The organism is Streptomyces sp. NPDC006368 (assembly GCF_040612535.1).
GTDB lineage: Bacteria > Actinomycetota > Actinomycetes > Streptomycetales > Streptomycetaceae > Streptomyces.
Genome location: NZ_JBEXQK010000011.1, coordinates 110,267 through 151,973, shown reverse-complemented (window position 1 = coordinate 151,973; position 41,707 = coordinate 110,267). Strand labels below are relative to the sequence as shown.

Annotated in this window: 37 protein-coding genes, 3 tRNA genes and 2 pseudogenes (1 of these 42 only partly in view); 22 read left to right on the top strand and 20 right to left on the bottom strand. The window is 72.9% G+C overall.

From position 1 onward, the window contains the following. Positions 1-120: 120 nt before the first annotated feature. A complete protein-coding gene (locus tag ABZZ38_RS12165) occupies positions 121-1,149 on the bottom strand; it encodes a LacI family DNA-binding transcriptional regulator (RefSeq protein WP_356738458.1) in 1,029 nt (342 codons plus the stop codon). 315 nt (positions 1,150-1,464) lie between these two features. Here ABZZ38_RS12165 and ABZZ38_RS12160 point away from each other — a divergent pair, with 315 nt between their 5' ends. From ABZZ38_RS12160 to ABZZ38_RS12140, 5 genes are all read left to right on the top strand, one after another. After that, the gene (locus ABZZ38_RS12160; RefSeq protein ID WP_356738456.1) at positions 1,465-2,829 is read left to right on the top strand and encodes an extracellular solute-binding protein; all 1,365 of its coding nucleotides are present in this window, start codon (positions 1,465-1,467) and stop codon (positions 2,827-2,829) included. A 127-nt stretch (positions 2,830-2,956) separates the two neighbouring features. Continuing rightward, positions 2,957-3,940, top strand: a complete 984-nt coding sequence (locus ABZZ38_RS12155) for a sugar ABC transporter permease (protein WP_356738454.1) — start codon at positions 2,957-2,959, stop codon at positions 3,938-3,940. Continuing rightward, positions 3,937-4,794 carry a carbohydrate ABC transporter permease gene (locus ABZZ38_RS12150; RefSeq protein WP_356738452.1) on the top strand — a complete coding sequence of 286 codons (858 nt, stop codon included), beginning with the start codon at positions 3,937-3,939 and terminating at the stop codon, positions 4,792-4,794. Before ABZZ38_RS12155 ends, ABZZ38_RS12150 begins: the two co-directional genes overlap by 4 nt. A gap of 150 nt (positions 4,795-4,944) precedes the next feature. Beyond that, positions 4,945-6,387, top strand: coding sequence for a GH1 family beta-glucosidase (locus ABZZ38_RS12145; protein ID WP_356738450.1), 1,443 nt, complete (start codon positions 4,945-4,947; stop codon positions 6,385-6,387). A gap of 150 nt (positions 6,388-6,537) precedes the next feature. Beyond that, positions 6,538-7,326, top strand: a complete 789-nt coding sequence (locus tag ABZZ38_RS12140; protein ID WP_356738448.1) for an alpha/beta fold hydrolase — start codon at positions 6,538-6,540, stop codon at positions 7,324-7,326. Between the two features lie 108 nt (positions 7,327-7,434). On the opposite strand, the gene ABZZ38_RS12135 is transcribed toward ABZZ38_RS12140, so the two are convergent. The 3 genes from ABZZ38_RS12135 to ABZZ38_RS12125 form a co-directional block, all read right to left on the bottom strand. Then, positions 7,435-8,925, bottom strand: coding sequence for a cellulose binding domain-containing protein (locus ABZZ38_RS12135; RefSeq protein ID WP_356738446.1), 1,491 nt, complete (start codon positions 8,923-8,925; stop codon positions 7,435-7,437). A gap of 153 nt (positions 8,926-9,078) precedes the next feature. Then, on the bottom strand, positions 9,079-10,467 hold the full coding sequence (locus ABZZ38_RS12130; protein ID WP_356738444.1) for a HAMP domain-containing sensor histidine kinase: 1,389 nt from the start codon (positions 10,465-10,467) through the stop codon (positions 9,079-9,081). Positions 10,468-10,480: 13 nt separating this feature from the next. Then, the gene (locus tag ABZZ38_RS12125; RefSeq protein ID WP_356738442.1) at positions 10,481-11,170 is read right to left on the bottom strand and encodes a response regulator transcription factor; all 690 of its coding nucleotides are present in this window, start codon (positions 11,168-11,170) and stop codon (positions 10,481-10,483) included. Positions 11,171-11,239: 69 nt separating this feature from the next. On the opposite strand from ABZZ38_RS12125, the gene ABZZ38_RS12120 reads away from it, so the two are divergent. Further along, positions 11,240-11,818, top strand: a complete 579-nt coding sequence (locus ABZZ38_RS12120; protein WP_356738440.1) for a hypothetical protein — start codon at positions 11,240-11,242, stop codon at positions 11,816-11,818. Between the two features lie 25 nt (positions 11,819-11,843). On the opposite strand, the gene ABZZ38_RS12115 is transcribed toward ABZZ38_RS12120, so the two are convergent. The 3 genes from ABZZ38_RS12115 to ABZZ38_RS12105 all read right to left on the bottom strand — a co-directional run bounded on the left by ABZZ38_RS12115 (position 11,844) and on the right by ABZZ38_RS12105 (position 13,629). After that, positions 11,844-11,981: a hypothetical protein gene (locus ABZZ38_RS12115; protein ID WP_356738438.1), complete on the bottom strand. Its 138-nt coding sequence runs from the start codon at positions 11,979-11,981 to the stop codon at positions 11,844-11,846. 107 nt (positions 11,982-12,088) lie between these two features. Then, positions 12,089-12,898, bottom strand: a complete 810-nt coding sequence (locus ABZZ38_RS12110; RefSeq protein ID WP_356738472.1) for a fused MFS/spermidine synthase — start codon at positions 12,896-12,898, stop codon at positions 12,089-12,091. Positions 12,899-13,176: 278 nt separating this feature from the next. After that, positions 13,177-13,629, bottom strand: a complete 453-nt coding sequence (locus ABZZ38_RS12105) for a hypothetical protein (protein ID WP_356738436.1) — start codon at positions 13,627-13,629, stop codon at positions 13,177-13,179. A 249-nt stretch (positions 13,630-13,878) separates the two neighbouring features. Between ABZZ38_RS12105 and ABZZ38_RS12100 the strand changes: the two genes are divergently transcribed. Next, positions 13,879-15,222, top strand: coding sequence for a tetratricopeptide repeat protein (locus ABZZ38_RS12100; RefSeq protein WP_356738434.1), 1,344 nt, complete (start codon positions 13,879-13,881; stop codon positions 15,220-15,222). A 158-nt stretch (positions 15,223-15,380) separates the two neighbouring features. On the opposite strand, the gene ABZZ38_RS12095 is transcribed toward ABZZ38_RS12100, so the two are convergent. Then, entirely contained in the window at positions 15,381-15,977 is a 597-nt protein-coding gene (locus ABZZ38_RS12095; protein WP_356738432.1) for a histidine phosphatase family protein, read from the bottom strand. A gap of 148 nt (positions 15,978-16,125) precedes the next feature. Here ABZZ38_RS12095 and ABZZ38_RS12090 point away from each other — a divergent pair, with 148 nt between their 5' ends. The 7 genes and pseudogenes from ABZZ38_RS12090 (at position 16,126) to ABZZ38_RS12060 (ending at position 22,447) form a co-directional block, all read left to right on the top strand. Then, positions 16,126-17,001, top strand: coding sequence for a phosphatase PAP2 family protein (locus ABZZ38_RS12090; RefSeq protein ID WP_356738430.1), 876 nt, complete (start codon positions 16,126-16,128; stop codon positions 16,999-17,001). Further along, the gene (locus ABZZ38_RS12085) at positions 16,934-18,058 is read left to right on the top strand and encodes a hypothetical protein (protein ID WP_356738428.1); all 1,125 of its coding nucleotides are present in this window, start codon (positions 16,934-16,936) and stop codon (positions 18,056-18,058) included. The genes ABZZ38_RS12090 and ABZZ38_RS12085 overlap by 68 nt, the downstream gene beginning before the upstream one ends. Next, positions 18,049-19,638, top strand: coding sequence for a hypothetical protein (locus ABZZ38_RS12080; RefSeq protein ID WP_356738426.1), 1,590 nt, complete (start codon positions 18,049-18,051; stop codon positions 19,636-19,638). Before ABZZ38_RS12085 ends, ABZZ38_RS12080 begins: the two co-directional genes overlap by 10 nt. A gap of 38 nt (positions 19,639-19,676) precedes the next feature. Continuing rightward, a complete protein-coding gene (locus ABZZ38_RS12075) occupies positions 19,677-20,963 on the top strand; it encodes an AAA domain-containing protein (protein WP_356738470.1) in 1,287 nt (428 codons plus the stop codon). A gap of 291 nt (positions 20,964-21,254) precedes the next feature. After that, positions 21,255-21,605 carry a hypothetical protein gene (locus ABZZ38_RS12070; protein ID WP_356738424.1) on the top strand — a complete coding sequence of 117 codons (351 nt, stop codon included), beginning with the start codon at positions 21,255-21,257 and terminating at the stop codon, positions 21,603-21,605. 254 nt (positions 21,606-21,859) lie between these two features. Next, a pseudogene (locus tag ABZZ38_RS12065) lies at positions 21,860-22,383 on the top strand (bifunctional DNA primase/polymerase). Then, positions 22,374-22,447: transfer RNA gene (locus tag ABZZ38_RS12060), tRNA-Lys, on the top strand. The pseudogene ABZZ38_RS12065 and the gene ABZZ38_RS12060 overlap by 10 nt, the downstream one beginning before the upstream one ends. A gap of 123 nt (positions 22,448-22,570) precedes the next feature. Here ABZZ38_RS12060 and ABZZ38_RS12055 read toward each other — a convergent pair. Continuing rightward, positions 22,571-23,812: a M6 family metalloprotease domain-containing protein gene (locus ABZZ38_RS12055; RefSeq protein WP_356738422.1), complete on the bottom strand. Its 1,242-nt coding sequence runs from the start codon at positions 23,810-23,812 to the stop codon at positions 22,571-22,573. 430 nt (positions 23,813-24,242) lie between these two features. Here ABZZ38_RS12055 and ABZZ38_RS12050 point away from each other — a divergent pair, with 430 nt between their 5' ends. Further along, positions 24,243-26,006, top strand: coding sequence for an EAL domain-containing protein (locus tag ABZZ38_RS12050; RefSeq protein WP_356738420.1), 1,764 nt, complete (start codon positions 24,243-24,245; stop codon positions 26,004-26,006). An 84-nt stretch (positions 26,007-26,090) separates the two neighbouring features. On the opposite strand, the gene ABZZ38_RS12045 is transcribed toward ABZZ38_RS12050, so the two are convergent. From ABZZ38_RS12045 to ABZZ38_RS12035, 3 genes are all read right to left on the bottom strand, one after another. Further along, on the bottom strand, positions 26,091-27,785 hold the full coding sequence (locus ABZZ38_RS12045; protein WP_356738418.1) for a glycosyl hydrolase family 18 protein: 1,695 nt from the start codon (positions 27,783-27,785) through the stop codon (positions 26,091-26,093). Positions 27,786-28,029: 244 nt separating this feature from the next. Then, positions 28,030-29,172 (bottom strand): LLM class flavin-dependent oxidoreductase, encoded by a 1,143-nt coding sequence (locus ABZZ38_RS12040; protein WP_356738468.1) that lies wholly within the window; start codon positions 29,170-29,172, stop codon positions 28,030-28,032. A 75-nt stretch (positions 29,173-29,247) separates the two neighbouring features. After that, complete coding sequence (locus ABZZ38_RS12035; RefSeq protein ID WP_356738416.1) at positions 29,248-29,967, bottom strand: decarboxylase; 720 nt, start codon at positions 29,965-29,967, stop codon at positions 29,248-29,250. A 195-nt stretch (positions 29,968-30,162) separates the two neighbouring features. On the opposite strand from ABZZ38_RS12035, the gene ehuB reads away from it, so the two are divergent. The 6 genes from ehuB to ABZZ38_RS12005 all read left to right on the top strand — a co-directional run bounded on the left by ehuB (position 30,163) and on the right by ABZZ38_RS12005 (position 34,158). Beyond that, entirely contained in the window at positions 30,163-31,038 is an 876-nt protein-coding gene (gene ehuB / locus ABZZ38_RS12030) for an ectoine/hydroxyectoine ABC transporter substrate-binding protein EhuB (RefSeq protein WP_356738414.1), read from the top strand. After that, positions 31,035-31,694, top strand: a complete 660-nt coding sequence (gene ehuC, locus ABZZ38_RS12025) for an ectoine/hydroxyectoine ABC transporter permease subunit EhuC (RefSeq protein WP_356738412.1) — start codon at positions 31,035-31,037, stop codon at positions 31,692-31,694. The genes ehuB and ehuC overlap by 4 nt, the downstream gene beginning before the upstream one ends. Next, positions 31,691-32,341 (top strand): ectoine/hydroxyectoine ABC transporter permease subunit EhuD, encoded by a 651-nt coding sequence (ehuD, locus tag ABZZ38_RS12020; RefSeq protein ID WP_356738410.1) that lies wholly within the window; start codon positions 31,691-31,693, stop codon positions 32,339-32,341. The genes ehuC and ehuD overlap by 4 nt, the downstream gene beginning before the upstream one ends. Next, on the top strand, positions 32,331-33,083 hold the full coding sequence (gene ehuA, locus ABZZ38_RS12015) for an ectoine/hydroxyectoine ABC transporter ATP-binding protein EhuA (RefSeq protein WP_356738408.1): 753 nt from the start codon (positions 32,331-32,333) through the stop codon (positions 33,081-33,083). Before ehuD ends, ehuA begins: the two co-directional genes overlap by 11 nt. Before the next feature lie 167 nt (positions 33,084-33,250). Then, the gene (locus tag ABZZ38_RS12010) at positions 33,251-34,009 is read left to right on the top strand and encodes an IclR family transcriptional regulator C-terminal domain-containing protein (RefSeq protein ID WP_356738406.1); all 759 of its coding nucleotides are present in this window, start codon (positions 33,251-33,253) and stop codon (positions 34,007-34,009) included. Positions 34,010-34,084: 75 nt separating this feature from the next. After that, positions 34,085-34,158 (top strand) — tRNA-Lys (locus tag ABZZ38_RS12005). Between the two features lie 72 nt (positions 34,159-34,230). On the opposite strand, the gene ABZZ38_RS12000 is transcribed toward ABZZ38_RS12005, so the two are convergent. The 3 genes and pseudogenes from ABZZ38_RS12000 to ABZZ38_RS11990 all read right to left on the bottom strand — a co-directional run bounded on the left by ABZZ38_RS12000 (position 34,231) and on the right by ABZZ38_RS11990 (position 37,549). Then, positions 34,231-34,821, bottom strand: coding sequence for a lytic polysaccharide monooxygenase auxiliary activity family 9 protein (locus ABZZ38_RS12000; protein WP_356738404.1), 591 nt, complete (start codon positions 34,819-34,821; stop codon positions 34,231-34,233). 140 nt (positions 34,822-34,961) lie between these two features. Beyond that, positions 34,962-36,074: pseudogene (locus ABZZ38_RS11995) on the bottom strand (SPFH domain-containing protein); the annotation flags it as partial. A 137-nt stretch (positions 36,075-36,211) separates the two neighbouring features. Continuing rightward, positions 36,212-37,549 carry a peptidoglycan-binding protein gene (locus tag ABZZ38_RS11990; RefSeq protein ID WP_356738466.1) on the bottom strand — a complete coding sequence of 446 codons (1,338 nt, stop codon included), beginning with the start codon at positions 37,547-37,549 and terminating at the stop codon, positions 36,212-36,214. Between the two features lie 201 nt (positions 37,550-37,750). Between ABZZ38_RS11990 and ABZZ38_RS11985 the strand changes: the two genes are divergently transcribed. Beyond that, a tRNA-Lys gene (locus ABZZ38_RS11985) sits at positions 37,751-37,824 on the top strand. Positions 37,825-38,119: 295 nt separating this feature from the next. Here ABZZ38_RS11985 and ABZZ38_RS11980 read toward each other — a convergent pair. From ABZZ38_RS11980 to ABZZ38_RS11960, 5 genes are all read right to left on the bottom strand, one after another. Beyond that, on the bottom strand, positions 38,120-38,782 hold the full coding sequence (locus ABZZ38_RS11980; protein WP_356738402.1) for a class F sortase: 663 nt from the start codon (positions 38,780-38,782) through the stop codon (positions 38,120-38,122). A 5-nt stretch (positions 38,783-38,787) separates the two neighbouring features. After that, complete coding sequence (locus ABZZ38_RS11975; RefSeq protein ID WP_356738400.1) at positions 38,788-39,420, bottom strand: hypothetical protein; 633 nt, start codon at positions 39,418-39,420, stop codon at positions 38,788-38,790. Between the two features lie 112 nt (positions 39,421-39,532). After that, on the bottom strand, positions 39,533-40,312 hold the full coding sequence (locus tag ABZZ38_RS11970) for an HAD-IIA family hydrolase (RefSeq protein WP_356738398.1): 780 nt from the start codon (positions 40,310-40,312) through the stop codon (positions 39,533-39,535). Between the two features lie 187 nt (positions 40,313-40,499). After that, on the bottom strand, positions 40,500-41,360 hold the full coding sequence (locus ABZZ38_RS11965) for a hypothetical protein (RefSeq protein WP_356738396.1): 861 nt from the start codon (positions 41,358-41,360) through the stop codon (positions 40,500-40,502). A gap of 161 nt (positions 41,361-41,521) precedes the next feature. Continuing rightward, positions 41,522-41,707: the final stretch of an ROK family transcriptional regulator gene (locus tag ABZZ38_RS11960; protein ID WP_356738394.1), read on the bottom strand. Its footprint extends 891 nt past the window's final position; 186 of the gene's 1,077 nt are visible here — the last part of the coding sequence; the start codon falls outside the window, past its right edge; its stop codon occupies positions 41,522-41,524.

The window sequence follows — 41,707 nt, the reverse complement described above, 5'->3', positions numbered from 1 at the left end:
CGGGCGGTCGGCAGCGAGCCGGGCCCCATCCGGGCGGGCAGCGCCGACGGGCGCCGACGGAACGAGGGCGCCACCAGGCTCCGGCCGGGCGGGCGCCGTCGACCGGCCGCCGCCTCGGCGTCACGTCGAGTCGCGCACCACCAGTTCCGTCGGCAGGACCACCTGGCGGGGGTCCGTGCCCGTCCCCGTGATCTCCTGGAGCAGGACGCGGGCCATCCGGCGGCCCATGTCCTCGATCGGCTGGCGCACGCTCGTGAGCGCGGGTTCCATCAGGCGGGCCACCGCCGAGTCGTCCACCCCGACGAGTGCCACGTCGTCCGGGACGCGGCGGCCCGCGTCGCGCAGGACGCCGCGGGCGCCCGCCGCCATGACGTCGGAGGCGGCGAAGACACCGTCCAGGTCCGGGCACCGGTCCAGGAGCGCCCGCATGGCCCGGCGTCCGCCCTCCTCGGTGAAGTCCGCGGTGGCGACGAGCCGTTCGTCCGGGTCGAGGCCCGCCGCCTCGACGCCCTGCCGGTAGCCGTCGAGGCGGCACTGCGCCACGTACATGTCGAGGGGCCCGGTGATGGTGGCGATCCGGCGGCGTCCGCGCTCGGCGAGGTGGCCGACGGCCGAGCGGCCCGCGCCGACGTTGTCGGAGTCGACGTAGGCCCCCGGCTCGGCCTCGGACCGGCGGCCGTTGAGCACGGCGGGCAGCCCCAGCGCCTGGACGAGGTCGGGCAGCGGGTCGTCGCCGTGGACGGAGACCAGCAGGACACCGTCGACGCGCTGTGCGGCGAGGTACTGCTCGAAGCGCTGGCGTTCCTTGCTGGAGCGGATCAGCGTGAGGAGCAGCTGCATGTCGGCGTCCGCCAGTTCGGCGCTGACGCCGCGGATGATGTCGAGGAAGTACGGCTCGGCGAAGAGCCGCGCCTCGGTCTCCGGTATGACGAGGGCGACGGCGTCGGTGCGGGCGCCGGCCAGGGCGCGGGCGGCGCGGTTGGGTACGTACCCGAGCTCGGCGATGGCCTGGCCCACCGCTTCCTTGGCGCGGTCGCTGACGCGCGGGGACCCGTTGATCACCCGGGACACGGTGCCGCGTCCGACTCCCGCTCGGGCCGCGACCTCTTCCAGCGTGGGTCTGCCGGTCTGCCGTCCGCTCACCGCCATCGGCCTCCCATCGAACATCGAACATCGCGCGTGCCGCTCGACCCCGTCGAACGTCGCGCTCGGAGCATCGCGCATCGCGTCGCGCGTGTGTAGTGACCCAGTCAACCTAGAGGGTGCCCCGTGTGCGGCCCTCAGGGGGAGTGCCGTTTCACCCTTACGATCTTGGGAGCGCTCCCACCGTAAGGGAAGTGACCAGCGCGACGCCACTCGGCACCCCCATGGCGGCAGACCGGTTTCGATTTGCGTTCATCTCTTGACACCCACCTCCGCAAGCACAATCGTGGGAGCGCTCCCACAGACGACGAGGAGAGTGGAATGCGCCCCTCCAGTACTTCGCGCGACAGCTCGTCCGGCAGAACGCCCGGCCGCCGCCCCGCGCTCGCGACGGCCGCCGCGCTCGCGGCCTGCGCGGTCCTGATCACCGGCTGCAGCAGCGACGACGGCGGCTCCGGCACCGCCACCGGCGACGAGAAGATCACCCTGCGCATAGGAACCTTCGGTTCCTTCGGTTACGACAACAAGAACGGGGCGAAGCTCTACGCCGAGTACGAGAAGCTCAACCCGAACATCAAGATCGAAGAGTCGAACGTCGCGGACGGCCAGAAGTACTGGGACACGCTGAAGCTGCGCCTCTCCCGCAACAGCGGCCTCGCCGACATCCAGGCCATCGAGGTCGGCTACATCGCCGAGGCGATCGGCCCCACCATGGCGAACAAGTGGGTGGACCTCTCCAAGACCGGTGGCGCGGACACCGCCGCCTTCCTCGACTGGAAGGTCAAGCAGGCGACGACGCCCGACGGCAAGGTCATCGGGCTCGGCACCGACATCGGCCCGATGGCGATCTGCTACAACAAGGACCTCTTCGCCAAGGCCAAGCTGCCCACCGACCGCGCCGCGGTCGCCAAGCTGTGGGCGGGCGACTGGGCGAAGTTCGTCTCCACCGGCGAGACGTACAAGAAGAACGCCCCGGCCGGCACCGCCTTCCACGACTCCGCCAGCGGCCTGTTCAACGCCGTGCTGTCCAGTCAGCCTCAGCAGTACGCCAACACCAAGGGCGAGCTGGACTACGAGAACAGCCCCGGCGTGCGCACGGCGTGGGGCCTCGCCGTGGACGCCGCGGAGAGCGGGATCACCGCCAAGCTGCGGCAGTTCGACGAGAAGGGCACCTGGAACGCCGGCTTCAAGAACTCCAAGTTCGCCACCGTCGCCTGCCCGAGCTGGATGACCGGCATCATCAAGGACCAGGCCGGCCCCCAGAACCAGGGCAAGTGGGACATCGCCGCGCCGCCGGTCGCGGGCAACTGGGGCGGCTCCTTCCTCGCCGTGCCGAAGTCCGGCAAGCACGCGGAGGAGGCCGCCAAGCTGGCCGCCTGGCTGACCGCCCCCGAGCAGCACGCCAAGGTGTTCGCGGTCAACGGCAACATTCCCTCCACCAAGGAGACCCTCGCCTCCGCGGCGGTCCAGGACGCCAGGATCCCGTACTTCGGTGACACCCCCGTCGGCAAGATCTACTCCGACGCCGCGGCCGGCATCACGCCCGCCCCGGTCAGCCGCTACGACGGCCAGGTGAAGACCTTCATCACCGACAACGGCATCCTCGACATCGAGCAGCGCGGCACCTCCCCCGACGCCGCCTGGGAGAACGTCAAGAAGCTGATCGACGACAAGATCGACCAGTAGCGGGGCGCCGGGGGTGCGACCGGCGGGCCGCGCGAGCCCACGCGTGACCCGCCGGCCCCCCGGGGCCGCCCGGCGCTCCCCCGCCGGGCGGCCTCCCCTCCCGTACCGAGTTGGAAGGACGCCCCTCGTGGCCACCTCCGTCCGCCCGGCGGCCGACGGCATCTCGCCGCCCGCACCGCCGCCCTCCTCGACACCGCCGGACCGCGGCAGCCGGCGCAGCAGGCTCTACCGCTGGGACCTCAAGGCGACCCCGTACCTCTTCGTCTCCCCGTTCTTCCTCTGCTTCGCGGCCTTCGGGCTCTTCCCGCTGATCTACACGGGCTGGCTCTCGCTGCACCGGGTGGAGCTCGGCAGTGAGGCCGAGTGGCGCGGCTTCGGCAATTACACGGGGCTGTGGGACAGCGACTTCTTCTGGAACGCGCTGGCCAACACCTTCACCATCGGGGTCATCTCGACCGTCCCGCAGCTGCTGATGGCCCTGGGCCTGGCGCACCTGCTCAACTACAAACTGCGCGGCCGGGGTTTCTTCCGGGTCGCGGTCCTCGCGCCCTACGCCACCTCGATCGCCGCGGCGACCCTGGTGTTCGCGCAGCTCTTCAACAGCGACTACGGGCTCATCAACACCCTGCTCGGCTGGGTCGGTTTCGACCCGGTCGACTGGGAGTCGTCCAAGTGGCCCGCGCAGATCGCGATCTCCGTGATCGTCATCTGGCGGTGGACCGGCTACAACGCGCTGATCTACCTCGCCGCGATGCAGGCCGTCCCCCAGGAGCTGTACGAGGCCGCCGCGCTGGACGGCGCGTCGCGGTGGCGCCAGTTCATCAGCGTGACCATTCCGTCGATCCGTCCGACGATCCTGTTCACCATCGTGGTCTCGACGATCGGCGCCACGCAGCTGTTCGGTGAGCCGATGCTGTTCGGCGGCAGTCTCGGGGTGAGCGGCGGCAGCGGCAACCAGTTCCAGACGCTGAGCCTGCTGATGTACGAGAAGGGCTGGATCACCGGGGCGCTGGGACAGGCGTCCGCCATCGCCTGGGTGATGCTGCTGCTTCTGCTGCTGATCGGCGCGGCCCGGCTGCTCGTCGCCCGCCTCAAGAGGGAGACGGCATGAAGCTGATGAAGATGCGGCAGACGGCGGGGCGGCAGCAGCACGCCGGCCCGCTGACGTACCTCCTGCTGGGCCTCGCGGCCCTCGTCTCGCTCTTCCCGCTGTACTGGAACTTCGTGGCCGCCTCGCACACCGGCTCGCGCGTCGTCGAGGCCCCGGCGCCGCTGCTGCCCGGCCCGCGCCTCTTCGACAACCTCTCCTTCGCCTGGAACCAGGTGGACATGGGTGAGGCGCTGATCAACACCACGATCGTGGCCGGGCTGGTGGCCGTCTCCACCGTGCTGTTCTCGACGCTCGCCGGTTTCGCCTTCGCCAAACTGCCCTTCCGGGGCCGCAACGCGCTGCTGGCGGTGGTGGTGGCGACGATGACGATCCCGCCGCAGCTCAGCGTCATCCCGCTGTACCAGATCATCACCGACCTGGGCTGGGTGGACCAGCTCCAGTCGGTCGTGCTGCCGTCGCTGGTAGCCGCCTTCGGGGTGTTCTTCATGCGCCAGTACCTGCTGGAGGCGCTGCCGCTGGAGCTGGTCGAGGCGGCCCGGGTGGACGGCGCCCACAGTCTGCGGGTCATCTGGCACGTGGTGTTCCCGGTGGCCCGGCCCGCCATGGCGGTGCTGGGCATGCTCGTCTTCGTCCAGGCGTGGAACGACTTCTTCTGGCCGTTCATCGCCCTCACCCCGGACGGCAACCCGACCCTCCAGGTGGCGCTCGCCGGCCTGGGTTCGGGCAACCACACCATCGACCACGCGATCGTGCTGACCGGCGCGCTGATCTCCACCGTGCCGCTGCTGCTGGTGTTCGCGCTGCTCGGCAAGCACATCGTGGGCGGCATCACGTCGGGTGCCGTCAAGAGCTGACGCCCGGCGCCGGGCCGGGCGCCGTGAGAACCGACGCCCGGCGTCACCGCCGGCGTACGCCGTCCGCGCCCTCCCCGCCCTTGTCCCACCCCGCACCGTTCTCCCCCCTTCCTGTCCGCACACCCCTCCACCCCTTGGGAGCGCTCCCATATGACCGCGTCCGATTCCCTGCCGCTCACCGCCACCCGCCAGTTCCCGCCCGGCTTCCTCTGGGGCGCCGCCACCGCCGCGTACCAAATCGAAGGGGCGGCGACAGAGGACGGCCGTACCCCCTCGATCTGGGACACCTTCTCCCGCACCCCGGGCAAGGTGTTCGAGGGCCACACCGGCGACGTGGCGACCGACCACTACCACCGGTTCCGCGACGACGTACGCCTCATGAGCGACCTCGGGCTCAACGCGTACCGTTTCTCGGTCTCCTGGTCGCGCGTCCAGCCGACCGGCCGCGGCCCCGCCGTCCAGAAGGGCCTGGACTTCTACCGCCAGCTCGCCGACGAGCTGCTCGACCACGGCATCGCGCCCACCCTGACGCTCTACCACTGGGACCTCCCCCAGGACCTGGAGGACGCGGGGGGCTGGCCGCTCCGCGCCACCGCCGAGCGCTTCGGCGAGTACGCCGCGCTCCTCGCCGACGCGCTCGGCGACCGCGTCGGCCGCTGGATCACCCTCAACGAGCCGTGGTGCAGTGCCTTCCTCGGCTACGGCTCCGGCGTCCACGCCCCGGGCCGCACCGACCCCGTCGCCGCCCTGCGCGCGGCCCACCACCTCAACCTGGGACACGGCCTGGCCGTACAGGCGCTGCGCGCCGCCCTGCCGTCGCAGGCCGAGGTGTCCGTCTCGCTCAACCTCCACGAGGTGCGCCCGCTGACCTCCGCGGCCGAGGACATCGACGCGGTCCGCAGGATCGACGCGGTCGGCAACCGGATCTGGCTGGGCCCCATGCTCACCGGTGCCTACCCGCGGGACCTGCTGGACGACACCGCCGGGCTCACCGACTGGTCGTTCGTCCGGGACGGCGACCTCGCCGACATCCACCAGCCCCTCGACCTCCTGGGCATCAACTACTACACCCCGACCGTGGTGTCGAAGGTCCGCGACGGCGACACCGTGCCGCGCGCCGACGGCCACGGCGCCAGCGCGTTCTCGCCCTGGCCGGGCGCGGACGACGTCGCCTTCCACCAGCCGCCCGGCGAGCGGACGGCGATGGGCTGGGCCGTCGACCCGACGGGCATGTACGACCTGTTGATGCGCCTGGCCGGCGAGCACCCGGGCCTGCCGCTGATGATCACGGAGAACGGCGCCGCGTACGAGGACGAGTTGGGCGTCGACGGCTCGGTGGACGACCCGGAGCGCATCGCCTATGTGCACGGCCACCTGGAGGCGGTGCACCGCGCGATCACGGACGGCGCGGACGTACGCGGGTACTTCCTGTGGTCACTGATGGACAACTTCGAGTGGGCGTACGGCTACACCAAGCGGTTCGGCGCGGTGCACGTGGACTACGACACGCAGGTGCGTACGCCGAAGTCGAGCGCCCACTGGTACGCCCGGGTGGCCCGCTCGGGCGAACTGCCCGCGCCTGACGCGGTGTAGGACCCCGAGGCCCATGGCCCCCTTTCCGTCAGCGACCGACGCGCGGAAAGGGGGCCATGTCATGTGGAGCAGCCTTTCTGTAATGACCGCTAGATAAGTCTGTTACGGTGATGCCGATTACCTAGCGACCACTACAGATCGGGGGGATCCATGTCGGCTCTCTCGCGCACCACGCGTGGCACCAGCGGACCCGGCCTGCTCCTCGCCCATGGCGCGGGCGGCGGCGTCGCGCCCAACTACGGGCCGATCCTCGACCGCCTCGCCGACGGCCGCCGCGTCGTGGGCGCCGATTACCCGGGTACGGGCGGCACGCCCCGCGCCACACATCCGCTCGAACTGGACGAGCTGGCCGACGCGCTGGTCGCCGCCGCCGACGCCGAGGGCCTGGACCGGTTCGCCGTCGCCGGGTACTCGCTCGGCGGCCCGGTCGCCCTCCGCACCGCCACCCGCCACCCCGGCCGCGTCACCGCCCTGGTCCTCACCGCGCCCTTCGCCCGCGTCGACCACCGGACCCGGCTGGCCGCCGAGGTGTGGCGGGAGCTGTTCGCGAGCGGGCAGCGCGAGCTGATGGGCCGCTTCCTCCTACCGCTCGCCCTCGGTCCGACCGCGCTCGACGCACTGTCGCCCGAGGAGCTTCGGGCGGCGGTCCGCTCCACCGGCGAGACCGCGCCGCCCGGGACGGCCGACCACGTCGACCTGGTGCTCCGCGCCGACGTACGGGCGGACCTGGCGGCAGTCGCCGTACCGACCCTGGTGATTTCCACGACCCGGGACCGCCTCGTACCACCCGCGCTCCACCGCGCCGTCGCGGCCGGCGTCCCGGGCGCGCGCCTGGCCGAACTCCCCACCGGTCACCTGCCGTTCGCCGAGGCCCCGGAGGAGTGGGGCGACCTCATCACCGGGTTCCTCGGCGCGCAGGAAGGCGCGCCGGAACGATGACGGAGGCGCGCCCCGGCCGGGTGGGGGGTGGCCCGGCCGGGGCGCTGGAAGGGAGGCCTGCGGTTACGGTCGCGCGGCCTCCCGGTCTGCGGCCCACCGATAGGCGGCCTACCGGTAGGCGGCGAACGCCTTCGTGAAGGCCAGCGGCTGCTGGAGGATCGAACTGCACGTGGCGTCCGCGTGGTTCACGGCTCCGCCCGCGCACTGCGTGTCGCGGGTGGAGGACCACATCGACAGCCACCCGAGCCCCTTGGACTTCGCGAAGTCCACGAGCTGCGCCGCGTCGTCGACCGTGAAGATCTCGGTGGTGACGTCGTTGACGCCGATCATCGGGGTGACGGCGACCGCCTTCCACGCCGCCGCGTCGGAGAGCCCGAGCACGCCCTTGATCTGCGCCTGCGTCGCGGTCGCGGCCTGGACGGCGTACGTCCCCATGTCGCCGCTGTACGCGGGCCCGTAGTCCATCGCCATGATGTTGACCGCGTCGACGCGCACGCCGTTCTTGCTGGCGTCGACGAGCAGGTCCACACCCGCCTGGGTCAGCCCCTCGGGCATGACGGGCAGCGTGAAGGAGACGTTCAGCCCGGGGTGGGACTTCTGGAGCTGTGCGATGGCCCGCGCCCGGCGGGAATTGGCGGCGGTGTCGGGCAGGGCGGCGCCCTCGATGTCGAAGTCCACCTTCTTGAGCTCGTACCGGTCGACGACCTTGCCGTACGCCGCGGCCAGGTCACCGGCGGTGGCGCAGTTCAGCGCCAGCTCGTGTCCGGCGGCGCCGCCGAACGACACGCGCACGTCGCCGCCCTTGGCGCGCAGCGCGCCGACCTGGGCGGCCACCTTGTCGCTCGCCAGGTCGGTGACGCCGCCCCACAGCGGGGCGCAGGAGCCGCCGGAGGTCACGAAGGCGAGGTTGAACTCCTTCACGCCGGTCCTGGCGGCGGTGTCGAGCAGGTCGTACGCGGGGTACAGGGAGGTGTCGACGTACGGCGCGAAGCGCGCGCCCGTCGCCGTACCGCCCTCGCCGGGGGGCGTGGTGGACGTGGGGGTGGGGGTGGCCGTCTTCGTCGGCGTCGGGGCGGGCGTGGGCTTGGTGGTCGTCGTCGGGGTGGGGGTCGGCTCGGGCTGCTCGGTCGGGCGTCCGCCGGGCCGGGGGGTGGCACCGCTGCCGGCGGAGCACGCGACCTCGTCGATCAGACAGCCGGACGGGTCGCCCACCGTCCCGCCGGCGCTGGTCACGAACCCGACGGTGACCGAAGCGCCGGGCTCCAGCCGCTTGTTCCAGCTCGTGGGCCTCACCGTGACGTGCCGCCCGTCCACGGTGTGCTCACCGTTCCACAGGGACCCGATCGTCGTGCCCGCGGGCAGGTCGAATTCGAGCGTCCAGCCCGTCCGGGCCTTGTCCGTCTCGTTGGTGACGACGTACTGGCCGGTGTAGCCGCCGCTCCAGGAGCTGGTCCTGGTGTACGCGGCGCCGACGGCGGCGGCCTGCGCGGTCCCGGTGAACGCGAACGCCGCGCCGCCGGCGACCGCGGCGGCGAGGACCGCGCCGACCGCCTTGCTCCTGCCGCTCGTCCTGCGCCGGTGCGTGGCTCTGCTGCCCATCGCGTGCCTGCCTCTGCGGTTCCGTGGGGGGTGGGTGGTGCGGGGCAGCACGCTAGCGAGCCCGAAACGGACAAACGGCCGCTTGTGGACGGCCGTTCGCGATCTTAGGGTCCGCTTAAGGAACCCATCGGGACCGATTAATGCCGGCCCGGCCTAATGCTGGGCGCGGCGGCGGCGCACGACACGGTGCCCGCGCCGCTCCGCCGGCTCTCCCGCCCTGTTCAGCCCGATCCAGATACGGACCTCCGTGCCGCCCAGGACGGAGTGCCCGATCCGCACGTCCCCGCCGGTCGACTCGGCGACCCGCCGCACGATGTCGAGCCCCAGCCCCGTCGACCCGTCCCGGCCCCCGCTGTTGCCGCGTGCCAGCGCCGCCCGCGGGTCGGCGATGCCCGGCCCGGCGTCCGAGACGAGGATGATGACGGCGTCCTCGCCGTTGTGGACGTCGACCGAGAAGGCGGTGCCCTCCGGGGTGTGGCGGAAGACGTTGCCGAGCAGCGCGTCGAGCGCGGCGACGAGCTCGGGGCGGGCGACGGGGATGCGTACGGGGTGGTCGATGCCCGCCACCCGCACCTTGCGGCCCTCGTCCTCGGCGAGCGCGGACCAGAAGTCCATCCGCTCGCGCACCACCTCCGAGGCGTCGCACCCGGCCCCCGGGCCGGTGGGCTGCGTCTGCGGCTTGGCCTCCCTGGCCGTACGGATGATGGTGTCGACCTCCCGCTCCAGCTGCTCGACCGCCGCGCGCGTCTGGTCGGCGGCCGGCCCGTCGCCCAGCGAGGCGGCGTTGAGCCGCAGCACGGTCAGCGGGGTGCGCAACCGGTGGGAGAGGTCGGCGGCCAGCTCCCGCTCGTTGGCGAGGAGCTGGACGACCTGGTCGGCCATGGAGTTGAAGGCCACCGCGGCGGACTTCAGCTCCGTGGGCCCCTCTTCGGGGACCCGGGCGCCGAGCCGGCCCTCGCCCAGTTCGTGCGCGGCGCGCGCGAGGCGCTGCGCGGGCCGCACCATGCGGACGCCGAGCCGGTCGGCGACCGCGACGGACCCGACGATCAGCGCGACGCCCACCGCGGCGAGGATGAGCCAGGCGGTGGCCAGGCCGTTGGTGACCTCGCCCTCCGGCACGTACACCTCGATGATCGCGATCCGGCCGGTGCTGATGGCGGTCGGCTGGAGGAGCACGAACCCGCCCGGCACCTCGGTGGTGGAGGCACGCGGTGTCCGCTCGACGGTGGCGAGGTCCTTGGCCGGGGCCCATCCCTTACCGATCCGTACCGCCGCACCCGCCGCGCCCGTCGTGTCCGGGGCGGGGATGTGCACGGCCATCCGCCCGGCGGCGCCCGCCTGGGTGGAGGCGACGGCGCGGTCGAGCTGGCCCCGGTCGGTGGTGATGGACAGCGTGGGGCCGATGGCGGCGGCCTGCCGTTCGGCGTTGGAGATGGCCCTGTCCCGGGCCATCTCCTTGATGACGAGCCCCAGCGGCACCGCGAAGGCCACCACGACCATCACCGTGACGGCCAGCGCCACCTTGACGAGCGCCCATCTCATGCGTGTCGCCCGCTCACAGCGGCGGCTCCAGCTTCACGCCCACGCCCCTGAGGGTGTGCAGATAGCGGGGCTTGGCGGCCGTCTCGCCCAACTTCCGCCGCAGCCACGACAGATGGACGTCGATGGTCTGATCGTCCCCGTACGACTGCTGCCACACCTCGGCGAGCAGCTCTTTGCGCGGGACGACCACGCCCGGACGGCCGGCCAGGAACGCCAGCAGGTCGAACTCGCGGCGCGTGAGGTCCAGCGGTACGCCGTCGAGCTCGGCCTGCCGCCGCAACGGGTCGATGGACAGGCCGCCGACCTGGATGACGCGGGACGGCGGCACATCGCCGGCCGCGGCGCGGGAGCGGCGCAGCACCGCGGCCATCCGCGCGGAGAGGTGCTCCACCGAGAAGGGCTTGGTGAGGTAGTCGTCCGCGCCGTCGTTGAGGAGGCGCACGATCTCCGTCTCGTCGTCCCGCGCGGTCGCGATGATCACCGGTACGTCGGTGATGCCGCGCAGCATCTTGAGCGCCTCCGACCCGTCCAGGTCGGGTAGCCCCAGGTCCAGGATGACCAGGTCGAAGCGGAAATGGGCGACTTCGCGCAGCGCCTCCAGAGCCGTGCCGACGCTCCGTACGGTGTGGGAGGCCTCGGTCAGGTGCCGGATGAGGGCGGAGCGCACGAACTGGTCGTCCTCGACCACGAGCACACTTGCCATGGCCCGCACCGTACGCCATACGGCGGAATGCGGGGGACCGGTATTGACCCCGTGAGGACGTGGTGCACTATGGCCCGGATGCGTAGAGGACTCGTACACGCCCTGGCGTGGTCGCTCGCCACCGGCGCGGCGGTCACCCTGTCGTGGTGGGGTGTGCACACGGTGATGTCGGGCACGGCGTACGACCCGCCGCGCGCCCTGCCGATCACCGCCGACCGCCCGGCGGCACAGGGCGGGGCGGAGCCCCAGGCCTCCTCGACACGGCGCCCCGCGAGCACGCGGACGCCGTCGCCATCGCCGCCGGCCCGTCCGGGGAAGAGCCGGAGCGCACCACCCGCGTCGTCCCCTTCCCCGTCCTCGCCCTCGCCCTCGCGCGAACCGTCCCGCGCCCCGGAGAACAGCCCGTCGGCGAGCGCCCGGCCCACCGGCAGCGTGAAGAGCTACGCGGTCGACGGCGGCCGGGTGGCCTTCGACATCGGCCCCTCCTCCGCCGAACTGGTCTCGGCGACCCCGTCCTCCGGCTGGCAGATGCAGGTGTGGAAGCAGCCGACGTGGATCCGGGTGACGTTCACGAAGGACGGCCGGGAGATCTCGGTCTTCTGCGTCTGGCACGACTCCGCGCCCCGCGTGGAGATCGACGAGCGTTAGGGCGGGCTCACGCGGGAGGACGGACTCACTCGGGCCGGTCGCCGTCGGCCCGGTACGACTTCGTCCAGGTGGCACCGCAGGCGCAGCGGTAGTGCTCGACGAGCTCGCCGCCGTCGGTGACATCCATGCCGTGATGGACGCGGACGTGGACATGATCACCCATGAGGGACCTCATTCCGCCATTGGGGACAATCAGGCGATTTTGCCCCCGTGGCCACCGGGCGGCAACGCGGCGCCCACCATGCGGACAGACCCCGCCGCCCGCTCCGGTCACTCGAACACGGACGCGGGCGGTACGGGTGAGGGCCTGGCGCTGTCGTCGGTGACGACCGGCGCCCCGCCCGCGAAGTCGGCCAGCGTCCGCCCGTGCTCGACCCGCCCCGGATGCGGGTCGGTCGCCACCCGCCGGGTCAGCTCGGCGACCGGCAGCGGTGTGTCCGACGCGAGGAGTACGGCGTTGCCGAAGCGGCGCCCGCGCAGCACGGCCGGGTCCGCGGCGAGCGCGAGCTCCGCGAAGAGGGTGGCGGCGGTGGCGATCTGGCCCCGCACATGGGCCAACGGCGGCCCGTCGGCGAGGTTCGCGGCGTAGTGCCCGCCGGGCGTCAGCACGCGCCGCACCTCGGTGAGGAACTCCGCGCTGGTGAGGTGCGCAGGCGTGCGGGCCCCGCTGAAGACGTCCGCGATGACCAGGTCCGCCCAGCCGTCCCGGACCTTGCCGAGCCCCGCGCGGGCGTCGCCGCCCCGGACGCGTATACGGGCGCCGGGGTCGAGGGGAAGTTCGCGGCGCACCAGCTCGACGAGCGGGGTGTCGAGCTCGACGACCTGCTGGGTGGAGCGGGGCCGGGTCGCGGCGATGTAGCGGGCGAGGGTGAAGGCGCCGCCGCCGAGGTGGAGGACGTTCAGGGGCCGGCCGGGCGGCGCGACGAGGTCGGCGACGTGCCCGAGGCGGCGCTGGTACGCGAAGCTCAGACGTGCCGGGTCGTCGAGGTCGACGTGCGACTGGGGGGCGCCGTCGATGAGGAGCGTCCAGGCGCGGGAACGCTCGCGGTCGGGGACGAGTTCGGCGAGGCCGCCGGCCACGGCCTCGGTGACGGTGTCGGGGACCGCCGCCCGCCCGCGCTGCTTCTGCCTTGCGTTCCTTGCCACCCGCCCATTATCGGGCCGGCCGGGGCACGCGCGTCCGCCGGTGCTCGCCGGCCCCGGCCCCGGCCCCGGCCCCGCTCGCGGCTCCCCGGCGGCCGTCGGGGTTCACCGGCAGGTACCGGGGTGCACGGCAGGTATCGACGTCGACGTTCACCGGCAGGTACCGGGGTGCACGGCAGGTATCGACGTCGACGTTCACCGGCAGGTGCCGGCGGTCACTGGCAGCCGTCGGCGGCTTCGATCAGGCGGGCCGCCTCGCCCAGCGCCTCGCGCAGCACCACCGGGTCGGTGACCGGGCCGACGTCGGCGGGGGGCAGCAGCCAGCCACTGCCGGAGACCGGCGGCTCGTCGTGCTGGGTGCCGGGAATCCGCAGGCCGCGCCCCGACGTCCGCGTACAGGCGCTGCCCGGCATGTCCCATCCGGCGGCGGTGCCGGGCGGCACCAGGAACCCCAGGGTGTCGCGGTGGTCGTCGTGGAGCACCGGCCCGACGGCGGGGGCGCCACCGCGGCGCAGGATGTCGACGGCCTCCAGGCCCTGCCGGGTGGGCACGGTCACCAGATCGCAGGGCTCCCCGTCGCCGGTGGCGGGCGCGTCCGGGGGCGGGGCGCTCGCGCCCCTCGTCGGCCGATGCTGTGCGGTGGTGCCCGGTTCCGTGTGCTGCGCCATGCCGACCTCCAACAAGGGATCCCCTCCTCGCCCGAGTCCCCGTGTGGAGACACGTTCCGTCTCTCCGCGTGGTTCAACGCTTCCGCGCGTCAACGGCTACGGCGGCACACCGCCGCAAAGGATGGCACTTCATGGCGGATCGTGGGTGAGATATCCGGTTTGCAGCCAAACACTGCGTGCGCGACCCGTCACAGCGGGTACGTTCTTTCTCCGCCGGACCAACGGCAGCACGCAGGAGAGGGCTCGGCCATGGCGTCGTCACGGGCAGTTCCCAATCTCGCCTTCCGCCGGCTGCGCGGCCGGCGTTCCCCCGCGGAGTTCGCGGCGGCGGTCCGCAGGGCCGCCCGGGAGATCGGCGAGCAGGTCGCATGCGACGCCCGCTACATCGGGCGCGTGGAGTCGGGCGAGATCCGCTGCCCCAACTACGCGTACGAGCGGGTGTTCCTGCACATGTTCCCCGGCCTCACCCTGGCGGACCTGGGGTTCGTCGCGCGGGAGCACGTACGCGGGCGGGCGGCCCGCGCCGCTGCCGCGCCGGCCGCACCGATCACCATCCGGAACGATGAGGAGAGCGACGTGCTGCGTCGCGCATTCATGACGAGCGGCACCGCCACGGTGGCCGCCGCCTCGCTCGGCCTCGGCGGCGTGCCCGCCGTCGGCTCCGTCCCCGCGCCGCGCAAGGGCTCCACTTTCGGCGAGGCCGAGGTGGAGGCCGTCGAGGACGCGGTACGGCAGATCCGCCTGCTCGACGACCGGTACGGCGCGGACGGGCTGTACCGCAGAGCCGCCGAGCCGCTCCGCACCGCGTACACGCTCCTCGACACGGCGACCCCGGCCCGCCAGTCGACGGCCGACCGGATGCAGGCGGGCGCGGGGGAACTGGCGCTCTCCGTGGGGTGGCTCGCCCATGACTCCGGCCGCCCGGAGGACGCCCGCTCGCACTACGCGGAGGCGCTGGCCACCGCGCGCGTGGCGGGCGACCAGGCCCTGGAGGCGCACGCCTTCTCCAACACGTCCTTCCTCGCCAGGGACGAGGGCCGCTACCGGGAGGCGGTACGGGCCGCCCAGGCCGGCCAGCGGGCGGCCCGCCGGCTCTCCTCCCCGCGCCTGCTGTCGCTGCTGTCCCTGCGGGAGGCGGGCGCGTGGGCCGGCCTCGGCGACCGGGCGGCGTGCGAGGAGGCGCTCGGCCGGGCCCACACCCTCTTCGGCCGGGGGGCGAGCGACACGGACCCGGAGTGGATGTCCTTCTTCGGCGAGCCCGAGCTGGAGGCGCTGGAGGCCCAGTGCTGGTCGGCCCTCGGCGACTGGTCCCGGGCGGCCCGCCACGCCCGCCGCGCCGCGGCTCTCCAGAAGCCCCACTTCACCCGCAACCTCGCCCTTTATCACGCCCAGTTGGCGACGGACCTGGCGCACGCGGACGCCGTCGACGAGGCCGCCGCGGCGGGCCACCGGGCCCTCGACCTCCTGGGTGAGGTCCGTTCCACCCGCATCCGCGCGATGCTGACGGACACGGCCCGCCTCCTGACCCCCCGGCACTCGACCCCGACGGTCGCGGCCTTCCTGGACCGGCGGGCGGCGCTGGGCGAGGCGTGACCACCGGCGGAGCACCACGTGCTCGTCCTCATCGCGCGGAGGAGCGGGAGCTGCTCCCCAGGACGCTCCGGCGGGCAGGGCCCCGCGAGAAGTGAGGGGCCCTCCCCGGCCCGCGACGGGCGGGGAGGGCCCTTTCGCGCCAGGGGGGAACGGGCCCGTCAGCTCTCCAGGTGACCCGTGTCGTTCCAGCGTTCGATCGCCGGGGCGCCGTAGGCCCAGCCGAGGGCCGAGAGGCTCGTCGGGTCGAGGCGGATGCGGGCGGCGAAGGAGACGTCCTCGCCGAGCCAGCGGGCGCCGATCGAGCGGAGGATGTGGCCGTGGGCGAAGACCAGCACATCGCGGTCGGCGGAGCGGGCCCACTCCACGACCTCGTCCGCGCGGGCCGAGAGCTGGGCCAGGGTCTCCCCCTCGGGGACGCCGTCGCGCCAGATGAACCAGTCCGGGCGGGTCGCCTTGATCTCGGCCGGGGTCATGCCCTCGTACGCGCCGTAGTCCCACTCCATGAGCGTGTCCCACCGCTCGGCGCGGTCGCCGAAGCCGGCCAGTTCGCAGGTCTCACGCGCGCGTGCCAGCGGGCTCGTGCGGATCTCGACGCCTTCCAGGCCGTCCCACGGACCCCGGTGCAGCCGTTCGCCCAGTAGTTTCGCGCCCCGGCGGCCCTCGTCGAGGAGCGGTATGTCCGTCCTGCCGGTGTGCTTTCCCAGCAGCGACCACTCGGTCTGGCCGTGCCGGGCGAGCAGGATGCGCGGTGCCATGGGCTCTCCCTGTGGGTTCACAAAAGGTGCCCGTCCATCATCCCGTACGTGAACTTCGACCCAACGGGCAGGCAACCCGGGCCACGATCTTCGCGTCCATGACAGCGGGTCGGCCTCGGCCACAGGAGCACACAGGGGGAGCGTCCGGATGCCGTACACCGCCACGACCCACCGGCCCCGCTGGTGGGCCGAGCTTCTGCTGATCGCGGTGGTGTACGCCGCCTACTCCGGCGGCCGGCTGCTGGCCCGCGGGGACGTGACGACGGCCGTCGAGCACGGGCTGACCATCCTGCGCTGGGAGAAGGCCCTCCGCCTGAACGCCGAGCACCCCCTCAACCGGCTGTTCACCGACACCCCGGCACTCGGCATACCCGCCGACTTCGCGTACGCCACGCTGCACTACCTGGTGACCCCGGTGGTCCTGGTCTGGCTCTTCCGCCGCCGGCCGGCGCGGTACCGGGCCGCCCGTACCTGGCTCATGGTCTCCACGCTGCTCGGGCTCGTCGGCTTCACCCTGCTGCCCACCTGCCCGCCCCGGCTGCTGGATGCCGGGCAGGGCTTCGTCGACACGATGGCGCAGTACAGCGCGTACGGCTGGTGGGGCGGCGCGGCGAGCGCCCCGCGCGGGCTCGGCGCCATGACCAACCAGTACGCGGCGATGCCGAGCCTGCACGTCGGCTGGGCGCTGTGGTGCGGGGTGATGCTGTGGCGGTACGGGCGCACGTCGCTGCTGAAGGCGCTCGGGGTGGCCTACCCGCTGGTGACGGTGGTCGTCGTCATGGGCACGGCCAACCACTACTTCCTGGACGCGGTCGCGGGGTGCGCGGTGATGGGCGCCGGGCTGGTGCTGGCGGGGCCCGCGGCGCGGGGCGCGGACCGGCTGCGGAAACGTTTGGGCACGGGTGAGGTCATGGGTCCGTCCCCGATTGTCAGTGGCGGATGCGAGACTTCCGCGGGTGAGCGAATCCCTGGGCAGCGGACCGCTTCGGCGTCCGCAGACGACACTCCGGCACCGGCTCGCTGAGCTGCGCGGTCCGACCGCCGCGCCGCATCCGCTGGATGCCCGCGCGCTGGCCGCGCTGGCCGCCAACCCCGGCTGCCGGCGCCGCGCGCTGCTGGACGGCGCCGGGGTCGACAAGGCCGCGCTGGCGACCGCGCTCGGGTCGCCCTCGGGTTTCGGGCAGTCGCAGTTCGCGTTCATGAGGGGCAACGCCTTCGAGGCCAAGGTGAAGGCCGACGGCGGGGTGGAGCTGATGCGGCTGCTGGGCGTGGCCGAGCCGGAGGACGTGCGGGTGCCGGACCTGTCCGCGGCGGGCCCCGAGGGGCGCGCGGCGCGGACGGCGCTGGCGCTGCGCGAGGCGACGGGGGCCGGGGCGTGGTCGCTGCTGGACCACCCGATGCTCGCCCTGGAGGTCGCCGGATCGCCGGCGTATCTGGAGCCGGACGCGGTCGTGGTGCGGCCCGACGGGCGCTGGACGGTCGTCGAGATCAAGTCCTTCCCGATGATCGACGGATCGGCGGACGCGGCGAAGGTGGGCGCGGCGGCCCGCCAGGCCGCCGTGTACGTGCTGGCGCTGGAGCGGGTGGCGGCCCTGACGGACGGCGCCGAGGTCGCCCACTCGGTGCTGCTGGTGTGCCCCAAGGACTTCTCCAACCAGCCGACCGGGTCGGTCGTCGACGTACGCAAGCAGCTGTCGGTGACGCGGCGGCAGCTGGCCCGGCTGACGCGGGTCGAGGACATCGCGGCGGCCCTGCCCGAGACGCTCACCTTCGACGTGGAGGCGTGCTCGGCGGAGCAGCTGGCGGCGGCGGTGGACGCGGTTCCGCACGCGTACGCGCCGGAGTGCCTGGCCGCGTGCGAGCTGGCGTTCCACTGCCGCGACCGGGCCCGGGAGGCGGGCGCGGTGGAGGCGCTGGGGCGATCGGTCCGCGGTGAGCTGGGCGGGCTGACGACGGTCGGCGACGTGCTGGCGGCGGCGCGCGGCGAGGCGGGCGACCCGGACGACCCTGCGGTGGCCGCGCTGCGGCGGGCGGCGGCGCTGCGGGCCGAGTCCCTGGGGGCGGTGGGGGCATGTCGTTGATCTCGACGCTCGCCCGGCTGGAGGCCGTCGAGTCCGGGCGGGCCCAGCCGCTCGCCACGGTGCGGCACCGGCATCTGTCGGAGCGGCCCCTGGTGCTCGTACCGCTGACGACCGCGGGTGAGGCGGGTGCGCCGCTCGGGGCGCTGGTCGGGACCGACCCCGAGGAGCCCCGGCTGCTCGTCGTGCCGCAGCCGCGCGACCGGGACCTGCGGTTCGCGTTCCTGGCGGAGCTGGCGGAGGTGGTCATCCCGTACCTCGACGGGTACGCCGACGACATCGAGCCGGCCGAGCGGAGCGAGGCCGATCCGGAGACGGGCAAGAAGGTCACGGTGGAGGTCGAGCTGTGCGCGGACGCCCCGCAGCTGATCGTGCCGAGCCGCGCGGGCATCGAGTACGTACGGCTGCTGGGGCGGTCGATGCGGTTCCGGCGCACCGCCGAGCAGGACCCGGAGACGCCGTTCCCGGCGCCGCCGCGCGTGCCGCTGCTGGGGCGGTGGCTGACCCACTACGGCGAGCGGGCCCGGGTGCCGGGCTCGTCGCTGCTGCTGGCGGCGACGGACCTGCTGAACCGGCACTGGGCGACCGGCCAGTCGTCGCTGGAGGACCAGCACCTGGGGGCGCTGCTCGCCTGGATCGACACCGGGGAGGGCGTCCCGGGGGCGGAAGCGGCTCTGCGCGCGGAGCTCGCGCGGGACCGGGACGGGCAGCTGCTGTGCCCGCCGGCCGGTCCGGCGACCGATCCGGCGTTCGACAACCGGCTGCTGGCGCCCGCGATCGAGCGGTACGACCGGGCCCGGCAGGCGCTGGCGGCGGCGGAGGACGGCGAGGCGGCCGACGAGCGGCTCGGCGAGCTGCACCGGGCCGAGCGGGAGGTCCGGCGGCTGATCCTCACGCAGCTGCGGCCCACGTGGCACGCCGTCTGGCGGGCGATCGAGCTGCTGCGGGAGCTGCCGCCGGGCGCCCGGGTGGCGGACCGGTGGACCCGGGACCGCTGGTCGTTCACCGGGCACCGGGACCGGGTGCGGGCCGGTGAACCGCCGCAGCCGCGGCGGGACGACGCCGTGACGGCGGCGCGGAAGCTGGCCGCGCGGGAGGCCGCCCAGGCGCAGCTGGAGGCGCAGGAGGCGCTGGACGACCCGCTGGTGCTGGCGGGGCGGCGGCTGGCGGGTGAGGCGTTCGTGGCCGAGGTGGTGGACGTCACCATGGCCTGGTCGGAGTCGAAGCGGCCGGCGCCGCGGCCGTTGCTGACCGTGCGGACGGACGACCGGCCGCACCTGGGCGACCGGGCGAAGGTGTACCGCTCGCTGAACGGCAAGCCGCAGAGCGCGGAGTTCGTACGGTACGAGGAGGACGGGACGGTGGTGCTGCGCGTGCTGGACCGGATGGGGCGCGGCAAGGAGCCGGTCGAGGGGTCGGTGCCGGAGAAGGGCGACCGGCCGGCCTGGACGCTGTTCGAGCACGACCAGCGGGTGGGGCCGAAGCTGCCGGACCCGGAGGAGACGCCGTGGACGCACGGCGGGCCGCCACGGGTGGACGCGGTGGAAATGCCCGACGCCGTGACCCCGGAGGACCTGCTGTGACGTTCGATCCTTCCGCCGAGGCGGCCCGGGCCACCCGGATGATCCTCGACGACACGCTGCACGGCGACGCGCGGGGTGTCGTCGTCGACTCGCCGCCGGGCGCGGGCAAGTCGACGCTCGTCGTGCGCGCCGCGCTGGAGCTCGCGCGCGCGGGGCGACCGCTCATGGTGGTCGCCCAGACCAACGCGCAGGTCGACGACCTGGTGCTGCGGCTCGCCGAGAAGGAGCCCGAGCTGCCGGTGGGGAGGTTGCACAGCAACGACTCCGACCCGTACGACAAGGCGCTCGACGACCTCGGGAACGTACGGAAGTCGGCGAAGGCGGCTGATCTCGCCGGGCTCGACGTGGTGATCTCGACGGCCGCGAAGTGGGCGCACGTGAAGGGCGTCGAGCCGTGGGGGCACGCGATCGTCGACGAGGCGTACCAGATGCGGTCGGACGCGCTGCTGACGGTCGCGGGGCTCTTCGAGCGGGCGCTGTTCGTGGGCGACCCGGGGCAGCTGGACCCGTTCTCGGTGGTCGGCGCCGAGCAGTGGGCGGGGCTGTCGTACGACCCGTCGGCGAGCGCCGTCTCCACCCTGCTCGCGCACAACCCCGACCTGCCGCAGCACCGGCTGCCGGTCTCCTGGCGGCTCCCGGCCTCCGCCGCGCCGCTCGTCTCGGACGCGTTCTACCCGTACACGCCGTTCCGCAGCGGTACCGGGCCGGGCGAGCGGCGGCTGTCGTTCGGGGTGCCGTCCGACGGGTCGGGGCCGGACCGGGTGCTGGACGAGGCGGCCGAGTCGGGGTGGGGCCTGCTGGAGCTGCCCGCCCGGAACACGCCGCGCACGGACCCCGAGGCGGTACGGGCGGTGGCGCTGGTGGTGCGCCGGCTGCTGGACCGGGGCGGGGCGGCCGTCTCGGAGCGGTCGGACGTCCCCGTGCCGCTCGGCCCCGACCGGATCGCGGTGGGGACGGCCCACCGCGACCAGGCGGCGGCCGTGCGGGCGGCGCTGACGGAGCTGGGCGTGTCCGGGGTGACGGTCGACACGGCGAACCGGCTGCAGGGCCGGGAGTACGACGTGACGGTCGTCCTCCACCCGCTGTCGGGCCGCCCGGACGCGACGGCGTTCCACCTGGAGACGGGCCGGCTGTGCGTGCTGGCCTCACGGCACCGGCACGCGTGCGTCGTGGTGTGCCGGGCGGGTGTGACGGACCTGCTGGACGAGCACCCCTCGACGGAGCCGGTGCAACTGGGCGTCACGGTGAAGTTCCCCGACGGCTGGGAGGCGAACCACGCGGTGCTGTCGCACCTGTCGGAACACCGGGTGAGCTGGTCGCCGTAAGGCGGTGGCTCTCTCCCCCTCCGAAACCGGGTCTCCGTGCGGAGGGGGTGCGGGGCCGGCGCCCCACGCCCCGGCGACAGCTCGCGCCGCAAGGCCCGGGTTCCGGGCGGAATCCGGGGAAGGGCATTCCCCGAGGGGCTGCTCAAGCGGGGGCCGGGCATCGGGGCGGGAGCGCTTACGGGGCGCGCAGGGGGAGTTCGGGGCCGTCCGTGCCCGCGGGGTTGCGGAGGGCGGGACAATGGAGCTGGCCACCGGAGGGGTGGGGCCGGGGAGCAGTTGGAGGAGATGGACATGGCGGAGACCGAGCGGAGCGAGCAGCGGCGGCTGAGGCCGGCGCCTCTGCTCTTCGAGCCTGCGGAGGCCGCCGCCGATCCGGAGCACTTCTTCGACCTGGAGTCGATGGACGATCCCCGGGAGCTGCTGGCGCGGTCCACCGAGCTCGCGCTGGCGTTCCGGGCGGCGACCGACCGGGCCGTGGAGTTCCAGGCCATCGCCGCCGCGCAGCTCGCCGATCCGGGGCGGTTCGACCGGCTCACCACCGCGGACATCGCTCAGCGGGCGGAGTGGACCGAGGACTACGCGCAGCGGATGGTCGAGTTCGGGCGGGACCTGCTGCGCGACGGCGAGCGGGGCGACCACTAGCACGGGGCGACCGCGCGGCGCGGGAACACCGCGGGCACGGAATCACCGCGGGCACGGGGGCCACCGTCCGCACGGGGGCCACCGCCGGCAGGCACGGGATCACCACGGGCAGGCACGGGGGCACCGCCGACACGGTGGCAATCGCCTGTCGGCATATGCCGGGTGGGCGAACGATACTCCGGCCGCGGGGCCGCTGTCCGGGATTTCGACAACTCTCGGAGACGTCACCGTCACGGCCTGTACATGTGGTCGCCATGAACGTATCCCACGTGACCCCGGCCGGCGCCGACTGGCTCGCGTCTGCCGCCCCGTATCCGCGCGCCACGCTCGATCGCTGGGTCGAGCGGCCGACCGCCACCGCCGCCCTGCCGTGCGGAGTGGTCTTCGACGTCGTGAGCGTGCAGGCGGTCTTCGGGCGCCGGATGCTCGACCGGCTGTGGGAGGAGGGCCCGGGCTCGGGCCCGGTCGCCGTCCACCGGGGGCGCATGCTGCTGTTCGCCGCGCCCGGCACCGCCCAGCGGTTACCGGCCCTGCTGCGCTGGGAGCAGTGGGGCGAGGGCGTACCGCCGCTGCTGTGCCATGGCGCGGGGGACGCGGTGACCGTGCCCCCGCCGGCCCGGGAAACCGGTACCGACGGGCCGCGCTGGGTCGTCGCCCCGGACTCCCGGCATCCCTGGCTGCCGGGTCCGGAGGTGCTGCTGTGGGCGGTGCGGCGTTATCGATTTTTCCTCGCCCCGAACAGGGTGCTAAGGTCTACGACGTCAGCAGGCGCCGCTAGCTCAGTTGGTTAGAGCAGCTGACTCTTAATCAGCGGGTCCGGGGTTCGAGTCCCTGGCGGCGCACAGACGGGAAAAGCCCCTCGCGGAAGCGGGGGGCTTTTTCGCGCTCTTCATGTCCCCCGTGCCTCACATGCCGCACGTGCCTGCCTCACGTGGCTCACGTGGCCCACGTGGCCCACGTGCTCTTCACTTGGTCGTGATCTTCACGGTCCACGCGCCCGTCCAGGTCCGTTCCACCACGTGCACCCGCGTCTCCTCGCCCGGCACGGTGAAGGTCTCCCCCACGTCCAGCGGCGCGTCGGCCAGCGGCGGGTACACCGAGCGGTCCCAGCAGGCGCCGGACCGTGGATGGGTGTCCACCACCTCGACCGGTCCCCCGCCGGACGCCTCCTCGCCCCGTACGCGGTAGATCAGCACGCCCTCGGTGCAGGTGCCCCGGTCGTTCCCGGTGGCGCCCCGCGCCTCGATCGCCAGCGCGGTGTGCCGGCCGGTCCTGACGACCGCCAGCCGGGTGCCGACCGACACACCCCGCTGCGGCGCCTCGCCGAGCGGCTCCAGGGTGAGCAGGGTCGTGCCGCCCGCTCCGACGCAGCGCACCTGGTGCCCGTCCAGCCAGCCCAGCTTCCACTTGTGCCAGCCGAAGAGCTCCGGCGCCATCGCGAACTGGCTGCCCATGACGTCCCAGTCACCCACATGGGTGTCCCAGTCGCCCTTTCCGTCCGTCGGGCGGCGGTAGAGGTCCGGCAGGTCGAAGACGTGTCCGGTCTCGTGCGCCAGGACGTTGCGGTCCGGCGGGTGCCGTTCGAAGACCGTGACGACACGCCGGAGGTCCTTGCCGTCCACGCGCAGTGGGCGTTCCAGGTTGACGACCTTCGTCGCGTCGGAGTCCACGCCCGGGGCGTCGGGGTCGGCGACCAGGTAGACGATGTCGTACCGGGAGAAGTCGATGAACGGGTCGGCCGCGGCGACGGCGTCGCGCAGATAGGCCGCGCGCTGCTCCGGCGCCCAGTCGCGCCGTATGGCGTACGCCGTGGAGTCCCGCGGCATCGGGAGCCACTCGCGCCGCAGGTGCGGGCGGAGGGTGAACCTGCCGTACGACGCCTGCTCGAAGAACCGGCTGGTGGCCGGGAAGTAGTCGGCGGCGATCTCGTCGGGCCGGGCCAGCGGCGGGGCGTCCGGGAACGACAGGAAGACCATGACCGCGTCGAGGGAGCGCACGGGGCGCGGGTAGGCGGAGTTCCACGTGTCGAGGCCCAGCGAGTGGTGCGCGGCGGTGCGGGGCAGGGCGCAGGGCCCGGCCTCGGGCGCGGCGGACGCGGGGCCAGCCACGAGGCCGGTCGCGGCGAGCGCCAGGAGAGAGAAGATGCCCGCGGCGGCGGAGCGCAGGCGTGCGCGGTCCACTCCCTCGGGTGTCTGCTGACTCTCCACGTCGACCTCCGGGTGCGGTTGCGGGACGTCTCACCACCCTGTGCGGATATGTGGTCATACGTCCTGTTCCGCTGCCCCACTTGGGTGAGTGGGTCGATTTCACAGACAGTCACAACCGATCACGCCGGGACCGGTGTCCGTCACACCCCTGCCAGACCCGTGCAGAAACGATCGTCCGGGCGGGGAAGGTCGGGCACCTCACACCCTCCGCACGCGTCTCGCACAGTGGCGACGCTGGAACGGCCGCCGCGACAACCTCTATGATCGGCACACTTTCGATGGCTGACCATTCCGACCACATCTGTGCGTCACAACTGCCCTGCGGGAGCGAGCGGTGAGCGGAACCTCCAGCGGAACCCCCGAAGGACCGGGAACTGCGGCAGTCTCACCGACCGACACCACCCCCCATCCGGTCACGGAGAGTCACGGTGTGGGTGGGTCGGGCGAGAGCGAACTCCGCGACTACCACGCCGCGTTCAACGCCGCCCATCTGGCCATGGCCGTCATCGACCCGGAAGGTCTCATCGTCACGGCCAACGACGCCCTCGCCGCGCTCCTCGGCACCGACACCGCCTCCCTGCGCGAGCAGCCCGCCGCCGACCTCGTCGACCTCGCGTCCGACAGCCGCACCTGGCACGCGTACCGCGAGGTACTGCGCGGCCGGCGCTCCCGCTTCCGCTGCACCCGCCGCCTCAAGCACCCCGACGGACGCTCGCTGTGGGCCGAGGTCACCGTCGCGCCCGTACCGCGCAGCCGCGGCGTGCTGCTGTCCATCGCCGACATCAGCGACCGGCGCGAGCTTCAGGCGCGGCTGCGCCACCTCCAGATGCACGATCCGGTGACGCGGCTGCCCAACCGCACGCTGTTCTTCGAGCGGCTCGCCTCGGCGCTGGAGAACGCCTCGTACGAGTCCTCCGACCCGTACGACTGCTTCGGCCATGGCGGATCAGGGCGGATCGGTCTCTGCTACCTGGACCTGGACGGCTTCAAGGCCGTCAACGACACGCTCGGGCACCGGGTCGGCGACCGGCTGCTGGCCGCCGTCGCCTCCCGGCTCACCGAGTGCGCGGACAGCGACGGTTACACCCGCAGCGGTGGCCACCTCGTCGCCCGCCTCGGCGGGGACGAGTTCGCGATCCTGGTCGAGGACTCGACGGGTACGGAACAGCTGGCCGACCTCGCGGGGGCCGTACTGGCCGCCGTCCAGCGGCCGTTCGACCTGGCCGGGCAGCGACTGTCGGTGTCGGCGTCGATCGGGGTCGTCGAGCGCGCCGCGGCCGGCACCACCGTCACCGGCCTGATGCAGGCCGCCGACACCACGCTGTACTGGGCGAAGGCCGACGGCAAGGCCCGCTGGACGCTCTTCGACCCCGAGCGCAACGCCCACCGGATGACGAGGCAGTCGCTCTCCTCCACGCTGCGCCCGGCCGTCGAGCGGGGCGAGTTCGCGCTGGAGTACCAGCCGCTGGTGGGGATGGCCGACGGGACGGTGCGGGGCGTGGAGGCGCTGGTGCGCTGGAACCACCCGCAGTTCGGCTCACTGGCGCCGAATCGGTTCATCGGGATCGCCGAAGAGGACGGCTCCATCGTCCAGTTGGGGCGGTGGGTGCTGCGTACGGCGTGCCGCCAGGCCCGGCAGTGGCAGAAGGACCACCCGCGCGAGCGACCGCTCTTCGTCAGCGTCAACGTCGCCGTACGCCAGGTGTGGGACTCCGACCTCGTCGCGGACGTCGCCGAGATCCTGACCGAGACGGGGCTCGCGCCGCACCTGTTGCAGCTGGAGCTGACGGAGTCCGCGGTCATGGGCTCGGCCGGACGGCCGCTGCAGGCCCTGCAGTCGCTCAGCGACATGGGCGTGCGGATCGCCATCGACGACTTCGGCACCGGCTACTCGAACCTGGCGTACCTGAGCCGGCTGCCCGTCTCCGTGCTGAAGCTGGACGGCTCGTTCGTACGCGGCTTCCAGGACGAGGAGCATCCGAACCCGGCCGACGAGGTGATCGTAGAGGCGCTGGTGCAGCTCGCGCACCGGCTGGGGCTGACGGTGACCGCCGAGTGCGTGGAGACCTCGGGGCAGGCGGCGCGGCTGCGGCGGATCGGCTGCGACACCGGGCAGGGGTGGCTGTACTCGCGCGCGGTGACCCCGGACCGGATCGACGCCCTGATCGGGGTGAACGCGCCCGCGCGGTCGTGAAACCGCCCCTGCCCGGGAGGTGTTCGCCGGGCAGGGGCGGTGGTGTGGGGGGTGGCGCGCGGGGTCAGGCTCCAAAGGTGCGGGTCAGCAGGCGCCGAGGTCCTGCCACACGCCCCACTCGCCGGTGGTGCCGGGCTCCTCGCCCTTCGTCCACCACTTGGCCTTCCAGGTGCGGCCCTTGTGGGAGACCTGCGCGCCGCCGCCGTACTCGGTGGCCGACGACCAGGCCGCCGCCGCACAGCCGGAGGGCGTGGGGGTGGGAGTGGGGGTCGGGGTCGGGGTGGGAGTCGGGGTGGGGGTGGGGGTCGGCGTGGGGGTCGGGTTCGTCGGGGAGGAGCCGACCGCCGTCACGATGTGGTTCAGCAGCGTGGTGTTCGCGTCCAGTCCGAGCAGCGAGTACATCATCGCGCCGGCCAGGCCCCGGCTGCGGGCGTAGTCCGCGCGGGCCTGGATCGCCCGCTTGTCGAGGCCGGTGAAGAACTCGCCGTCCTTGTAGAAGTACGACGCCTTCGCCTCGTCGTCCCAGAACGTCGTCGCCGGGTTGTCGACGATGCCGCCGAGCTCCTTGTAGTGCGCGATGCCGGCCTGCTGGCTGACCGGGCGGGCGGCGGAGGCGCCGGTGGCGCTGCCCCCGAGGCCGTTCTTCGTCCCGGCCGGGACGCCCTTCCAGCCGCGGTAGTAGAACTCGTACCCGAGCGTCAGCTTGCCGGCGGGGAACCCGCCCGCGATGCCGTAGGCGGGCTTGCCGTCGATCCAGGAGTCGATGGCGTTGTCGATCGAGTACTTCTCGGTGCCCGGCTTGACGGGGTCGGTCGGGTCCGAGGCCGGGGAGTACAGCGGGGACTGGTGGTACGCGGGCCCGTCGGCGTCCCAGGCGCCGTGCATGTCGTACGTCATGATGTTCGCGTAGTCGAGGTACGCGCCGATCTTGTCCGTCTCGATGTGCTTGATCTTGTCCTGGCCGGCCGGGAGGGCAGCGGTCAGCAGGTACTTCTTGCCGCCGTGCGCCGCGCCGTACGCGTCGAGCTGCTTGCGGAACTCGGCGAGCAGCAGGGTGAAGTTCTGCTTGTCCTCGGGGCCGTAGTGGTTGCCGAGGTGGCCGTCGGGCGAGCCCGGGTACTCCCAGTCGATGTCGATGCCGTCGAAGACGCCGGCGGCGGTGCCGGGGCCGCCGTAACCGCCCTCGACCGGCAGGTCGCCCTGGATGTACTGCTTGATGCAGGACGAGACCAGCTTCTTGCGGCTCGCGTCCGTCTTCGCCGCGTCGTGGAAGTACTTGGAGTACGTCCAGCCGCCGAGCGAGATGTTGATCTTCAGGTGGGGGTGCTTCGCCTTCAGCTCCTTGAACTGGTTGAAGACGCCCACGATGGGCTGGTCCCACTTGTCCGCGACCCCGTCGACGCTGTCGGCCGCGGCGAAGGAGCGCTGGTAGTCGGCGTACGAATCGCCCGCGCCGTCACCGGCGTTGGGGTTGGCGTCATCGCCCGCGGCCTTGTTCGCCATGAAGCAGGTGAGGTCGGTGGGGTGGATGTTGCCGAAGGAGTAGTTGATGACGTCCAGCTTGGCCGCGATGCCCCGGGTGTCGAGGTGCTTGGGGTAAAACGCGTTGCCGTAGACGCTCCACTGGTCGTAGTACGCGATCTTCACCCCGCCGGAGGAGGGCGTGGCGGCGGCTGCCGCCGAGGCCGTGCCGGCGGCCGGAGCGGCGAACGCCGTCAGCGCGCCGGCGGCGAGCACCGCTCCGGTGAGCGCGGCGATGAGGGGTTTACGGGGGTGCACGTGCGGCCTCCGAGGGGGATGCGCGGTACGGGAGTGGGAGAAGAGATAGCCGTCGCGCGCGCGCCGCGTCAATGGTCCGAACCAAACGAGGACTAGACCATTTCGTGGACGAAAGACCTCGTCAGAGCAGTGTGCGGGTAAGGGAAAACCGCTCGCACCGGTGGTGACGAGCGGTTTAAGGCTCCCTTAGGGATCTTGTGCGGCCGTTCCCGAGGAGAAACCAACCGTCCTCGCGACCGCCGCCCTACTCCGTCGGCGCGCCTGCGCCCTCATCCCCGCCCGGGAGGTCGTAGGCGTCCGCGATGAGCGCAAAGCTGCGCAGCCGGGCCTCGGCGCCGTGCGCGTTCGACGTGATCATCAGCTCGTCCGCGCCCGTGCGCTTCCGCAGTCCGTCCAGCCCCTCCCGGACCGCGTCCGGGGTGCCGTGGATCACGTTCGACAGCCAGCTGTCGACGAACTCGCGCTCGGCCGGGGTGAACGGGTACGCCTCGGCCTCCTCCGGCGACGGGATGAGACCCGGGCGGCCGGTGCGCAGCCGGAGCATGGACAGCGCGCCCGTCAGGACCTGGCGCCGCGCCTCCTTCTCGTCCTCCGAGGCGAAGGCCTGGACGCCGATGAGCGCGTACGGCGCGTCCAGCACCGCCGAGGGGCGGAAGGAGTCCCGGTAGAGATCGAGCGCCGGGATCGTGTTGTGCGCCGAGAAGTGGTGCGCGAACGCGAACGGCAGGCCGAGCGCTCCGGCGAGCCGGGCGCTGAAGCCGGAGGAGCCGAGCAGCCAGATCGGCGGCCGGCCCGTCGGCCCCTGCACCGGGCCCGGCACTGCGTGGATGCGCGCGTACGGGTGGCCGTCGGGGAAGTCGTCGTCCAGGAAGCGCACGAGCTCGGCAAGCTGCTGCGGGAACTCGTCGGCGCCCTCCTGGAGCCGTTCCGTGCGGCGCAGCGCGGCGGCGGTGGGGCCGTCCGTGCCGGGGGCGCGGCCCAGGCCGAGGTCGACACGGCCCGGGGCCATGGCCTCCAGGGTGCCGAACTGCTCGGCGATGACGAGGGGGGCGTGGTTGGGCAGCATGACGCCGCCGGAGCCGAGCCGGATGCGGTCGGTGTGGGCGGCGAGGTGGGCGAGGATCACGGCCGGGGACGACGAGGCGACGCCGGGCATGGAGTGGTGCTCGGCGACCCAGTGGCGGTGGTAGCCGCGCCGCTCGGCCAGCCGGGCGAGGGCCACGCTGGTGGACAGGGCCTGGGTGGCGGTGCGGCCGGTGCCGACCGTCACCAGGTCGAGTACGGAGAGGGGGACGGGCGCGGTGCCGAGCGCCGTGCCGCGGATCTCGTCCGTCGCACCCGTCTTGTCGCGCGCGTCCGCGCCTCGCGAGTCGTCCGTGCCTCGTATCGCGTCGTCGTTCACCGGTGGGCCCTCCTGCGCATGTGCATACATTCCGCACCGACAACAGGAGGAGCACTCCGGTTATTCCTCGCCGGCGAAGAGCCTGCCCAGCTCCGTCGACCGCGCGCCCCGGCGCTCGGCCAGCCGCAGCCCCTCCCACACCGTCACCTGGTTCGCCGTCAGCACCGGCTTGCCGACCGCGGCCTCCAGCTCCGGCAGGAACGCCACCGTGTGCAGCGCGGTGTCCGGCACCAACACCGCCTCGGCCTGCGGGTGGTCGCCCGCCCGCACCAGCTCCAGCACGCGCTCGCGCCCCCACCGCGCGACCTCGGCCGATGTCACGATGCCGCTCGACCGGGCGCCGACGACCTCCACCCCGGCCGCCGCGAGGAACCGTACGAACTGTTCCGTGACGTCCGGCGGATAAGTGGCGGCCACCGAGACCCGCGTCACGCCCAGCGCCTGCGCCGCGTGCGCGAACGCGAACGCCGTGCTCGACGCCGGAAGCCCGGCCGCCGCCGCCAGGGCGCGGATCTGCTCGTGGGCGCCCTCCCAGCCGTACACGAAGGAGCCACTGGTGCACGCCCACACCACGGACTCCGCGCCGGACAGCCGAAGCTGCTCGACTCCGACGGCGAGCCGTTCGCTGGAGCCCATCTCCTGGAGCGGGTCGACGCGGTGCGCGTCCTCCCCCAGGTCGGTGTGGACCATCGGGCAGTTGAGGCCCGTGATCAGCGCCTCGATACGGGAATAGTCGTCCTCCGCGGAGTGCCCGGGGTAGAGCAGTCCGACCGTCGTCATGTCTCGCCCTCCTGTGGGTCAGCAGCCGTCCGGATGTGCCCGCGCGGCGATGGGCCCGCCCCGGGACGGCTGCCCCGGCTGCCCCGGGATAGTCCTCCGCCGGACGAGGGGATACGGCTCCGGGGACATGGCCGGCCGACGGTCACGGGCCGACCCGTACGCATACCCGGACACGAGTCGGGTAGCCGCGCGCCCATGGCTCGAACAGTTCGTCGACACGGAACACAGCCGATACGGCGGCGCACCCTCCTCCTGGGTTCGGCCGCCGCGCTGGGGGTGGCCGGCTGCAGCCGGGTCGCGTCCGGCGACTCCCTCGACCGGCTCAGATCCCAGGGCACCGTCCGGCTCGGCATCGCCGGCGAGGTCCCCTACGGATACGTCGACGAGCGGGGCGAGTTCACCGGCGAGGCGCCCGAACTGGCCAAGGTCGTCTTCCGGCGGCTGGGCGTCGACCGCGTCCAGCCCGTCGCCACCGACTTCGGCTCTCTCATCCCCGGCCTCAACTCCCAGCAGTTCGACGTCGTCGCGGCCGGGATGTACATCAACAAGGAGCGCTGCGCGCAGGTCATCTTCTCCGACCCCGAGTACCGGATGCTCGACGCCTTCGTCGTCCGCAAGGGCAATCCTGAGAACCTCCGCTCGTACGAGGACGTGGTCCGCTCCGGGGCCCGGCTCGCCAGCGCCACCGGATACGCGCAGATCGACTTCGCCCTGGCCGCCGGGTACCCCCGGGACGCGCTGGTCATTCTCCAGGACCAGGTCGCCGGGCTGAACGCCGTCGAGTCCGGCCGCGTCGACGCCTTCGCGTCCACCGCGCTCACCGCCCGCCTGGTGGTGAAGACCAGCGACAGGGCCGAGGCGACGGAGCCGTTCGCCGCCGTCGTCGACGGCGAGGAGCGGATCGACGGCGGCGGTTTCGCCTTCCGGCCCACCGACCGGGACCTGCGCGACGCCTTCACCGCCGAGATCAACAAAATGCGCGGGAGCGGCGAGCTCTTCCGCATCATGCGCCGGTTCGGCTTCACGCAGGCCGAGATGACCACGCTCACCGCCGAGGAGCTGTGCCGATGACCGCCGGACTCTGGCAGAACTGGGTACTGCCCGGCATCTGGACCACCCTCCAACTGCTCGTCCACAGCGCGGTGCTCGGCGCGCTCGTCGCCTTCTCCGTCGGCATCGCCCGGACCCACCGCTCCCTGTTCGTGCGCTTCCTGGCGGGCGCGTACACGGAGATCTTCCGGGGCACGTCGGCGCTGATCCTGATGTTCTGGCTGTTCTTCGTGGTGCCGCCGCTGCTGGGCTGGCAGCTGGTGCCGATGTGGGCGGCCGTCCTGGCGCTCGGTCTGTCGTACGGGGCGTACGGCGCCGAGGTCGTCCGCGGCGCCCTGCGCGCCGTACCACCGGCGCAGCGCGAGGCGGGGGTGGCGCTCAGCTTCACGCCCTGGCAGCGGATGCGGCTGATCGTGCTGCCGCAGGCCGTGCCCGAGATGATCCCCAGCTTCTGCAATCTGCTCGTCGAGCTCCTGAAGGGCACGGCGCTGGTGTCGCTGCTCGGGGTCGGGGACGTGTCCTTCGCCGCCTACCTGGTGCGCCTGGCGACCCAGGAGAGCGCGCAGATCTACTCCGTCATCCTGGTGATCTACTTCGTGATCGCGTTCGCCATCACCCGCTCCATGAAGGCCCTCGAACGCAGGGCCAAGGCCAACGTGGGGGTGGCCGCCCGATGAGCTGGGACTGGTCCGCCGTCGCGGACTTCATGCCGCGCTTCCGGGAGGGGCTGCTGGTCACCCTGCAGGTCCTGGTCCTCGGCTCGCTGATCTCCTTCACCCTCGGCCTGGTCTGGGCGGCCGGTTTCCGCGCGCGGAGCCGGTTCGTGCGCTGGCCCGTGCACACGGTGACCGAGTTCATCCGCAACACGCCGCTGCTGGTGCAGCTCTTCTTCCTCTTCTTCGTGCTGCCGGAGTGGGGCGTGCAGTTCTCCGCGCTGACCACCGGCACCCTCGCGATCGGGCTGCACTACTCGACGTACACCGCGCAGGTGTACCGGGCCGGCATCGACGCCGTACCGGCCGGGCAGTGGGAGGCGGCCACCGCCCTGTCCCTGCCCGCCCACCGCACCTGGGTCGCGGTGATCCTGCCGCAGGCGCTGCGCCGGATCGCGCCGGCGCTCGGCAACTACGTCATCGCGATGCTGAAGGACACGCCGCTGCTCGCCGGGATCAGCGTGCTGGAGCTGCTGCAGCAGTCCCGGCTGGAGAGCGCCGCGACCTTCCAGTACACCGAGCCGCTGACGGTGGTCGGTGTCGCGTTCATCCTCATCGCCTATCCGGCTTCCCTTCTCGTACGAGCCCTGGAGCGCCGCCTTGTCCGCTGACCCCCGCACCGAACTCATCCGCTTCGAGAACGTCACCAAGCGGTTCGGCGACAACACCGTCCTCGACGACCTCTGCTTCTCGGTCGAGCCGGGCAGGCACGTCACGCTCATCGGGCCGTCCGGGTCCGGCAAGACCACGATCCTTCGGCTGCTGATGACGCTGGAGAAGCCGGACGCGGGCACGATCGAGGTCGACGGTGGCCGGCTCTTCCCGGCCGACGAGAGGCAGCGCCGCGAGGTGCGCAAGAAGATCGGGATGGTCTTCCAGCAGTTCAACCTCTTCCCCAACATGTCGGTGCTGCGCAATGTGACCGAGGCGCCGGTGCGGGTGCTGGGCCTGGGGAAGGACGAGGCCGAGCAGCGCGGCCGGGAGCTGCTGGACCTGGTGGGGCTCGCCGACAAGTGCGACGCCGGGCCCTCGCAGCTCTCGGGCGGCCAGCAGCAGCGGGTGGCGATCGCGCGGGCGCTGGCGATGCGGCCGCGGGTGCTGCTGCTGGACGAGGTGACGTCGGCGCTCGACCCGGAGCTGGTGGCCGGGGTGCTGGACCTGCTGCGGGACATCGCCCGCAGCACGGACATCACCATGCTCTGCGTCACCCATGAGATGAGCTTCGCCCGCGACATCTCGGACGAGGTGTTCATGTTCGACTCGGGCAAGGTGATCGAGTCCGGGCCCCCGGCCAAAATCTTCACCGACCCGGAGAACGAACGGACGCGCGATTTCCTCGGCGCGGTGCTCTGACCTCGGGCTCCACCCGTTAAGTGTGCCAATGGCATATGTCAGAGGTCCCCGTCCCAGCATATGCGCCCGGGACGGGGCACCTTTCTTGTCAACGGGGCCCTCTGAAAGGGTTCTTGGCGGCTATCGTGGTACAGAAGCATGCGGTCACAACCTGGTAGGGGGAAACCGTGGCGCTGAAGCCCGAGCCGACCGCGCCGTTCCACTCGGTGCAATACGCCCTGCGCGTTCTCGAAACGATCTCCCGGCACGGTGGCGGCGTCACCGACGTCCAGATCGCACGCGAGACCGGACTCCCGGCGGGCCACCTGGCCCCGATGCTCCTCATGCTGCGCCGCGAGGGGTACGTGGAGCAGGTCTCCGACGGCGCGTACGTGGTCGGTGACTCCCTCGTCCTGCTGGGCTCGGGCGCCACCCGCCGCGAAGCCCTGGAGACCAAGCTCCAGGAGACCCTGACCGAGCTGCGCGACACGGTCGGCGCCGCCGTCTACATCAGCCGGTACATCGACGGCGAGGTCAAGATCACGCAGATGGCCGACGGACCGCACACGCCCAAGGTCAACGAATGGGTCGACTTCCGCTCCGCGGCGCACGCCAGCGCGGTCGGCAAGTGCCTGCTGACGCAGCTCGACCAGAACGGCCGCAGGGACCACCTCTCCCGCCACAAGATCGCGCGGCTCACGTCGCGGACGATCACCAGCGAGAAGGTGCTGTTCTCCAAGCTGGACAGCCAGCCGCCCACCGTCCCGGTGCTGGACCTCCAGGAGTACGCCGTGGGCACGGTCTGCGCGGCGGTGCCGCTGACGGCCGGATCGGCCGTCGGTTGCCTGGCGCTGTCCCTGCCGATCGAGCACGCGCACCGGCTGCGCTCGGCGGCCGACGCGCTGAACCGGCGGGCGGCTCCGGTGGTGCTCTCCCTGGCGCTTTAAACCTCTTGTGACCCACCTCACGGGTTTGCGGTCAGGAGCACCCCTCGGACCAGGTAGTATTAAGTCTGTCAGCACGCGCCGCTAGCTCAGTTGGTTAGAGCAGCTGACTCTTAATCAGCGGGTCCGGGGTTCGAGTCCCTGGCGGCGCACAGACGAGAAGGAAGCCCCTCGCGCAAGCGGGGGGCTTCCTTCGTTCACCCGTCGGCAGCCCTCGCCTTCCGTCAGAACTGGACGTCGGAGCAGGCGTAGAAGGCGTTCGCCGTGTCCGCGACCGTCCAGACGGCCAGGATGAGGTGCTTGCCCGTCTTGCCGCTGGGGATCGTCCCGGAGTGCGTGAGCGTGGACGGCGGCTGCTGGGCGTTGTACGGGACGGTCAGGAAGGGCTGGGAGTCGAGGGCCGCCCGGGTCAGGGGCTTGGTGCTGTCCCAGCCGTTCTTGGTGATGTAGTACCTGAAATCGGTCGTGCGGTGCCGGGCGGTGAACTGCCAGCGGAAGGTGTAGCTCTGGCCGCCCGTCACCCTGGTGGCCGGCCAGGTGCCGCCCCGGGGGTCGTCGAGCTGCGCGAACGGGGCGTTGCCGCCGGCGCAGATGCGGCCGTCCGCCGGACCGCCGGACGGGAAGCCCTTGGGGCCCTCGACCGACTGCGGCTCCCACTGGATGTTGCCGCAGTTGGTGACCGTGCCGTTGGCGCAGAGCTTCTGGCGGCTGATGGGCGAGTCGGTGTAGCCGTGGCTGCTGGCGCTGCTGGTGGCCAGGAGGGAGGCCCCGGCCACGCCGAGGGCCACCACGGCCGTGCCTATCTTGGTTCGCATGCTGTCGCTCCAGGTGGGCGTGGGGGAAGTTCCATGAGCCGTGCTGACGCGCGCGCGGTGATGCCGTGATGCGGTGATGCGGTGATGCGGATTTTGGTAAGTACCAATGTATGGACGTCAGTTGAACATGTCCAGACCAATCACGCGCCTTCGACCGGACCGGTCCGGCCCGTGTAGAAGGCCACCGTCAGGTCCTTGACCAGCGCCTTGCGGTCGTAGTCGTCGAGTTCGACCAGACCACGCGTGGTCAGCCGGTGGACCATGTCGTCCACCGCGTCCACCACCGACGTCAGCACCATGTCCCGGTGCTTGGCGTCGATCGACGCGATCCGCCGCCGCTGCATCGCGGCCGCGATCTCCGGCGCGTACTCGATCCGCGTCGGCTGCGCCGAGAAGACGTCGAGCCCGACCGGCGCGCACTCCGCCGACAGCATCCGTGTCAGCGCGTCCCCCACCACCTCGGCGTCCCGCAGCGTCGGGGCGTCCTCGTGGAAGGCGTCGGCCGGCAGCTGCGACAGGACCCGCGCCATCGCCGCCTCCACCTGCTCGCGCAGGTACTGCTCGTGGTCCGCCACCCCGAGCGCCGCCCGCACCGTGTCCCGGATGCGCCACACCACCAGCACCACCACCCGCAGCGCGGTGCCGTTCGCGTCGACGGCGGGCAGCGGTTCGCTCCGCCAGTGCCGCAGGCGTACGTCGACCCGGCGCCGCAGCATCAGCGGGCTCACCCACACCAGCCCGGTGCGCCGGACGCTCCCCCGGTAGTCACCGAAGAGCGTCAGCACCCACGCGTACCCGACCCGCCCGCGCGCCAGCCCGCCGAACGCGAACAGCACCGCGAGCACCCCCAGCGCGAGCAGCGCCCACCAGCCGAGCGCGATGCCGTTGTACGGAGGGGACGGCAGCCGCAGCATGACGGCCACCGGCGCGGGCACCACGCCCACCCACCACAGCACCGCCGCGCATCCGGCCAGCGCGGCGACCCCCACGGCCACCCCGGCCCAGCCGGGCAGCACAGGACCGGGCCGCTCGACCAGGCCGGGGTCGCCGGACGGCACGGGGCGCGCCCGCACCGGCGCGGGTACGGGCGCCGGGGACGCGGGCGGGCGGGGCGCCCCCCACTCCCGTACCGCCATGACGGGGCCGCCCACCACACCGATCCCGCCCGTGGCACCGTCGTCGTCATCGTCCCGGAACAGCAGGTGGACGGGGATCGGCCCGGTCGTCTCGTTGCCGATCACCGGGACGCGCCGCCCCACCACCCCGCCCACCGCCCCGCCCTCCGGCGTCGCCGTACTCATCAGGTGCTCCTCGCCCTCGGTCACGTCATCGATCACGTCATCGGCCAGGTCATCGCTCAGCCCGTCGCCCGGCCCGTCCCCCGCGCCGCTCACCGGAACAGCCGCCGCCAGGTCTCGGGCCCCGGATAGCCGTCGGCGGCACCACCGCGCCAGCCCTGGGCGCGCTGGAACGCCTGCACGTTGCGCCGGTCGGCCTCGGTCCAGCGCGGGCCGGGGCCCGACCGGTAGTGCGCGCCGAAGCCCCGCTTCACCAGCTGCCGGCCGAGCTTCTCGACGTACGCGTTGGACTGCCCGGGCCGGAAGTGGCCGCGCCCCGGGAAGGCGGGCGCGGCGAGGCCCGGCGTGCCGCGCGGGATGTCCCGGCCCCGCCCCTTGACCAGGAGCCGCCAGGTGTCGGGCCCCGGCAGCCCGTCGGCGTCACGGCCGATCCACCCCTGCGCGCGCTGGAACGCCTGGGTGGCCTTCCGGTCGGCGTCGCTCCACCGCGGCCCGGGCCCGGAGCGGTAGAACCGTCCGCCGCCCCGCGACACCAGCATCCGGCCGAGCCGGGTGACATAGGGGTTGTTCGCGCCCGGCCCGAAGGACCCCGACCCCGGGTAGGCCGTCCAGGAGGAGCCCGCGCCGCTCGGGGACCCCGCGCTGCCCCCGGCTCCGGTGGCGGTGGTCAGACCCTTGTAGCGGTAGGCGACGTACTGGCTGGAGTCGCTCCAGTACGCCATCGGCGTGGCCTGCTTGCGGGTGTGCGGCCGGGCCTGCTCGTAGGCGAAGTAGTAGGTGTGCGTGTAGTCGGTCCAGCCGCCGAAGATCGTGACATGCGAGCCGGCGTTCGGGTCGGCCGGGTTGTGGAACAGCAGGATGTCGCCGGGCTGGAGTTCGGTGCGGCTCATACGGGTGCCGAAGCGGTCGAGGCTGCCGGTCCACTCGTTGCCCGGAAGCCCCCAGGCCATCGAGACGAAACCCGAGCAGTCCTGGCGGTAGCCGTCGCTCCAGTACTTCTCCATCGAGTACGGCACCTTCGCGGCCACCCAGCGCTTGGCCCGGTTGATGATGTCGGCCCGGGTGGAGCGGCGCAGCGACTGGACGGACACGGGTGCCTGACCGGCCGTCGGCCCGGGGCGCGGCCCTCCGTGCAGCGGACCCGTCTGCCCCTGCGGGGTGCCGGGCCCGGGGTCGTCGCGGCTGCCGGTGGGGCCCGCCGCGCCCACGGGGCCCGCCGGGTGGACGGTGCCCTGGGCTGCCGGGCCGGCGCCGAGGACCACCCCCGCCGCGGTGACCAGGACCAGGGCGCGGCGGGCGCCGTGCGCGGCGGGGTGGCCGCCCGCCCGCACGGCCAGGCCGAGGGCCCTCTCGCGCCGCTGCCGGGCGCAGCCGGCGCACGGGCAGTCGGGGGTGGGCTCGTACTCCTCGAAGACCAGGGCGGCGGCCATGCGGTTCCCCTCCACACTCGTCACGATCGTCCTCTCCTCACTGCGATACGGGCGCCAGTGTCTCAACTGTCCTCACATAACGCATTTTGACGGACCAAAGGGAAAAAACGGTCACCTGACAGGCCCGTGAGGAGCGACGAAAGGCCTGGGCCATGGTCGGGATCACCCTCGGGCGTCCGGTAGAGTTGTGCAGGTCAGCAGGCGCCGCTAGCTCAGTTGGTTAGAGCAGCTGACTCTTAATCAGCGGGTCCGGGGTTCGAGTCCCTGGCGGCGCACGCGAGACCGAGGCCCCCTCACCTGGAGTGAGGGGGCCTCGGTCGTGCCCGGCCGCCGCGCCACCGTCGCGCGGTGCGCACGCCACCGCCGCAGGGCGCGCCCGGGTGGTGCGTATGTCCGCCGGACACCCCTTTCGCCCTGACGGTCAGAGGTCGCTCCGGCCCCACCTCCGGACCTCGAAGAGCGATGCCGTCCAACGAGGCGTGGGGTGGGGGCAGTTGGGGGCGGTGACGCCCGGAACGCCCCGGTTCGCCCTGTCGGCCCGACGCGGTAGGCGTTGCCCTGACCTCGGGCTCAGCGGCTCCCCGTCAGATACGCCGAGACGACGACGTTCGCCGTATAGGCACCGGCCTCGCGGTCGAAGGTGCCGCCGCAGGTGATCAGACGGAGCTCGGCCCGGCCCGGCTGCCGCCGGCCGTACGCCTGCGCCGCGTCGAACTCGTGCCGCGTGAAGACCCGCACGTCATCGACGGTGAACTCGGCGACCGATCCGTCCGCCCGCGTCACGTCGACACGCTCGCCGGGACGGGTCGAACTGAGCCCGTAGAAGACGGCCGGCTCGCTCTCCGTGTCGACGTGGCCGACGAAGAGCGCGGCACCGTCCGCGCCCGGCCGGGCGCCGGTGCCGAACCAGCCGACGGTGTGCGGCGTCTCGTACGGGGGCGGGTCCGGGGCGCCGGTGCTGTCGAGGCCGCGGGGGACGACCGGGGCGGTGATCCCCAGCGACGGGACGTCCAGGCGGGTCGGCGCGACCGGTTTGAGCGGCGCGTGGGCGGGCGGCAGCGGCACGCCGAAGGGTCGGCCGACGGAGGCGACGTCACCGCCGGTGGGCGCCGACACGCCGCCGGCCCCGCCGGTGATCTCCTTGCCCCAGAGCCACAGACCGAGCAGGAGCAGCGCCCAGGCCACGCCGGGCAGCAGCCGACCGGTGCCGGCCGGGCGTTCCCGGGACGACATGACCGTCAGTCCGCGCCCGGGCCGGTGCGGCGACGGCGGCTGCGTGCGCTGCGGATCGCCACGGCGACGGCCGCGACACCGGCCAGGACGAGCCCGATCACGGTGTGCGGGGTGCCGGGCCCGGCCTCGTCCGCGAGGTTCGCGCCGTCGGCCACGCTCGGGGTGTCGGCGGCCAGCACGGCGGTCCCTCCGCCGCCCGCCCGGACGGGCGCGATGGGGGTGGCCGGCGCGTGGTGCGCGACGTGGAGGGTGCCGGCGGCGTGGTCCCGGCCGTCGCAGTGGACGGTGATGTCGTACGTACCGGGCGCGATGCCGGACTTCACGGTGGTGTCGCCGTGGAGGGGCTTGCCCTTGCCGTCGTGGGCGGACAGCTCGGCGTCGGTGACGAACGCCTTGGACCGGGCGTGGCCGTGGTCGCGCTTGCAGCCGGTGACGCGGACGTCGACGTCGGTGCCGGGGGCCACGATGGCGGGCAGGACCATGGCCGTCACCGTGGAGTGGGAGCCGCCGGGTTCCTCCTCCCCGGCGTAGGCCGGGGAGGCGGCCGGTGCGAGCAGCAGGGCGGGGGCGAGCAGCAGTGCGGACGCCGGCGCGAGGGCCGCCCCTGCGGCACGGAAAGCAAACAGTCCTGAACGCATCGTGAACCTCCTGGTACTCGAAGATTCACGCCTGTCGGCCGTTTTCGCATCCGGAGGGGACGGCCATTCGGCGGCACACCCGCCTGACCTGCGCCGACGCGGCGGAGTTCGCTCAGATCCGGTCGACCAGGTCGGCGATCGAGTCGACGATCGTGGAGGGCCGGAACGGATAGCGGTCCACATCGGCGGGGCCGGTCAGGCCGGTGAGGACGAGGAAGGTCTCCATGCCCGCCTCCAGCCCGGCCAGCACGTCCGTGTCCATCCGGTCGCCGATCATCGCGCTGGTCTCGGAGTGCGCGCCGATGGCGTTCAGCCCGGTCCGCATCATCAGCGGGTTCGGCTTGCCCGCGAAGTACGGGTCCTTGCCGGTGGCCTTGGTGATGAGCGCGGCGACCGAGCCGGTGGCGGGCAGCGGGCCCTCGGCGGACGGGCCGGTCTCGTCGGGGTTGGTGCAGATGAAGCGGGCGCCGCCGTTGATCAGCCGGATGGCCTTGGTGAGGGACTCGAAGCTGTACGTGCGGGTCTCGCCGAGCACCACGTAGTCGGGGTCGTGGTCGGTGAGGATGTACCCGATGTCGTGCAGCGCGGTGGTCAGGCCGGCCTCGCCGATGACGTACGCCGTGCCGCCGGGCCGTTGGTCGTCCAGGAACTGGGCGGTGGCCAGGGCGGAGGTCCAGATGTTCTCCACGGGCACGTCCAGGCCCATGCGGGCGAGCCGGGCGTGCAGGTCGCGGGCGGTGTAGATGGAGTTGTTGGTGAGGACCAGGAAGGGCCTGTCCGTATCCCGCAGCTTCTTGATGAAGGCGTCGGCGCCGGGGATCGGTACGCCCTCGTGGATGAGGACGCCGTCCATGTCGGTCAGCCAGGATTCGATCGGCTTGCGCTCTGCCATGGGGCGGGACTCCTGCCGTACAGGTACATGCGTGCGTGCTGGGGGACGCCGCGACAGCGCTGTGGCGGCGCCCCCAGATTAGTCACGATGCGGCGATCTTCACCCCGTCGATCACCCGGTACCGGTTGTCGGCCCCGGCGCGGCGGAAGCGGGGGCGGGCGCGGGGTGGCGCGGTGCTGTCGGCGGGTCAGTGCTTGCGGTGGCGTGACCGGCCGACCAGCACCTGGACCCCGGCGCCGACGAGGAAGGCGACGGCGGAGGCGACGGCCAGGAGGAGGGCGTTGAGGCCGGTCTTCGGCAGTTCCTCGGCCACGTCGGGATAGCCGGTCCCGGTCCCGGTTCCGGTCGCGGTTCCGGTCTCCGTCCCGGTCGCGGTTCCGGTCTCCGTCCCGGGTTCCGTCCCGGGTTCCTGGCTCGGTAGGGGGGCCTCGCCCTGGAGCGCGAAGCGGTAGTCGCCGGACTCGCCGACCCAGTCGCCGTCGTCGCCCCGCCGCTGCACGATGGCGGCGTTGGCGGTGACCTCGTCGGGCCGGGCGTCGGAGGTGAAGGCGAGCCGGACCGGGACGGTGACGGTACGGCCGGGCGGGACGGTGTAGCCGGGGAAGCCGTTGTCGAGGACGCCGACGAGTTCCTGGTCGTCGGTCTCCTCGACGGCCACCGGGTGCGGCCGGCCGTCCGCCCCGTCCGCGTAGAACTCCAGCTGTACCTGGGCCGGGGTCAGGTCCTGGGTGCGGTCGGTGAGGACGATGACGGGGTGGATGTTGCCGCAGGGCTGCTTGGTGGTGTTGGTGAGCTCGACGTGCCAGGTGTGGAAGCCGCCGCCGGGGTGGTAGGGGGCGGGGCCGCCCTTGATGCGCGTCTCGATGGGGAACGCGGTGTCGGACGCGTCCCCGCACGTCGGCTGCCGGTCGGGTACGGCGACGGCCTCGCCCCCACCGGGCGCGGGGGCCGCGGTCTCGGCGCGGGCGGCGGGCGTGGGGCCCGAGAGCGTCACCGTGGCCAGGGCGGCGGCCGTGACTCCGGTGGCGAGGGCGTTGCGCAGTCGCATGGTGCACCTTCGGCGGGCGGCGCGGACAGACGTGCCCCGAGTACCTCCCACGCCCGCGCGCCGGACCACCGCGAGCGCCGCCACATCCCGCCGTTCGACGGCGCGGATCCGCCCGATCGGCGCAACAGCCGGTGACCGGGCGTATCCCTTCGGGGCACAGCTCAGAGCCCGAACACGGGCGCGAGGACCAGCTGGGCCGCCCCCTCAGCGACCGGGTGGTCGCCGCCCTCGGCCAGTTCGACCGGCACGGCCTCGTCGCCGCCCTCACGCCGGGCGCGTTCCTCCAGGACGGCGCCCACACCTCGTACGAAGGGCCGTGCCGCGCCCGTGATGACCCGGCCGCCGAG

Excerpts from the sequence above, each read along its gene's own strand:
- ABZZ38_RS12105 (WP_356738436.1), bottom strand. The coding sequence starts at position 13,629 with ATGGCGCAGCACACGGAACCGGGCACCACCGCACAGCATCGGCCGACG.
- ABZZ38_RS11990 (WP_356738466.1), bottom strand. The coding sequence starts at position 37,549 with ATGGCCGCCGCCCTGGTCTTCGAGGAGTACGAGCCCACCCCCGACTGC.
- ABZZ38_RS12100 (WP_356738434.1), top strand. The coding sequence starts at position 13,879 with ATGGCGTCGTCACGGGCAGTTCCCAATCTCGCCTTCCGCCGGCTGCGC.
- ABZZ38_RS12140 (WP_356738448.1), top strand. The coding sequence starts at position 6,538 with ATGTCGGCTCTCTCGCGCACCACGCGTGGCACCAGCGGACCCGGCCTG.
- ABZZ38_RS12070 (WP_356738424.1), top strand. The coding sequence starts at position 21,255 with ATGGCGGAGACCGAGCGGAGCGAGCAGCGGCGGCTGAGGCCGGCGCCT.
- ehuB (WP_356738414.1), top strand. The coding sequence starts at position 30,163 with ATGGCTCGAACAGTTCGTCGACACGGAACACAGCCGATACGGCGGCGC.
- ABZZ38_RS12075 (WP_356738470.1), top strand. The coding sequence starts at position 19,677 with ATGATCCTCGACGACACGCTGCACGGCGACGCGCGGGGTGTCGTCGTC.
- ABZZ38_RS12120 (WP_356738440.1), top strand. The coding sequence starts at position 11,240 with ATGGCCCGGATGCGTAGAGGACTCGTACACGCCCTGGCGTGGTCGCTC.
- ABZZ38_RS12090 (WP_356738430.1), top strand. The coding sequence starts at position 16,126 with ATGCCGTACACCGCCACGACCCACCGGCCCCGCTGGTGGGCCGAGCTT.
- ABZZ38_RS12145 (WP_356738450.1), top strand. The coding sequence starts at position 4,945 with ATGACCGCGTCCGATTCCCTGCCGCTCACCGCCACCCGCCAGTTCCCG.
- ABZZ38_RS12080 (WP_356738426.1), top strand. The coding sequence starts at position 18,049 with ATGTCGTTGATCTCGACGCTCGCCCGGCTGGAGGCCGTCGAGTCCGGG.
- ABZZ38_RS11970 (WP_356738398.1), bottom strand. The coding sequence starts at position 40,312 with ATGGCAGAGCGCAAGCCGATCGAATCCTGGCTGACCGACATGGACGGC.
- ABZZ38_RS12130 (WP_356738444.1), bottom strand. The coding sequence starts at position 10,467 with ATGAGATGGGCGCTCGTCAAGGTGGCGCTGGCCGTCACGGTGATGGTC.
- ABZZ38_RS12115 (WP_356738438.1), bottom strand. The coding sequence starts at position 11,981 with ATGGGTGATCATGTCCACGTCCGCGTCCATCACGGCATGGATGTCACC.
- ehuC (WP_356738412.1), top strand. The coding sequence starts at position 31,035 with ATGACCGCCGGACTCTGGCAGAACTGGGTACTGCCCGGCATCTGGACC.
- ABZZ38_RS12035 (WP_356738416.1), bottom strand. The coding sequence starts at position 29,967 with ATGACGACGGTCGGACTGCTCTACCCCGGGCACTCCGCGGAGGACGAC.
- ABZZ38_RS12125 (WP_356738442.1), bottom strand. The coding sequence starts at position 11,170 with ATGGCAAGTGTGCTCGTGGTCGAGGACGACCAGTTCGTGCGCTCCGCC.
- ABZZ38_RS12135 (WP_356738446.1), bottom strand. The coding sequence starts at position 8,925 with ATGGGCAGCAGAGCCACGCACCGGCGCAGGACGAGCGGCAGGAGCAAG.
- ABZZ38_RS12000 (WP_356738404.1), bottom strand. The coding sequence starts at position 34,821 with ATGCGAACCAAGATAGGCACGGCCGTGGTGGCCCTCGGCGTGGCCGGG.
- ABZZ38_RS12095 (WP_356738432.1), bottom strand. The coding sequence starts at position 15,977 with ATGGCACCGCGCATCCTGCTCGCCCGGCACGGCCAGACCGAGTGGTCG.
- ABZZ38_RS11965 (WP_356738396.1), bottom strand. The coding sequence starts at position 41,360 with ATGCGACTGCGCAACGCCCTCGCCACCGGAGTCACGGCCGCCGCCCTG.
- ABZZ38_RS11975 (WP_356738400.1), bottom strand. The coding sequence starts at position 39,420 with ATGCGTTCAGGACTGTTTGCTTTCCGTGCCGCAGGGGCGGCCCTCGCG.
- ABZZ38_RS12160 (WP_356738456.1), top strand. The coding sequence starts at position 1,465 with ATGCGCCCCTCCAGTACTTCGCGCGACAGCTCGTCCGGCAGAACGCCC.
- ABZZ38_RS11980 (WP_356738402.1), bottom strand. The coding sequence starts at position 38,782 with ATGTCGTCCCGGGAACGCCCGGCCGGCACCGGTCGGCTGCTGCCCGGC.
- ehuD (WP_356738410.1), top strand. The coding sequence starts at position 31,691 with ATGAGCTGGGACTGGTCCGCCGTCGCGGACTTCATGCCGCGCTTCCGG.
- ABZZ38_RS12165 (WP_356738458.1), bottom strand. The coding sequence starts at position 1,149 with ATGGCGGTGAGCGGACGGCAGACCGGCAGACCCACGCTGGAAGAGGTC.
- ABZZ38_RS12150 (WP_356738452.1), top strand. The coding sequence starts at position 3,937 with ATGAAGCTGATGAAGATGCGGCAGACGGCGGGGCGGCAGCAGCACGCC.